The organism is Fodinicola feengrottensis (assembly GCF_010993775.1).
In the GTDB taxonomy this organism is placed as follows: Bacteria; Actinomycetota; Actinomycetes; order Mycobacteriales; family HKI-0501; genus Fodinicola; species Fodinicola feengrottensis.
In genome coordinates, this window is sequence record NZ_WOTO01000026.1 from 1 (window position 1) to 54,386 (window position 54,386).

Genomic DNA, 54,386 nt, shown 5'->3' on the forward strand with positions numbered 1-54,386 from the left:
AGCAGGCCATCGCGAACAAGGAGCGACCGCGTTCGCTACCTGACGGAGCGGATCTCCAGGACCTGCGCGCCCAGAACCGAGCAGCATCGCAACAAGAGTCGACCGCGTATCGCACCTGACGGAGCGGGCCCACGGGCTGATTAGCGAGATCAGCGCCGCAGCCCACTTCGACCTGCGATTTTCTACGCACTTCGGCAGGCCCGCGACCAAATGACCTCGCCCCGGCAGGCGGACACCCTCTTGTGGGAAGGCGAGCAGGCGATCTCCGCCGGTGACTACCGCGCCTTGCCCGGGGTCAACGAGCGGCTCCGGCGGTTGCTGCCGACCGAGGTCGCCGACCAGGTGATGAGCTCCGGCCGACTGAAGGACAAGCAGTGACCAGCGATCTCGCCACGGTTCTCGTCGTCGACCGCGCACGTACGGCCGCGTACGCCGGCGACCTCGACGAAGCCGAGCGCATCCTCGCGACGCTGGCCCCGGACGCGACCGACGAGGCGCTCGACCTGCGCGCCCGCGTGTACGCACAGCGTGGCGACTTCGCCGAAGCGGACGCGTGGTGGGCGCGCATCCCGGAGTCGCCCGGCGCGGTAGCCGGACGGCCACTGATCGCCGCCATCAAGGCCGCCGCCGCCGTACCCGCCGCCCGCTCTGGCAACCGGGCAGGATCGCCGGCGTCGCCGCGGTCACGGTCGCGGCGCTGGCCACCGGCGTCGTCGTGTGGGTGCACTCCGAGCCCCCACCGCCAGCCGATCCAGCCGTGGCGGCGGCCCAGGTCGCCGAGCAGCGAGCGCGCGCCTTGGAGCAGCAAGCGGCGGCCGCTCAGGCGCGACAAGCCGTCACCGCCAGCAGCCGGGCCAAGGCCCTCGACCAGCTCGCCACCGCCATGACCGTCCCCGGCGTGCACGTACGCCGACAGGCCGACTCGGTCGAGGTGCTCTTCGACGCTGGGGTCTTCTCGTACGACGACAACCTGACCACCGGCGGCGCGATCATGCTCGACCGATCGGCACCCGGCTGCGCGGCCAAACCGCGTCGATCACCGTCGTCGGGCACGCCCTCGCGGTCCTCGGTGGCCCGCAGTCCGGCGGCTCAGTGGTCGCGCTGGCCCGCGCCCTGGTCGCCGCTCGCCAACTCGCGCACGCGAGCGGCCGTCCGCTGACCGGTTTCGCGCTGTCCAGCGGCGACCAAACCGCCAACCCCTTCCCCCACCCAGCCGCCAACCGTACGGTCACCCTGCTCATGACGCCCTAGTGGTACGCGCGGCGCCGGGACCTAGGTATGTCTAGAGGCGAGTTAGGTGCTCTCTAGGTAGGCCTTGAACAGCGAAGATACACATCCGCTCCCGATGCCGCAGCGCCCCGCGCGGACCAGGATTGGAGTCATCAAGGAACACCAACCAAGGAGATCGAGATGTTTCTGCACCCGGAGATGCTGTCCGCCCTCGCCACCGAACGCCAGCACGAGCTGGTCGCCGAGAACGACCGCCGGCACCTGCTCACCGCGGCCCGTCGGATCCGCCGCGCGAACCGCGCCCACCGCTCGCACTGACATGTAACATTTCAGTTGTGCCAACACTCCCACGGGTCGGGCGAACCCTGCTCAGGGAGACCGCGTACGAGGCGATCCGGGACGCGATAGTACGGGCGGACGTCCCGCCGGGCAATGCCCTGCGGGACGGTGATCTCGCCGAGCAGCTGGGACTATCCAGAGCGCCGGTGCGGGCGGCGCTGGCGTTGGAAACCCTCGCCACCGGATCCGGGAGCTGACCTTGTCGATCGACCGCTTTCCGCGCTATCAGCTGCTTTTCGGCCCCTCCCCGCTGCACCCGCTGAACCGCCTCAGCAAGCATCTCGGCGGCGCGGCAGTCTGGGCCAAGCGAGAGGACTGCAACTCCGGGATCGCGTACGGCGGCAACAAAACCCGCAAGCTGGAGTATTTGGTCGCGGACGCGGTGCGACAAGGCCGCGACACGCTGGTCTCCATTGGTGGGGTGCAGTCGAACCACCCGCCAGGTCGCCGCGGTCGCCGCCCACGCCGGGCTGAAATGTGTGCTGATACAGGAAAGTTGGGTCGACTGGCCGGACCCGGCCTACGACAAGGTCGGCAACATCCTGATCAGCCGGCTCGCTGGCGCCGACATTCGGCTCGTACGCGCCGGCTTCGACATCGGGTTCAAGCAGAGCTGGGAAAACGCGCTGGCGGAGATTGTGGAGTCCGGCGGCCGGCCGTACCCGATCCCGGCCGGCGCCTCCGATCACCCGCTCGGTGGCCTCGGTTTCGCCCGTTGGGCGTACGAACTGGCCGAGCAGGAGGCGGCGCTGGGCGTTTTCTTCGACACCATCGTCGTCTGCTCCGTGACCGGCAGCACCCAGGCCGGCATGCTCGCCGGTTTCGCCGCCCTGCACGACCACCGCCGGGTGATTGGCATCGACGCCTCCGCCAAACCAATGCAGACCCGCGACCAGATCACCCGGATCGCCCACCAGACCGCGAAACTCATCGGCGCGGCCGACGTCCCGCCGGTGGAACTCGACGAGCGATACCACGCCGGCACCTACGGCATCCCGGATGAGTCCACTGTGGACGCGATGCGGGTGGCCGCCCGCACCGAGGGCATGGTCACCGATCCGGTCTATGAGGGAAAATCGATGGCCGGGCTGATCGACCTGGTGTCCCGCAACGAAATCGAGCCCACGTCCACCGTGCTCTACGTCCATCTCGGCGGGCAGCCGGCGCTCAATGCCTACAGCACCATTCTTTAGACAACAGCGATAACCCGGAAGCCCCCGAGGCATCCGGGTTACTCGCGTGGTGGCGGTCAGCTGATGTGGTATGGGTCGCCGTAAACCTTCCAGTCCAACGGCGTGTGCAGATCGAGGTTGCCCTCGTTGAGGAACTTGGTCTGCTCGGTGTCGACTCGGGAGGTGTCGGAGTGCGCTTCCTCTTCCTTCATCACGGCTTTGCGAACGGCGAGAAACGCTTTCAGGTAGGTCGTTTCGTTGCCACCCTGGGACGGCGGCTTCGCCTTCTTGATCGCGGCCGTACGGATCCCGCCGAAACTGTCGTGGTCAGTTCCGGGGCCGTGCATGACAATCGCGTCGTAATAGATGAACTGTCCCAGCGCGCCAAGCCCGTCGGACTTGGCCTGGCTCACCGCCGGGTTGAAATACACCCGGTCGCGTTCACCGTTCTGCTCGTTCTGGAACGCGGTCAGTTTGGCTGCCGCTTTCCACGCGTTGACAAACGCGGTGCCCAGGCCTGAGTGCGAGTCGGTGCCGTTGACCTTGCGTAGCGCCGGAAGATACTTCGCCAACGGGTTGTCCGGCACGTCGTTGGTGTATTTCTCCACCAGTTCCAGCATATCGCCGGTGCCAGAGCAGAAGCCGATGATGCCAGCGGTGTAACCGCGGCCGTCGCCGATGTCCTCGATGTACGAGTACTGCGACTTCCAGTCCAGCGTGGAGTTCTCCGCGCTGGAGACAAGCTCCATCGCAATCTCCTTCTTGGCCGGGGAGTCGAGGTCGCCACCCGAGGCGGCCGGCACCGCTTGTTCGGCCTGCGCGGGCAGGGCCAGGGTGGCTTGGGCCGGCGAGCCGGCCAGCATCAGGCAGCCGGCCATCAAGGCCGGAATTGCCACGGTGCCGATGATCTTGGTGCGGGGTCCAGCGGGCATGGCGGAGCTCCTTTGGCGGACCGGATGGAAAGAATGTAGCCAAAAGCCGTTTCGCTGCGAGCAAGATAAACCACAAATAACTCGCGGTCCAGACTTTTCTTCAAAAGACGTCCGGATCACGACAAGTCACTGTTATTCCGGACGCTATGTGTGCACCGGGGCATTTTCCCCAGCTGGCCGCTATGTTCGAAAGCTGGCACCAAAATTCGCATCCCTGAACCGACCAGCGCCGACTGTCGACTTAAGACAGACGCAGTGCTGGATATGGAAATAATAGCTAGGGGTTTACAAATTGCCCGCCAAACGGAAATAGCTGAGTAGGGATAATAATAGCTAGGGGTTTACAAATCGTTGAGGTCGACCGATTCAGATCAGACAGGGCCTATGCGCGCACGGCCGCCACGAGCGCGGACGCTTGGGCCGCATCAAACGCTACGATCGCACCGAAATCGACGACCGACGTGCCGCGAGATGGCAGCTGTGTCCGCGGCGCGGCATGCAGGTCACGCACACCGGTGGCTCGTACGATCGCACCGGCGTTCGCGGCACGCACTCCCCCGCAGGCCATGACGGCTACCCGGCCGGCGGCAACCCGCACCATCCCAGCGAGCACAGCGATTCCATCCTCCGCACGAACCGCCTGCCCCGAGCTCAGCACCCGGTTGATTCCCAGCTCGGCCACATTTTCCACTGCTGCCAACGGATCCCGGCACACGTCAATGGCCCTGTGCAAAGTAACACTGCTGCGGCCGCCCGCCGCCGCGACCAACTCCGCCAGCACCGGAAGATCAAGATCTCCAGTCGCCGTGAGTGCCCCGACGACCACGCCGGCCGCGCCGGCGGACACCGCGTGTGCGACATCCTTGACCAGCGTTTCGACTTCTTCGGGAGCATAACGAAAATCGCCGTCGCGCGGTCGTACGAGCATATGCACCTGCGCTGTCGTACGGTCCAACACAGCGGCCAACAGGCCAGGTCCAGGTGTCAGTCCGCCGAGGGCGGCGGCCGAGCACAGCTCAATCCGGTCCACGCCCAGGCGGTCGGCCGCGACCGCGCCCTCGAGCGTGTCCACGCTCAGCTCGAGCCTGATCATGCCAGCAGTTCCGGCGAAAGGTCCGGGTCCGCCATGTCCGGGTCGAAGGGAAACATCGGTCGATCGATCCGGTGATGACCGAGCCGGAGCAGATCCTGGTCAACGCCGCCGGGCGTCAGCGCGAGCAGCCAGTCGGCGGCCATGTCGTAGAGTTCCGGCTCCAGATAGCCGATTTTCACGATCACCAGGTCCGCCTTGCGCGGATTCAGCCCCAGGACAGTGAAATCCGCCTCCAGGTGGTACGGCTTGCGGCGGGAGGTCGCGATGATGTGCAACCCGCCCCCACCACCAGCACCACAGCCGTACCAGCCACCGGATCGCCGAGATCCACCGCATCCACCTTGGCGCGCAGTGCCACTGGCCCGCACGGTCCGGCGTCGACATGTCCACCGAGTTCCACCCAGACATCGGCGCCGACACCGGCCGCGACGGCCGCCGCCACCGCGACCGGGTCCACGATCGCGGCATAAAGTGTCGTACGTTCCGAGTCCACGATTTCCGGACTATGTAAGAGTTCGCTCAGCGTCCATGACGTGTCACCGGCCCCGCCGGCGGTCGGGTTGTCGCCGCAATCGCTGATGTAAAACGGCCGGGCCGGGCTCGCGACGGCCTGTCGTACGCATTCGGCAAGGGTGCCTGTTGGTGCCACGAAAGCGAAATCCGAGCGGGCATCCCAATACGCGCGGGCCAGCTCGGCGGCTTTCGCGGTGATCACCGCACGATTGTCGCCGTCACCACCACCGCGGCCTGGCAGCGCGGCTCGTCCGCCCACGCATAGCCGACCCAGATCGCGGCATCCAGGACACCGTCGGTCGCCTCCACCTCGTCGACTTTGGCGTAGACACTCCTGGCCGGCTCCAGCCGAGTGCTGTTTTTTTCTCGCCCGGCAACAGAACGGGGACCTGCACCCACGCTTTCCCGGGCCGGCCACCGGATCGCAGCCTGCGAACAAGGTTCCGGATCGCCCGCTCGCGGGTGTCCCACGCATCGGTGTGCGGAGCCTTGCGATAGCAGGTGATCAGGTCCAGCGCGATCGCGAGCCGGCGGGAAACGTTGCCGTGCAAGTCCATCGAGGCCGACACCAGCAGTTCCGGGCCGGTGATCGCCCGGATACCCTCGATCAGGTCGGCCTCCGCGTCGGTCCGCCCGAGCACGCTCATCGCGCCGTGAATGTCGAAAAACAGACCGTCCAACGGCCTGGCCTGCCGGAGCCGGACGAAAATCTCGTCGGACAGCTCCGCGTACGTACGCCTGCGCGGTGACCGGACCTCCAGGCAGCGACACCGCGTGCATCAACGGCACCCACTCGATGCCTTCGACCAATTCACCGGCCAGAAAATCGTACCTGGCCAACAAATCCCGACCGCGGGTGATCCGAAAGTCGGCCACAGTGGACCGGTGTGGGGAGAACGTGCTCGACTCGATCGCGATTCCGGCGATCCCGATGCGCAGGGATGTCACGGCGCTGCCCTTCCTCCGGACCGCCCGGCCTCGGCGGCTTGCTCCAACGCTGCTTCCAGGGCCAGCACCCCGGCGCCGACCAGGCCCGCGTCCGGGCCGCCGCGAACCCGGTCAATGCGCAACGCGCTAGTTGCCAGCGGAAGGCATCTTTCGTAGAGAGCGCCCCGAACAGCCGCCACGAACGCCTCCGATCCGGACAACACGCCGCCCAGCAACACCGCGTCCGGGTTGGCGAAATTGACCACCGTCGCCAGCACCTCGCCGACCAACAGGCCGGCTTGGCGTACGGCCGTGGTCACCGTCGGCTCGGCGTCCTCAGCAGCCGCCATCACCGCGGCCGTGTCCGCCAGGTCGAACCCGCGAGCACGCAGCCCGGCCACCAGCGCGGCACCGCTGGCCACCGTCTCCAGACAGCCGCGATTGCCGCAGCTGCAAGGATTGTCGGCGCCGGCTGACATCCGTACGTGACCGATGTCGCCGGCGACCCCAGCACGGCCGCGATGCAGCCGGCCCTCTATCACCAGACCCGAGCCAATGCCCGTACCAGCCTTGACCACCACCAGCGTCTGGCCCGGCGGTTGCCCGCGAGACTCACCCAAGGCCATCAGGTTCGCGTCGTTGTCGACGGTCACCGGCACCTCGAGGTGCGCGGAAAGCGCGGCCCGCGCCCGAAATCCGCGCCAACGCGGCATTCGGGACGCCCACGTCACCGCGCCAGCGCTCACATCGACCGGCCCGGGGAGCCCGACCGCGACTCCCAACCATCGGCCCGGGCACTGAGTTTCGTTGGCGAGAAAGCGGATCTGCGCGGCCAGATCGGCCATCACCGTCTCCGGATCGCCGTTGATGTCCAATGGCGACTCCCGCACCCGCAGGAGAGTGCCGGCCAGGTCAATCGCGCCGATGCGGACATGCCGCGAACCAACATCCGCCGTCCAGACATGCCCGAACTCCGCGTTGACCCGGAGCAGCCGCGGCCGCCGGCCGCCCTGCGAACGCCCTTGGCCGGACTCGGACATCATCCCGGCCGCCATCAGCGCGTGAATGCGTACCGAGACGGTCGACTGCGGCAGGTCAAGCAGCCTAGCCAGGTCCATTCGAGACCCGGCCTGGCCGCTCGCGACCAACCAAAGCAGTCGCAGCGCGGCTGCGTCTAGCATCGTGGCCGGCCCATTATATCAATCATGATGCAAGTTTGCCCTCTTGGCTTGCGACTCTTCTGGTGATTCAATCGCAGCCATCGTCGATACGTCTACAAGATGCGCAAATTACGAGCAAGATCTTCTGACGTTCGGGGGGCGAAAGACTTTAATCAACATTGTTGGAAGTGGGACAGATGAGCCGTCACAGGCGTCGCCAGGCGCTCACGGCACTGGTTCTGGCTCTCAGCCTGGCGGTAACCGGCTGCGCTGGCGGGCAGCGGCAGCACGGCGGTGAAACCCTCCCCCAGGCATCGGCCCCCACTCCGGTACGGGCCAGTGGTGCGGCCATTCTGGATACGGCGGCCGGCGTGATTGACCAGCACGGCCGGGTCATGGCGGCCAGCGACTCGTTCACCAACTGGGCGTCGGCGGCTGGCTCCTGGTCGACGGCCACGTTCTGGGGGCAGCCAGACAGTAGCGGTCGGGGCAGCGAGCCTCGCTCGAAACGCTGATCCCTACCCCAACATGACAGGAAGCGAATCCACCCCATAGACAAACGAGAACGGGTTAAAAGCAACTTCCTCGAAAGCAACTCCAAGCCGCAAGCCGGGGAAACGCCTCAAGAGAGAGCCGGATAGGCGATCCGCATCTCCAACCGAGCCAGCGGTGCGCCAAGGCAGTGATGCACTCCATGGCCAAATGCCAGATGCCCCGGACTGCGCCGGTCGATATCGAACTTATCAAGGTCAGCACCAAAATCACTGTCACGGTTGGCGGACAACAGGGACCCGATGACAACCTCGCCGGCTCGGATCGGTACACCGGCCAGGGTGGTGTCGGCAACAGCAAACCGAGGGAATACCGCGTAGACCACCGAGAGGTAACGCAACAACTGCTCGATCGCCGGTTCAACGGCCGCATCGTCATCTCGTACGCGGGCAAGCTGATCTGGGTTGCGAAGCAACAGAAGCGTGCCAAGGCCAAGCATTTTGGCGGTGGTTTCGTGGCCGGCGATCAAAAGCAGGTCGCCCACGCCGATCAGCTCCGCGTCGGTGACATCATCGCCGTGTTCACGCACCATCATGCCGAGCAAGTCATCGGTCGGTTCGCGCCGGCGGCGTGCGACGAGGTCAGCCATGAACTCCCGGGATTCGTTGCCCAGAACGGTTCTTTCTTCGAGAGTAATGGAAAGATTCGTCCGGGCCTTACTGCGGCGCTGGAAGTCGGCCCGGTCGTCGGCTGGCACACCCAACAGCTCGCCAATGACCAGTGAGGGCACCGGCAGCGCGAAATGCTCCACCAGATCAGCTGGCGATCCAGCCTGCTCCAATGCGTCCAGCTGCTCGCCGACGATCTTTTCCACCATTGGCCGGAGAAGTTCCATTCGGCGGCCGGTGAAAGCTCCGGTCAGCATGCGGCGCAGCCGAGTGTGCTCGGGCGGGTCATATCCCAGCAGCATCCCGGCCGAGTCGGGGCCGTCGGCTTGTGGTGCGTCGCCCAGGAAAGTGGGCATCACATTGCTGAATCGACTCGGATCGCTCAGCACTTCCCGCACGCCGGCATAGCTCGTAACCAGCCAAGCCTCGGCGCCCATCGGCAACTGAACCCGGGAGACTGGCTGTTCGTCGGTCCGCAAGACGGCCAGCTCAGGAACAGGGTCGAAGTGGTTTCGGTTCATATAGACCGGTGGTTGCGTCATGTCTCGATGATCCCCGCCGGCCAGCAGTTTGTACGGTAAAAGAATCCAAACCTGCCCTTAAAGACCCCAGAATGGGCCGCGAAGGCCAACCGAGGCAAAATACTCGGCCGCCAGCAAAGGCTCACGCCGAACGTAGCCGCGATCGAGCCTACCGGCGTACCAGCCGCGAGCGAGCCGCCACAGCGTCGACAGGTCCATCTCGTAGCCACTCTCATTGCCGGTGCTGCGAAGCCACTCATTCACGCAGCCAGAGTCGCAGAAAATCCGCTGGTTGTGACAACTGTGGACGACGTCCTCCCAGATCTGCTTGGTAGGAACGAGAAAGTGCGCAACCTGGGAGCCCGCCGGCGGCCCCTCCCTGCTGACCTGCCACGCGTGCGCGGTGCCACATTGCGGACATTGGGTGGCGACCAGGACCTCGGGCTCGTCCGGGACCAAATGCGCGATCGCGAAGGAATCCCAGGCACAGCCGCCCCACCAGAGAGTTTTCCTTCCCATCACGGAGAATCCCAGCGGGATGGTGGCGAACGGGTGGGCCATCACAATCTGCCCGCGGCGCAGCACGATGTCCCGGTTCGCGGCCAGGCGGGCGAGCGCCGACTCGACTTCGGTGGGATCAAGACCCGTTTCCGCCGCGAGTTTCGCGGTGCTCGGAGCCAGTCCGGATCGACTCAGCTCGCCGTAGATGACGAGCCGTACGTCCTCGACACGCTTTTCGTCCACTCCCTCAGCATACCGTTCACCTAAGTAGTCGATTTCGTAAGTTCGTCGGGAGATCAGGCCGCTCGGGGTCTGTGCCGGATATTTTTGTTCGTGTTGATCGATCCTGGTCCGCAGGTCGTTGGAATCGTCGTGGGTGAATGCTACCCCCAACAAAATTCGGTCATTCGAACAGGTGTACGATGTTCGGTATGGGTTGGGCGGTGCGGTGGTCTCATGGTCGGTCGGCGGTGCCGGCTGATCTGGGGGATGACGCGCTGGTCACCGATGTGGTGGAGTGTGAGCGGATGCGGGCGATGATTGATGCCCGTCAGGTGGCGTCTTTTGCTGAGTTGGCGCGTCGCTGTGTGGTTGCCGGGCCTTCGTTGGTGAACGAGTCCACGGTCGCGACGCGTGAGCGGGTGGTGAAGTGGTAGGTGACCGTACGCCTGGGCAGCTGCGTAAAGCGATCCAGCGGGCGATGATCGCGGTCGATCCGCAGGCCGCTCAGGATCGTCATGAGGAGGCGAAGCGACAGCGGCGGGTGCAGTCGTCGCCGGCGGATGATTCGATGGCGTGGATGCGGGCTTATTTGACCGCTGATGAGTTGGCGTCGATCATGTCGATCCTGGACGCGTACGCACATTCCTGCCCTGACGATGACCGCGATCCGCGGTCGATCGCGCGCGGCGCGTTGCTGGATTTTTGCTGGCAGCTTGGGTGATGTCCCGGTTCCGCAACGCCCGGAGAATGCCGATGCCGAGAATCAGTCCGACGACGACGCGACAGGCACAGTCCAGGAAACCAGTGTGGTCACTGATGAGCAGACCTCGATGGGACGAGCCGCTGTGGAGCGGACGGCTGGAGCCTGTCACGATTTCTGTGTAAGCCGGAGGTGATTGGCTTACTTGTCTTATTATATCAGAATGTTAGGCGGCCGGGGAATAGTTGGGTGAGGGTGTTGAGTGCTATTTTCCAGCCCCAGGTGCCTGTTCCTGAGGCTCCGCCGCGTTGGGTGGAGATGTTGCGTAGTCCGAGGTAGATGAGTTTCATGGCTGCGTCTTTGTCGGGGAAGTGTCCGCGTTTTTTGGTGATTTTGCGGAGTTGGAAGTTGATGGATTCGATTTGGTTGGTGGTGTAGACAATTTTCCGGAGTTCTGCGGGGTAGTCCAGGAAGGGGGTGAAGTCGTTCCAGGCGTTGTTCCACACGTCGACGGCTCCGGGGTATTGTTTGCCGTGGGTCTTGGCGAACGCGTCGCGGGCGAGCTCGGCGGCCTCCAGGGTGGGCGCGGTATAGATCTCGCGCATCGACGCGGCCAGTGGTTTGCGGTCCTTGTAGGACACGAACCGCATGGCGTTGCGGATGACGTGCACGACGCAGGTTTGCACTACGGTGTCAGGGAAGATTGAGCGGATCGCGTCCGGGAGCCCGGTCAGCCCGTCGCAGCACGCGATGAGGATGTCCCGCACGCCGCGGTTGCGCAAGTCCGTCAGGACCTTGGCCCAGAACTTGGCTCCCTCGGTGTCCTGGATCCAGCATCCGAGGGAGTGTTTGCGGCCGTCCACGTCCACTCCGATGGCCAGGTACGCGACCTTGGTGGTGACCACGCCGTTGTCCTTGATTCGGACCCGGATCCCGTCGATGTAGAGGATCGGGTAGACCTCGTCCAGCGGCCGTGACTGCCACAGCTTGATCTCGTCGACGACCACGTCGGTGATGTTCGAGATCAACTCCCGGGACGCGTTTTACTCCATATATTTCAAGTAAATGCGCCTCGATGTCACGAGTTGTCATTCCTCGCGAGTACAAAGACAGGATCATGTCATCGATATTCCCCAAACGACGGGCACGTTTGGGTACGATCGTGGGCTCGAACGTCCCGTTCCGGTCCCGCGGCACCTCGATCTGGACCGGGCCGCTGAGCGTGGACACGGTCTTGCGGGTTAGCCCGTTCCGGGAGTTGCCGGACCCGCGTCCCTCCGGCGCGCCGTGCTCATAGCCCAGGTGGTCGCTCATCTCGACCTGCAACGTCCGATCCAGCACCGCCTTGGTCATCTGGTTCAGCAGACCGTTCGCCCCGTCTACCGGCGTCCCAGTGGCCTTCGCGTCCGCTAGTAGAGCATCGATCGTCGCGGTCGAGAGCGCCCCCGTCAGCCGCGCAGCCGCCGTCTCATCATCACGACGAGACGAAATGTTCCGAGTCATACGGTGTCCCTTCCGACCAACCAACAGGCCAGTCGATTGGTACACCTCCGGCTTACACACTTGGCATGACACGCCCCAATTCCCCGACGATGACACCGACAACAGCGGAGTCGCTCAGCCCGCAGCAGACGACACCGGTGTGCGCGCCGACGACTGCGGGTACGAGTCGTCCACTTCCTCAACAGCGGCAGCGCGTTCTGATGGCACCGGCCACGCCCGTTCACGCAAGCCGCGCGTTGACCTGCGAGTCGTCGTCGGAGCAGGCACACTGCTCGGCCTAGACGACAAACCCGCCTTCCTCGCCGGGTACGGCGCGATCCCGGCCAGCATGGCCCGCCGCCTGGCCAAAGACTCCACCTGGCGCGACTACTCACCGACCCCAGCTCCACCAAGCTCATGGAAGCCGGTCGAGCACGTTATCGACCATCGATGGCATTGCAGGAATTCATCGAAGCCCGAGACGTGACGTGTCGTTGGCCTGGGTGTCGCTGTGCTGCCCAGCGTTGCGACAAGGACCACTCCATCCCGTTTCCGGAGGGTGCACCTGCAAGGAAAATCTCCTCTGCCTGTGCCGTTTCCACCACCGGCTCAAAACACACTCCGACTGGAAAGTCAGACTCGACCCAGACGGCACCTACACCGTCCTGAGCCCCACCGGACGCGTCTACGTCACCGAGCCACCACCACCCGGAGAAGACGTCTGCCCACCCACCAAAAACGGACGACGCGGACCGATCTACCTGAACGACAAGGACGAACCACGCATCAAGCCGCCCCCACCCGAAAAACCAACAACATGGCCAACCGAACCACCGTTTTAGCGCTCAGTTAGCTGTCCCGCTATTGGTCAAGGCGGAGATTGTTTGCGATGCCAGTGATGCACGCCTGCCACATCACGTTGACCAACTCTGTCCGGCGGCTGCGAGGAACAGCCTGAAGCGGTCATCGAAGCACTCACCACGTTCCTCGACTGAGTCGGCGAGCGGCGGTAGGTTTGGCCAAAACCAAGATCACCGCAACGGATGGGCCCGCACGTGCCCCTGTCGATAGGACTGATCGGCTCCGGTTTCATCGCCCGGTCACACGCCGCCGCCTGGCAGCAGCTCGGAACCACACTTTTCCTCTATTCCACGACCCCCGCCGGCCGCCACAGCGCTCGCCGGCCAGTACGGCGGCACAGTCGTCGACGAGCTCGACATGCTGCTCGGCCAGGTGGACGCCGTGGACATCTGTACGCCCACCGACACGCACGCGGACATCGCCGTCCGGGCGGCCGCGGCGGGTCGGCACGTGATCTGTGAGAAGCCGCTGGAGCGTACGCACGCGCAAGGACAGCGCATCATCGACGCGTGCGCGGAGGCCGGCGTCCACCTGTTCGTCGCGCACGTGGTGCGGTATTTCGGCGAGTACGCGACGGCCCAGGCGGCCGTCGCGGGCGGTGAGATCGGGTCTCCAGCGGTATTGCGCCTGACCAGGTCCGGCGCCCGCCCGGAGTGGGCCACTTGGCTGCATAACGAGCAGCGGGCGCGGGATCCTGCTGGATTTCATGATCCACGACTACGATTTCGCGCGGTGGATCGGCGGCGAGGTGACCAGCGTGTACGCGACTGTCACCGGCTCCGACGGTCCGGTCAGCGGAACTGTGGTGCTACGCCACGAAAACGGCACGATCAGCCACATCCAGGGCACGTGGAGTCGGCCGGGCGAGCCGTTCCCGGACCACCTTCGACCTGGCCGGCAGCGGCGGCGTGCTGACCGGGGACTCGCTGCGCCGGCCGCCGGTGACGATCAGCGTGCCCGAACCCGCGGCCATCGGGCACGCCCTCGCCGACGATCCGTACACGGCGGAACTGGCCGAGTTCGCGGCGGCGATCGCGATCGCTGGCGGCCCGCCGCCGCGGGTCAACGCGGCGGACGGCCTGGCGGCCTTGGACATCGCGCTCGCCGCGCTGGAATCGGCCCGGTCCGGTCGAGCCGTCAGCCCGACGCAGGTGGCCTGATGAAGATCGCGCTGGCTTCGCTCGCCCCGTCCCACGCCGGCTCGTACGCGGCGCAATTGGCCGCACATCCCGAAGTTGAGCTGCTCGTCGCCGACCCGGACGGCGTCGGCTCGACCGAAGCCGGCCGGGGTCGTGAGGCCGTGGACGCCACGTTTTTCGACTCGTACCAGGAAATGTTCGCGGCAGGCCCGGATGGTGTGGTGGTCTGCACCGAAAACCTCCACCATCGTACGATCGTGGAGGCGGCAGCCGCGACCGGAGCCTATGTACTCTGCGAAAAAACCCCTCGCGACCACAGTCCCGGACGCGGAGTCGATGATCGCTGCCTGTGCGGCCGCTGGGGTCGGTCTGATGACCGCCTACCCGGTCCGGTTCAGCCCGGCCGTACGCGCCGCACAACAGGCCGTCGCGTCCGGGCAACTCGGAAAACTGGTCGGTCTCACCGGTGTCAACAATGGCAAACTCCCCAGTGGGCGGGCCTGGTTCGCCGATCCGGACCTCGCTGGCGGCGGCGCACTGATGGACCACCGTCCATCTGGCAGATATCTTCAGCCTGTTGGTGAGCGCTCCCCCAGTTGAAGTTTACGCACTGAGCAACCACATTCTGCATCCGGAAGCGGCGGTGGAAACAGGTGGCGTCGTCGTTATCCGGTACGCCGACGGGACCGTCGCGAGCATCGACTGCAGCTGGAGCCGACCGGACGGCTTTCCGACCTGGGGCGGGCTGAGTTTCGGCCTGGTCGGCGAAAAAGGCACCGTCCAGGTAGATGCGTTCGGCCAGGCCGTCACCGGTTTCCGTGCCGGCGGCGAAAGTCGCTGGCTCGGGTACGGCCCGGACCTGGATCGGTTGCTGCTGACCGAATTCCTGTCCTCGGTACGCGAACGCCGCCGACCAGTCCCGGACGGCGAACAGGGCCTCGCGACCCTGCGGATCGTGACCGCCGCGTACGAGTCAACAAGAACCGGTCAACCAGTCAAGATCTAGGCCGTCTTCTTGCGTCGACACACCGGCGCGCGGTGAACCACGCCTCCTGGTCGAGGTCCTGGCGTCGTACACCCCTTGCACAACGTTGTAAACGGATGGCAGGGGAGTTATCACCCTCTTTCGCCGGCGAACATCCTTCCGCGCCGCCGGACCGGAATCCGGTTCCGGCCAGTTCCGGCCGATCCCAGCTCTTTTGCCCAGGAGGGACAGTGGTTGGGGTCACGCCTGTACCGCTATCGTTAACCCAACGCAGAGTGACAGGCAGGAGCAGGACGCCCGATGGCACCGACCGATCGATCGCCCACCGCGGTAGGCGATTCCTCGCGAGTGGACACCAACCGGTCCAGCCCGGCCCGACTGTGGGATGCCGCGCTCGGCGGCAAGGACCATTTCGATGCCGATCGCAAACTCCTCAACGAGCTGCTGACCAGCGTGCCGGACCTGATGACCACCGCCGAGGAACTGCGCCAATGGCTGCTTCGGGTCGGCCGCTATTTGGTGGACCGGGCCGGTACGGACCAGTTTTTGGACTGTGGCTTCGGATTGCCGCGCGACAGGAGAGGTTGCACGAGACCCTGCAGCGGATCAACCCGGACACCAACGTGATCTACGTCGACAAAGATCCGACGGTGGTCGCGTACGGGAAAGCCATGCTGGTCGACAACGACCGCACCTTCTGCATCGCCGTCGACCCGGGCAAGCCGGACGAGCTGATGGCCAACGACATCATCCGCAAGAACCTGGACCTGGATCGCCCGATCGCGTTGATGCTGACCAACATCGTGCACTTGATCGAGGACGACAACCAGGCAAGCGACCTGATGGCGGCCTATGTGCAGGCCCTGCCGTCCGGGTCTTTCGTGGCGCTGAGCCATCTTTACGACCCGGCCGACGGCAGCAGGCATGCAGCGATCGCGCGGACGCTGGAGGAGAAGATCCGCCAAGGCCTCGGCTCCTGCAAGTTCCGGCCGCTCGAGCAGATCTCCAGCTATTTCGACGGTCTGGACCTCGTCCAGCCCGGGCTGGTCAAGCTTTTCGAATGGTGGGCATACGGGCCGCGGCTGATCGAGGCGGTCGACATGGACAAGCTCATGCTCTGCGGACTCGGCCGCAAGCGGTAGTTCCCGCTATCCGGCGGCGGAGTGGGGCGCTGTCGTTGTCGGCCAGCCCGAAACCGGCCACCATCGTGAGTGCGTCGGTCCGCCAGCGCCGAGTTTCCTGGGCGTCGCCGTCTGCCTGGGCACAGCTGGCCAGCCCGCCCAGCGCGAGCGCCTGTTCGTACGGCTCGGCTGTGACCGTCGCCAGCGCCAGCGCGGCCTCGTGCTGCCGGCGGGCCTGCTCGACCTCACCGACCAGGCACAACGTCTGACCGAAGGCATTGCGGATGGTCGTCTCGATGGCCCGCAGCAGATGCGCCTCCACCAGGTCGAGCGCCCTGCGATGGCCGGCCACCGCGGCCGCGGTCTCGCCCAGCATCCGATGTGCCACCGCGATGTACGTCAGCGCCATCGCACCCATCGTCGGATTTCCCAGCGAGGTGGCGATCTGCTCGGCCCGCGAAGTGCGCAGCGCATCCTCCGCGCGGCCCTGCTCGGCCTGCAGCATTGCGTGCACCACCAAGGAAAACCCGAGCCGGTTGAGATCGTCACGGGCCCGTGCGTTGGCCGTCGCCTCGACCAGCGCGGCCTCTGCGGCGGCGAACTCCCCCACCACGGTGCCGATGATGCCGAGCGTCTGCAGCACCGTGCAGACGGCCCGCTCGTCATACGCGCGCCGGGCGATGTCGACGGCTCGCTGGGCCCGTTCGAAGGCCCGTCGCAGCTGTCCCTGGATCTGCAGACACTCAGCCAGCCGACGCAGCGCGCGAGCCTGTCCCGCGAGGTCGCCGAGCTGTTCGTACAGGTCCAGTGACCGGGTCCACAGCCGCTCGGCCTCGGCGTAGTCGGCCACGTCGAATCGCACGGTGGCCTGCCAGAACAGCATCACCGCGAGGCCCTGCCGATGGTGCCCAGCGATCGCGGCGGCCAGCCCGGCGGCGCCGGCCCGGGCCGCGTCGGACGGACTGCCCGGCCGTGCCGAGTCAGGTAGCAGACCAGCGGATTGGCCAGCTGCCATCCATAGGCGTGCCACTGCGGTCGTACGGCGGCCAGGTCGACCAACCAGCCAAGGGTGCCGGCCTCGCGCTCGAACCACGCCTGGGCACCGGCGAAGTCGTCGACCGCGGCCGGCAGCGGCATCCCGGCGGACGTGCCACCGGTCACCGCGGTGGCCGGTTGGATGCTCACGTACGCCCGTGCGCTGGCCGCCAGGTAGTAGTCGAAAAGCCTGGTCAACGCGTCTCGCCGGAGCCGGTCCGGGTCGAGCTGGCGGGTCGTCTGGGCGGCGTACGAACGGACCAGGTCATGTAGCACGAACCGGCCGGGCGCCGGCTCGTCGACCAGATTCGCCGCCAGCAGCCGCTCCAACACCAGGTCGGCGCGGTGCCCGTCGACGCCAGCCAGCGCGGCCAGCACGTACCGGTCCACCGACGCGGTGCCGAGCAACCCCAGCAGCCGAAAGGCCTGCTGGTCGCCCGGGTCCAGCTGGGCGTACGACATCTCGAAGACCACGTCGATCCGGCGGTCATCGATCTCCAGCTGGCCGAGCCGCTGGTCGTGGTCGCGGAGGTGGTCGACCAGGTCCGCCAGCCCGAGGGCCGGTCGGTGCCGCAGCTTCGCGCCAACGATCCGCAGCGCCAGCGGCAGCCGCCCGCAGGTCTGGACCACCCTGATCGCCTCCGCCCGGTCGGTGCCGGAGCACTCCCTTGCGGCCGCGTTTTCCAGCAGCCGTACGGCATCGCCGAGCGGCGGGACGCCCAGGTGCAGGTGCCGGTCCACCTCCAGGCCGCCCAACCTGCGCCGCCGACTCGACACCAGCACCACGCTGCCGCCATCGCCGGGCAGCAGCGGCCGGACCTGCTCGGCGTTGACCGCGTTGTCCAGCACCAACAACAGCCGCCGGCCGGCCACCCGCGCTCGCCAGGTCGCCGCCAGCTCATCGGGGTCGTCAGTCACCGGAAGCTCGGTGGCACCAACCGCGCGCAACAGCCGATCCAGCGCCTCAGTCGGTCGCAGCGGCCGCCGTTCCAGGGTGTAGCCGCAGAGGTCCAGATACAGCTGGCCGTCGGCGCAGTCGTGCTGTGCGGCGGCGCGCAGCAGGAACGCCGTCTTGCCGACGCCGGCCATCCCGTCGACCGCGCAGACGCCGGAGGTCAGTTGGCTGATCAGGGCCAGTTCGCTCGTACGACCGACAAAACCGGGAGGCGGCGCGGGGATGTCCTTTCGTACCGGAAAAGTCTCGGCCGTACGCGACGTTTCGGTAGCGGGACGCGGCAGTTCGGCGCGCAGGATGGCCCGGTGAGTGGCCCGCAGGTGATCGCCGGGCTCGACCCCCAACTCGTCGACCAGAATCCGCCGAGCGCGAGCGTAGACGGCCAGCGCCTCGGCCTGCCGGCCCTGCCAGTAAAGCGCGGTCATCAACAGCTCGACCCCGCGTTCTCGGAGTGGGTGTCGGCCACCAACGCGGTCAGCTCGCCCACTGCGTCCCCGCAGTTCCCACCGCGTAACCGCAGGTCAAGCAGGTCCTCACGGGCCGCCACCCGCTGTTCGCTCAGCCGCGAGCGCTGCTGTTCGGCGAACGGACCGGGCAGTCCGGCGAGCGCCTCACCACGCCACAGCGTCAACGCGCTGGTCAACAGCCGCTCGGCCCGCTCCGGATCGCCGTCCCGGCGGCACCGGGACGCCTGCGCGACCTGGTCGGTGAACTGCCCGGAGTCGACCGCGGCCGGCGACACCCGCAACACGTACCCGCCGGCCGTCCGCCCCAGCAGCTCCCCCCCGCACCGGCCGCCGCCAGCGCTTTGCGGAGCCGGTAGACGTACGCCGGCACGACCTTGTCGCCGATCGCCGGCGGCCGGTCTCCCCACCCGGCCCGCAGCAGTTCGGCGGCGGACACCGGCGAGCCGGCCCGCATCGCGAGCACCGCCAGCACGGCCTGCTGACGGGCCGGTCCGACATCCACCGCCGTCCCGTCACATCGCGCGCGGACCGGACCGAGCACTTCAAAACGCGTATCACCTGCCATATCGGGCATCGTGCTGACTTCGGCCGGGACGGGTCCCCAACGACATGGCCGAATGTGACGGAACGGCAAAGAACGCGTTCTTTGTTACGGCTGGCGCTGCTTTTCCGATAAGTCATCGAGATTCCCAGCCCAGCGGACCACCGACCCGCGGAGGTACGGATGAAGACCCTTTCGCTGCTGATCGCCCTCACCACGGCATTGGGCCCCTCGCCCGCTCACGTGCCGGCTAATGACTACGTCCAGCAGGTCGTGGATCTGACCAACCAGAACAGGCAACAGCACGGCTGCGGCAACCTGGCGCTGAACGCCCAGCTGACCACGGCCGCCCAGGGCCACAGCGATGACATGGCCACCAACAACTACTTCGACCACGACAGCCCGGACGGCCGCGATCCCGGCCAACGGATCTCCGACGCCGGCTACGACTGGGACGCATGGGCCGAAAACATCGCCGCTGGTTACGACACACCCACGGCAGTGGTCGACAGCTGGATGCAGAGCGCCGGTCACCGGGCGAACATCCTGAACTGCTCCCTGCACGACATCGGCGTCGGCTACACGGTCGCCAACAACGCGGACTACCCGAACTACTGGACGCAGGATTTCGGCAGTCAGTAGCCGCTTGTGACATTTGGTCGGGTACGGCGTTTATCAGCGCGTCAGATGTATGCCGTGCAGAAGGAGCAGAATGTGACTGTCACTGATCGTCGATATCGGCTGCCGGCGGCTCTTGGCGCGGCTGTCGCCATGGTCGCCACCGCCGCGGCCATCCCCATCGCCACCAGCGCGTACGCCGACTCGACGAACCTCGCGACCAACCCGGTGCTGGCGAGCAGCGCAGACGGCTGGGGTGCGCTGGGCGACGGCAGCGGCAAACGGGTGGCCATCACCGGGCACCCCACTGCTTCGTACGCGTACCAAGTGAAATCAGCTCCGGCGACGCCGGCATCTACATGCCGCAACTGTCGGTCACCGGCGGCTCGACGTACACGATCTCGGTGGACGCCAACCTCGCCGGCAAGGCGAACATCCAGATGGACTGGTACGGCGAAGATGGCTACATCAGCTCCACCTACGGCCCGGCGATCACCGCAAAAGCGGGTTCCTGGACCAAAATCCGGGCCACCCTGAAAGCGCCGGCCGGCGCCACCAACTCGCACCCGTTGGAGACGGTCTCGAACGGCAGCGGCACCTGGCAGTCGACCGCCGCCGACTATGAGGCCGGCGGCGGATCGAATCTCCTCCTCACCGCCACCGTCGTCGCCGCCGCCCTCCTCACCCCCGCCTTCGTCACCGCCGCCCTCCTCACCACCGCCTGGGGACGGCAGCACCGCGGCTGGCAATTTCCACTGGGGCACACCGCTGCCGGCCTCCGACGAGTTCAACTACACCGGCACGCCCGACTCCGCCAAGTGGGGCGTCTACGGTGGCGACGGCTGCGTGCCAGGTCATGACGGCAACGGCCGCAGGTGCGGGAACGCCAACTACGTCAACGGCAGCTACCTGCGACAGACCGGCAGTTCCAACGGCGACACCGCCGGAATGGCCTCCAACCTCGGCCAGAAGTACGGCCGCTGGGAGGTCAGGTCCCGCATCCAGGCCGCGCCCGGCGCGAACGGCAACGCCTACCACCCCGTCCTGATTACGTGGCCGGACTCGGACGCCTGGCCGTCGGGCGGCGAATACGACTACTTCGAGGTCAACGTCGGCGATGACGCCGGCACCGCGTTCATGCACCACCCGACCCAATCCGGTGTCGTACAGGACGAATACCACTCCGGTTCGCTGGACCTTTCGCAGTGGCACAACTACGGCTTCGAATGGTCGCCCAACGGCCTGACCGGCTACATCGACGGCCAGCAGTGGTTCCACGACACCGACCCGGACGTGCAGGCACCCGGCCCGATGCACCAGACGATCCAGCTGGACAACTTCTTCGGTGACGGTATGCAGCAGGCCTATTTCGACGTGGACTGGGCCCGGGTCTACTCGATCAGCTAGGCATTTCTCGGCTCGTACTCGCTCGCCGAGTGGCGCTGTTGTGTGGTGTCCCTCGACGAGCGGGGCGGGGCTCGGCAGGTCGAACGTCGCGTTGGGTCGTCAAGTTGGGACGGGGGAGAACGGGTCAGGCGGGTGCTGCGGAGGCACCGAACTTGCGTACGGCGTTGAGCGTCTCAGCAAACTGCTGTGGCTGCTTCTTGCTGTCGAACTGAGTGTCGTCGTCGAAGTTCCAGGCGAACAAACCCTGCGCCGTAACGGTTTTCAGGAACGACGGGGTCATCATGGTGTTCAGGTCGCTGTCAAAGTTGGGGATTGAGCCGTCCGGCGCGAACCTGCACACCATGACCGGACCGAACCGACCCAGATACCTGGTCATCGTGGTGACACTGTCGATGTTGCCGTCATGCTCGAAAGCGCTGAAGGTTGAAAGTCCGACTGCTTCAGCACGTCGGAGAAATAGTTCACGAGCACGAGGTTTTTACCTTGGTTGGTGTCACCGCCCTCGAGCAGCCAGCCGTCAAGATCCAGACCGACCCGTGAGTTCGGTGCGTAGGCATGAAAAATCCGGATGGCCTGCAGGTAGCGCACCTTGAGCGCCTGGGCATAGGCCGTCGTGGCGGGACTGTCATAGACACCTTCGCCACAGAGGTGTTTGTCAACGCCGTTGAACATGGAGACAAAGAGCGGCGGACCGTCCTTCTTTCCGGCGAAACCCATCGCGAGCGTACGCATGTCCGGAAGGAAATCGTCGGACAGCGGATATCTGAACCCGCAGAAGCTGCCCTGCTTGTCGCTGAACGGCAAGGGCTCGTCCTGATTGGGATGTGGGCTGTCGACCATGAGATGAATCGCCTTGCCGGCGGCATAGGTCTTCGGAATCTCGTTCTTCGACCAGCCTGGGAGGACCTGGGCCAGCATCGACCGCTCGTAGTAATACTGCGTGACCATGCCAAGTGGCGCCTGCTGGTAAAGCGGGCTTTTTTGATGTGTCGTCGACACCGTTGGACATGCCGAAGATCAGATGGCCCGGCGGTGGCATGGTGATCGGTCGCTTCTGGATCGGGTCGGTGGAATTCACCAACTGCATCAGTTTCTGGTCCGGCGTGGGCTGCGGCCAGAACGCGTACGCACCGCCAGCGACCAAAAGGACGAAGACAATGCAGGCCGCGATGACCAGATTCCGGCGACCCGGCCACTGCCGTTTGACCGGCGGCGAAACGACGGCGGGAGGTGACATGCGTACGTCGTCGCCGGCCTCGCGGTCGGCGTCCAGCAGCTGGTTGTAAAGCCTGCGCGGGCCCGGGCCTGGCTCCGTGCCGAGCTCGCTGGCAAGGCCGGTGCGCAGTTCGTGGTACGTCCTCAGTGCCTCAGCGGGCCGGCCGGCCTGGATCAGCGCCCGCATCAGCCGCTCCCAGCTCGCCTCCCCCAGCAGCGAGTCGGCCGAGGCCAGCGGGCGCAGCAACGCGATCGCCTCATCGGCCCGCCCGTCGGCCAGCAACGCGTCGGCCCGGCAGTCCGCGGCCGAGTGCCGCAGCTCGGCGAGCCGGACCCGCTCGATCTCGGCGGCATGGCCGGACAGCGACTCGAAGGGCTCGCCACGCCAGAGCCGCAGGGCCGCCGCCGCCCGGTCGGCGGCGAGCCCCGCCTCGCCGTCCGCGAGCGTCGTTCGAGCCGCCGCGATCAGGTCTTCAAAAGTGGTGACGTCCAGTTCGTCCCGACTGACCACCAATCGGTAGCTGCCCTTACGGCTGTCGATCCGCTGCTGCTCCCCCACCGCGGGCAGCAACTGCCGAAGCAGATGCACATAAGTCTTCAGATTTCCGCGCGCCGAAGCCGGCGCCCCCTCCGGCCACAGCGCCTCGGTCAACTCGGCGGTGGAGACCCACCGGTTCGGTTGCAAGGCGAGCGCGGCCAGCAGCCGCTGCGGCTTCTCGGCGGTCATCTCGACCGCGCATTCGCCGCCCAGTTGTAGTGGTCCAAGGGCCAGCACCAGAAAATCCGCGCCCACTTCGATCTCCGCCGTCATGCTGCCCCGTCGTCCACCGATCGAAAAGTCCTGCATGCATCGTACGCAAGTTCACTACATATACCGGATTATCGCTGGATTCCAACGGTGGCTATTGCGGTACTTGCGCGGTTCATTCGCAGGTCTGGGCGATGGTGAACCCCGCACGTACCAACTCAAAGCACCGTGATCGGACATCGATTTCCCACCGACCGGTCAGGAGATGCCTCGGTGACCACACTCGACACGACCGATTGGCCGCCGTTTGAGATCACGTACCGGCGGCACGCCCCGCGCGTCTACCGGTTCTGCCTGTCCCGAGTGACCGATCCAGACGCGGCCGAGGAGCTGACGGCGGACACTTTCGCCCATGCGTACGCGGCCTACTCCCGCTTCAGCGGCGACGAGGAAGGCATCTGGCCGCCGTGGTTGTTGCGGATAGCCCGGAACGCGGTGATCGACCACCATCGGCGGCGCGGCCGACGGCGTGCGATCGCTGATCGCTACCTGGCGCCGACCGGAACCGATCTGGTGGACCCCGTCTCGGTGGAGCGACGGGTGATCGCCCGCGACGACCTTCGTACGCTCGGGCGCTGCCTCGCCCGGCTGGCCGACCGCGACCGGCAGCTCATCGGGCTGCGGGTCGGCGGCGCCGGCGCCGCCGAGATCGGCCGCGTGCTGGGAATGTCACCGCACGCGGCCACCGTCGCCACTGGGCGAGCGCTCGCCCGGCTGCGACATGACTTCGACGGACTCAGCTAGAGCGCCTCGGCCCGCTGGTAGAGATCACGGGTCTCGTGGTCGAAGTAGACGCTGTAGTTGTGTACGGCACCGCCGCCCTCTTCGTACCCGCCAGTCAGGCCGATAACGTTTTTTGCTCCCCTGTACGGTCCACGGGCTGCCGCTGGTGCCGCCCGGCGGTTCGTGCAGTCGAACTGCACAAACCACTGCTGCACCTTGCCGCCGGTCGTGCTGCCCGAGCAGATCCGCGGCTTCGCGCCGTTGGCCGGGTAGCCGACCAGGTCGATCTTCTTGGGCAGTCCCGTGTCGAAAGAGAGGTTCAGTGCGCCCGTACGATCCTGCACGCTCTTCCCACCTGACGGCGTCAAGACGATGAAGGCGTAGTCGTACGCGGGGTCGCGGTTGGTGATCCACCCCTGGTTGACCAGCATCTTCACGCCCCGCCCGTAGGCGTACCAGCTGCCGTACGTGCTGCTCGGGCCGCCGTTGTAACCGGGAAAGAAGGCCAGGTACTTCCGCCAGCCGCTGCCGCTGTCGTAGACGCAGTGCGCGGCGGTCATGATCAGGTTGTGGTGGGGGCTGTTGACCACGCTCGCGGTGCAGTTGTGGGTCTGCGGGCTGTGGTCGGTGCCGTTCGTGGTGAGCAGTGCGCCGACCGTCGGCCAGCCGCCGAAGTCGTGAGCCGAGGGCACGCTCTGCGGCGCGCTGGCCGCTGGCGCGGCCACCCCGACCAAAGCTGCCCCGACCAGAGCCGCCGCGGTTACCGCGACGAGAGCCAAGCGAATCCGTGTCATCCGGTCAGCCGACCACGGCCACATACAAAAACCCGCATAGTCCGCTGTCGCGGCTACCGAGAGCGACCTTGACGGCCGGGGCGCTCGGGCCGCACATTGGACCAATGACGAGCCGCGTAGAGATCAGCCACGACAGGTCCAAAACCGGCTCCGACTTCCTCCAGCTCACCCTCGGGGACGCGCCGCCGGGCGGCCTGTCCGACTGGCTGGCCGAGCAGTTGCGGCACGCCATCTCGGACGGCCGGATCCCGGTCGGCGGCCGCCTCCCGGCCACCCGGGTCCTGGCCGCCGAACTCAGTGTCTCCAGAGGAGTGGTCACCGAGGCGTACCAGCGGCTCACCGAGGACGGTCACATCGCTGGCCGAGGACGTGCCGGCACCGTTGTGGTGGGCCGCTCCGATCGCCACCGAGATCTCCCAGCCAGCACCAAAAACCGGCCAGACCACGCTCTTCGACGGCCATCCACGCAACGACGTCTGGGATGTCGTACGAGCAGCCCCGGCCGCTATCGACCTGCTGCCGGGAAGACCCGATCTGGCGGCCTTCCCCCGCGCGCCGCCTGGCTGCGGGCCGAGCGGGCGGTGCTGGACGGGCTGTCGGCGGCGGATCTCGGCTACGGGGATCCGCGCGGGACGCCGGCGCTGCGGACCGAGGTGACGCACTGGCTGGCGCGTACGCGCGGAATTCGTACCGATCCGGACGAGGTGATCGTGGTCGCCGGAGTCGCGCAGTCGTTGTCGCTGCTCGGGCAGGTGCTCGGACGGCACGGAATTTCCGCGGTGGCAATGGAAGATCCGGGGTCACTCGGCACCCGGCAGCACCTGCGGTACGCCGGCCTGGCTACCCCGCCGGTACGGGTGGACGCCGGCGGGCTGCGCGTCGATGACCTGCGGGCGAACGGCGCTCAGGTCGTGTTGGTGACGCCCGCCCACCAGTTTTCCGGCCGGAGTGGTGCTCGACGGGCAACGCCGGCGGGAGCTGATGGGGTGGGCCAGCGACGGCGGAATGATCATCGAGGACGACTACGACGCCGAGCACCGCTACGACCGTCCGCCGGTGCCAGCATTGCGGTCGATGCTCGCTGAGCAGGTCTGTTACACCGCCAGCGTCTCCAAACTGCTGGCTCCCGCGCTGCGCATGGGCTGGCTGCTCGTACCGTCGCGTTATCAGGACGAGTTCGTCGAGGCGAAGCGGTGCGCGGACCTCGGCAACCCGGTGCTGTCGCAACTGGTGTTGGCGCAGTTGATGAAGTCTGGCGAGGTCGAGCGGCAGCTGCGCTTTCTGCGTAAGCGTCACCGGCGCCGCCGGGACGCGATGATGGATGCCATTCGTACGCACCTGCCCACCGCGGTCGTGCACGGCGCCGCGGCCGGCCTGCACCTGATGATCACGTTCGAACACGACCTCCCCGACGACGCGCTCGCCGCCGCGACACTGGCGAAAGGCAAGGTGCAGCCGCTGTGCTGGCACGCAACTTCCCGGCCCGCCCGCGGTGCTGGGCTACACGCTGCGCATGCCTGACCGACGACGTTCGCCGCGCCGCCCGCGACGACGCGCTCGCCGCCGCGAAAGGCGTGAAGCGTGCACGCCGCTGTGCTGCGCACTGGCGGCAACGTTCAGCCGGTGCCGCACCGGCAACTTCCCGGCCCGCCCGGTTTGGTGCTGGGCTACGCGGCGAACGCGCCGAGTGTCATCGCCCAAGGCATCGCGCATCGCGATCTCGGCAGGGCACTCAACGATCTGGCGTGACGATCCCGTAATCGTGGATTTTGCGGTAAAGCGTGGCCCTGGACATGCCCAGCAACTGGGCCGCGCGCACCTTGTTGCCGCCGGCGTCGTCGAGACTGTCGACAATCGCGTCTCGCTCGATCGACTCCAGCCTGTTCAGCTGCCGCCCAGTGACCGTGCGGTATTCGGTCGGCAGGTCGCTGGGCCGGATCAGCCCGGTCCGGCGATGCTGCGCGACCTGCTTGAGCACGTGATAAAGCTCGGTGACGTTGCCGCTCCAAGTGGCCCGCATCAACAGGTGCACCGCCGGCGAAGAACACCGCAGCTGACCGCCCTGCGACAGCTTGCTGAGGAACAACGGGATCAGCTCGCCCATGTCCTCGGGGTGCCGGCGCAGCGGCGGAACTTCGATCGTACGAGGGAAAAACGCGATCAGGTCGGTCAGGTCCGGCGCGGCTCCCGCGCCCTCGGTCAGGGTGACCGCGACCCACGGCGGCTGCCGGCCGGCCGCTCGTACTTCCCGTAGGACCTCAACCAACGCGGTCAAGGCGCCCTTGCGCAGCCGGTCGACGTGCCGGATGACCAGCGCGTCCACCGGATCTTCCAGCAAATCCCGACGAAGATCGGCCGGCCAGCCCGACTCCGGCACGGCCGCCGCGTCCAGCGTGTGCAGCCGCCCGGTCGGATTACGCCGCTGGTGTACGCACTTGGCGAGGGTGTTCTTACCGACCCCCGACTCCCCCGACAACACCACCCATTCACCGCGGCCGTAAGTCGCGTCGACGTCGTGACAGCACCGCAGCCACACCGGCGCCGAGCCCACCACTCCGGGCAGGAACATCGGCAGCGCCACGGTGGTGGCCGGTCGGTCCGCTCCTCGTCGCTTTCCACCAGCGTCACGGATACGACCGCGCCGGCGGACTCGCCGTACCGCGGCCCCGGCACCTGCCGGCACTGCAGCCGGACCTTGCCGCCGGCCGGCAGCGTGACCAGCGCGCGGACGCCGGCCGGCGGTCCACCATCACCTGCGAGGCCTGGCCGACCAGCAGCGCCTGATCGGCCGGCGCGAGCAGCCGGCGGGCGGCGTCGTTGGCCATCACGACGTCTTCGTTGAAGGCCATCACAATTCCGGTCGTACGGCGGCAGGTGCGCAGGTATGCCTCGAAAAGCGCGAGTTCGCGGGTGTTACTGCGGACCGCCTGGCGGATCTGCTCGGCGGTCGTCTTGGCCAACGCCACCATCAACGGCCCGGCGTCCTTGCTCCAGCAGGTCAGATCGACCGCGCCCATCACCTTGCCGGAGATCGGGTGATGGATCGGCGCGCCCGCGCAGGCCAGGTTTTCCAGGTTTTCGGCATAATGCTCATGCCCGAAGACGTGCGTCGGCCGACCGTCCTCCAGGGCCGTGCCAATGCCGTTGGTGCCGACAAACCGTTCCCCGTAACTGAAACCGGGCACCAGCTCGACCCTTTCCAGGTGCCGGTGCAAGTCGATGTCGCCGGTTCGCTGGGTCAGCACGATGCCGGTCTGGTCGGTCAGGATGATGCTGATCGGCTGGTCGCTGAGCTGCTCGGCGAGCCGTTCCAACACCGGCTCGGCGGCCCGGACGAGCGGGGTGTCCATGTCCTTGTCCCGTACGTACGGGATAGCGATCCGGTCCGCCGGCACCCGCAGGTTCAGGGATCGCGACCACGAAGCCAAAATGGGCCGGCGGACCTTGTCCGACTCGACGTGCTCGGAGGTCAGGAAGTCGATCCGGGCGCGGGCCAACTGCGGATCGTCGGGCGAGACCCGCGTAGCCGGTGCCATCACCAGCGGTCGCACGTTGCGTGCGTCATCCACGTAGACCTCCTACCGCTGCCCGCGAGCGGCCGACCGCGGGCACCGCAGGGTGTGTCCTGGGCCACAGCTTAGGGGCGCCGGCCCCCCGGTGGTGTCTCAAATTGAGACATCTGCCGGACTGGCCCGGTTGTGTCATGGGGCTGGGAGGTGCCCATGTCTTCGACCCAACCGTCCGAACAAATCACCGAACTGGCCCCGGAAGAGACGTACAACCCCTGGACCGTCGTGAACGTCGTGTTCCACCACCTTGTCGACAAGGGCCTGCATCCGGTGCTCGGCGGCACCGGCAATCCGGGCGAGCCGGCCACCGCCTTACTGCGGGCGATGGGCATCACGCCGACCGTCGAAGGAGATGCGCGCACCTCCCAGAACATCCGCAACCAACTGGCTGATCTTCGTACCAGGATGCTTCCGCAACAGCTGGACGAACCGTAATCACACGCATGCACACTGTCTCATATTGAGACCCGACAAGGGTCACACCCGCGATGTAATTCGCTGCGTAGGGGCATTGCCTTCGGCCCCACCGTGCGGGCGGGCCGGCCAACCGACGGTGTCGAGGGCAGTGCCGACGGGAGATCAAGCTGGGTCGCCGATGCGGTGGCGTACACCGACTTGACTGCCAAGCCGATGCAAGGCGCCGCCGGGATCGGCGGGTAAGGAGTGATCATGAGCCGCCAGAGTGTGGCGAGAGCCCACCAGAAAATCCAGGAGCTGTCCTGGGAGCCGGCCTACCACGAGCCGGTGTCGCACTACGGCACGGACTACACCTTCCAGAAGGCGAAGAAAAAGGACCCACTGAAGCAGGTGTTGCGGTCCTACTTCCCCATGCAGGAAGAAAAAGACCATCGCGTCTACGGCGCCGAGGACGGCGCGATCCGCGGCAACATGTTCCGGCAGGTGCAGGAACGCTGGCTGGAATGGCAGAAGCTGTTCCTTTCCATCATCCCGTTGCCGGAAATCTCGGCGGCACGGGCGATGCCGCTGCTGTTCCGTACGGTTCCCAACCCGGAACTGCACAACGGCCAGGCCATCCAGATGATCGACGAAGTCCGGCACTCGACGATCCAACAGAACCTCAAGCGCCTGTACATGAACAACTACATCGACCCGGCGGGCTTCAACAGCAGCCTCCGCAATTTCCAGTCCGACTACTGCTGCGGCACCATTGGCCGTCAGTTCGCCGAAGGTTTCATCACCGGTGACGCGATCACCGCGGCGAGCATCTACCTGACGATCGTGGCCGAGACCGCGTTCACCAACACGCTTTTCGTCGCTATGCCGGCAGAAGCCGCCGCCAACGGCGACTACCTGCTGCCGACCGTCTTCCACTCGGTGCAGTCGGACGAGTCCCGGCACATCAGCAACGGGTACGCGACCCTGCTGATGGCTTTGTCGGACGAGACCAACCACCAACTGCTGGCCCGCGACCTTCGGTACGCGTGGTGGAACAACCACCGCGTGGTGGACGCCGCCATCGGTACGTTCATCGAGTACGGCACCAAGGACCGCCGCAAGGATCGGGAAAGCTACGCGGAAATGTGGCGTCGGTGGATTTACGACGACTACTACCGCAGCTATCTCGTACCACTGGAGAAGTACGGCCTGGAAATTCCGCACGACCTCATTGAGGAAGCCTGGAACCAGATCTGGAACAAGGGCTATGTGCACGAGGTCGCGCAGTTCTTCGCCACCGGGTGGCTCGCCAACTACTGGCGGATCGACGCGATGACGGACAAGGACTTCGAGTGGTTCGAGTACAAATACCCGGGCTGGTACGACCGTTATGGCAAGTGGTGGGAAAACTACAACCGGCTCGCCACCCCGAACGGTCACAACCCGATCGTGTTCGAGGACGTTGACTACGTCTACCCGCACCGCTGCTGGACCTGCATGGTCCCGTGCCTGGTGCGCGCGAGGACATGGTGGTCGACAAGGTCGACGGCCAGTGGCGGACCTACTGCCACCAGGAATGCCGGTGGACCGACGCGGTCGCGTTCCGGCCGACGTACCAGGGCCGACAGACCCCGAACATGGGCAAGCTGATCGGCGCCCGTGAATGGGAAACCCTTTACCACGGCTGGAACTGGGCCGATGTGGTGAAGGACATGGGCTTCGTACGGGACGACGGCAACACGATGGTCGCGCAACCGCATCTGAACCTTGACCCGAAGAAGATGTGGACGCTGGACCACCTGCGCCGCTGCCCGCCGCTGGCTTTCCCCGAACGTCATTCTCAACGAGATGAACGACGACGAGCGCGCCGCTTTCGTCGCCGACTACAACAAGCAGGGCCCCGCCGGCCGACCGGCGCCGGCCGCCTCCTGAGCCAGCTTCGGTGGGTACGGCCCGCCCCCTTCCCGGGCCGTACCCACGCTGGTGCCGACCGACACCGAAGAAAGGCAGGCGATGGGCGAAAAAAACACCACGTGCGTTTCGAGCCGGTCGGGATCGAGATCGAGGTTGACGAGGACAAGACGATCCTGCGGGCCGCCGCCGAACAGGGAATCATGCTGATGCATGGCTGCAAAGAGGGCCAGTGCGCGGCATGCAAGTCCTTCCTGCTGGACGGCGACGACGTCGAACACGACCGTTATTCCACGTTCGCGCTGCCTGACTACGAAAAGGAAGAGGGCTTCACACTTCTGTGCCGGGCGCACGCGTACGAGGACCTGACCATCGAACTTCTCAACTACGACGAGGAAATGATCAAGTCCGGGCTGCCGATCCAGGAAGCCGCGGTCGAGGTGATCTCCAAGGAGTACGTGACTCACGACCTCGTTCACCTGGTGGTGAAGCTGCTCGACCCCACGTCGTCGTTGAAGTTCTTTCCAGGCCAGTACGTGGATTTCGCCGTCCCCGACCGGCAGGCCACCCGATCTTTCTCGATGGCGAACACCCCCGGGCGGAACGAGGGCCTGCTGGAGTTCGTGATCAAGATCTATCCAGACGGACTTTTTTCGACGTTTCTGCATGAAGAGGTCGCGATCGGTGACCGGCTCGACATCACCGGCCCGTTCGGGGTTTTCACGCTCCGGGACGCTCCACAGTCGGATCTGCTGTTCCTGGGCGGCGGAGCCGGAATGGCACCCATTCTTTCGTTGCTGCGGTCAATGGCTGAGCGCGGCATCGAACGGAAGGCGACTTTCTATTACGGCGCCCGCCGGCGCAAGGACCTCTGTTTCGAGAAGGAGCTTTCCGCGCTGGCGGACATCCTGCCGTCGTTCCGGTACGTACCAGCCTTGTCCGAACCGGACGAGAACGACGGCTGGGACGGCGAGACCGGCCTGATCACCGATGTGGTGCGACGGCTGGAAAACGATCTGGGCAGAGCCGACGCGTACGTGTGCGGCCCGCCCCCGATGGTTGAGGCGGCACTAGAACTGCTGCCGACTCTCGGGGTGGCCGACAAGCGGATCTTCTATGACAAGTTCACCACGACCGGCGACGCGGACGAACAGTAAGGAAAACAAATGACTACCACTCCAGAACAAACGACAGAACGCAGCGTCCCCAAGCCAGTGTTCACCGACGCGGAGGCGGGTGCCAAGGTTTTCCCGGACTCCGATGCGCGCCGCTACAACTACTTCACCCCGCAGAAGCGCAAGCAGAGCCACTACGAGGACGTGACTGTCGAGGTGCAGCCCGACCCTCGGCACTACCTGTCGCAGGGCTGGCTGTACGGCTTCGCCGACGGCAAGGGCGGATATCCACTGGAGTGGACGGCTTTGAAGGCGTGGGGCTCGGACCGCCCGGTGCCCGAACGCGGACCTGGCACCGGCGGCACCGGTTACCCGTGGCCGGCGCTGGGCTGGCACGAGTTCCGGGATCCCAACGAGGAATGGGAACTGACCCTCTATCGCTACAACTCCAATGTCGTACGGCAGTTGAACCAGAACATCGAGGCTGCCAAGCAGTCCAAGGCTTTCGAGCAGTGGAACCCGAACTGGGTCAGCTTCGTTTCCCAGCACGTCGGCGCGTGGATGCACATCGACCACGGCCTCGGCCTTTACCTGTACGCGAACGCCAACCGGCGGGCCCCGACGAACATGCACAACAACGCGATTTCGGTGAACAGCATGCACCGGATCCGGGCGGCCCAGGACCTGGCCCTTTACAACCTCACGCTCAGCGAGGAAATCGAAGGCTCGACGGCACCGCGCACGTCGAGACCTGGAATTCGGATCCGGCATGGCAGGGCGTACGCGACACCGCAGAGCAGCTGACCGGCATCTGGGACTGGTGTGAGGCGATTTTTTCGCGTCGAACATCATTTTCGAGCCGTTGGTGGGCGAACTGTTCCGCAGCAACCTGGTCCAGCAGGCCGCTCCGTCCAACGGCGACTTCATCACGCCGACGCTGATCGGCGCGGAGGAATACGACTTCGCCGAACGGGACCTGCGCTACACCAAGGCGATGTTCCGGCTGCTGGTGGACGACAAGGAGTTCGCCAAGGAAAACAAGGCCATCATGGGCCAGTGGCTGGCGACCTGGGTGCCCCGCTGCATTTCCGCGGCCCGCACGCTGCAACCGCTGTGGTCGCAGCCCGACGCCAAGCCCCCGCGCTTCGAGGACGGCCTGGACCGTGCGAAGAGCCGTTTCAGCGGCATTTTGTCCGACCTCGATCTGCAGGCACCGAAGGAGCTGGGCCAGTGACCACGTTCAAGTTTTCCGAGAGTGCGTACAAGGTCGACAACACCGCGTCCAACATGTGCGGCTTCACACTGATGAACAACCAGGTCGGCGCGCTGATCGCCCAGGTGATGTCCACAAAGGACAACGTCACGGTGACGCCACTACCGTCGATGATCCGGGTCGACGCCAAGGGCCGGGTGGACCTGGTTTACGCCGAGGTCGACGAAGCCGCCGGCGAGGAGCACGGCTGGTTCGACGCCGCCGAGTTCGAGGAGAGCATGTCGACGCACTACGGCCGGATGATCCACGAGGACGACCGGACCATCATGTTCGCGAACCCGGAGGACGCCGCGGAGTTCATCGACTTCGACCTGGTTGCACGGTCATAGCAGACCGCATTCGATCCAGCCCTGGGAGGAAATCCAAGTGTATGAGAAAGATGGAGAGAAATACTTCGTCGTTGACGGCCACACCCATTTCTGGGACGCGAGTCCGGCGAACTGGGTCAAGGGCCAAGAGCAGTACGCCAAGGGCTGGATCGAGTGTTTCCATGCGTACCAAGGCTTAGGGCCGGCCGAGACGCACTGGTCGATCGAGGATTTCCAGAAGTACACCGAAGAACGCATGATGAAGGACCTGTTCGAGGATGGACACGTCGACGTCGCGATCTTCCAGCCGACCAACCTGCGGCAGTGGTATTCGGAAGGTTTCAACACCACCGAGACCAACGGCGCACTGGCCGAGAAACATCCCGGCAAGTTCCTGGTGAACTCCAACTTCGACCCGCGTGACGGCGACGACGGACTCAAGGGCCTGCAGGAGCGAGTCGAGCGCTGGGGCAGCAAGGGCGTCAAGCTCTACACCGCGGAGTGGAAAGGTGACTCCCGCGGTTGGAGCCTGAAAAGTCCGGAGGCGGCGAAATACCTGGAAAAATGCCAGGAACTGGGCATCAAGAACGTGCATGTCCACAAAGGGCCGACGATCTGGCCACTGGACAAGGACGCCTTCGACGTGTCCGACGTCGACCACGCCGCGACAAACTTCCCAGAGCTGAACTTCATCGTCGAGCATGTCGGCCTGCCGCGCATCGAGGACTTCTGTTTCATGGCAACGCAGGAGCCGAACGTCTACGCCGGCCTGTCGGTCGTGGTCGGTGGCCTGATGCACGCCCGGCCGAACTTCTTCGCCAAGGTGATGGGCGAGCTGATGTTCTGGCTCGGCGAGGACAAAATGCTCTTCGGTGCGGACTATGCCATCTGGGAGCCCAAATGGCAGGTCGAGGGCTTCGTGGACTGGCAGATGCCGGACAGTGCCGAGTTCAGCGACTACTCGAAGTTCAGCACCACGGCCAAAAAGAAAATCCTCGGGCTGAACGCGGCTCGACTGTACGACATCGAGGTGCCAGCTGACTGTCAGGTCGACTCCAGCCCTGAACCGGCCGTAGGCGAGCCGGAGAGCGTACCGGCATCGTGATGGCAGCCCCCACAATGGGCGCCGGCGCCGACCAGACCACCGTCACCGCGGCGGTCTGGTCGGCGCTTGCGACGGTCCAGGATCCCGAGCTCGACGAGCCACTCACCGACCTCGGTTTCGTGTCCAGGCACGAAGTCACGGCGGACGGCACCGCGGTCGTACGACTGCGGCTGCCGACTTATTTCTGCGCGCCCAACTTCGCTTTCCTGATGGTGGCGGACGCGTACGACGCGGTCAACGCGGTTCCGGGGGTAGCTCTCGCAGACATCCAACTGGAGGACCATTTCGCTGCCGACACCATCAATTCCGGGGTCGCCGCGCGCGCCGGTTTCGTCGCATCCTTCGAGGGTGAGGCCGCCGACGAACTGGACAGCCTGCGCGCGGATTTCCTGCGCAAGGCCGTGCTCGCCGGCACCGACCGGGTCTGCCGCGCGATGGTGTCCGCTGGAGCCGACCCCAGCGAGCCTGGGCACCGCGACGCTGGGAGACGCACCGCAGGACGCGGAAACTTCGCGACTGCGGTCCCGCCGCCGTGAACTCGGTCTCCGTGCGAGAACTCCGACGCGCTGCTCGTCGATCCGGCGACCGGGACATCCGTACCCGCCGACCAACTGCGCCGGCACCTGGGCATCGCCCGGGTCACCCGGGTCAGCCAGGACGCCAACTCCGGGGTGTGCCGGGGCATGCTGCTTGCTCGCTATCCAAGTGCGACAGGAAAGGAGAACGCGGGATGAAGGCCGTACGGCTGCACACGTACCACCAGCAACCCGTCATCGAGGACGTTCCGGAGCCGACCGCAAAAGAGCCCTTCGACGTGGTGGTGAAGGTCGGCGGCGCCGGAGTGTGCCGTACTGACCTGCACATTATCGAGCAGCAGTGGGAAGAGAAGTCCGGAGTCACGCTGCCTTACACGATTGGCCACGAAAACGCCGGATGGGTGCACGAAGTTGGCTCTGCCGTGACGAATGTCGCCGTCGGCGACACCGTCATCCTGCATCCGACGCCGACTTGCGGGCTCTGCCACGCCTGCCGCGCCGGCCAGGACATGCACTGCATCAACAGCACTTTTCCTGGTATCAACGCCGATGGCGGTATGGCCGAATACCTGCTGACCTCAGCGCGCGCCTGTATCAAGCTGGATCCCAACACCCAACCCGAGGACGTGGCCGCACTCGCGGATGCCGGCATCACCGCGTACCACGCCGTACGCAAAGCCGTGCCGTTGCTCTATCCCGGCACGACCTGCGTCGTCAATGGCGCCGGTGGGCTCGGGCACATCGGCATCCAGTCCTTGACCGCCCTCACGGCCGCCAGAGTCATTGTGGTGGACCGAAACCCGGACGCCCTCACGTTGGCCGCCGAGCTCGGCGCGGACGAAACCGTGGTCGCGGACGGCAAACACGTGGCCGCCGTGCTCGACCTGACCGGCGGCGGCAACGGCGCGGAGGTTGTCCTGGACTTCGTCGCCGAACAGGGCGCCCAACAGGATGCGTTTGCGATGACCCAGCGCAACGGGTCGCATTTTGTGATTGGCTACGGGAGCAATATCGACATCCCGACGATCGACATCATTTCCACCGAGCGCAACGTGATCGGCAATCTGGTCGGTACGTACAACGACCTGGTTGAGCTGATGGTTTTGGCGCAGGCCGGAAAAGTCACCCTGCACACCAAGAAATACCCGCTCGACGCGGCACTGGACGCGCTCGCCGACCTGGCCGCGGGCAAGGTCCGCGGCCGGGCGATTCTCACCCCGTAACCCATCCGCATCGCATCCGCGAGTACGTACGAGGAGGACCAACGATGGCCAAGGAACTGCGCTTCGGCTCAGAAGCCCGAGACCTGCTTCTCGCCGGTGTCGACAAACTCGCGGACGCGGTCAAATCCACCCTGGGACCCAAGGGCCGGAACGTGATCATCGAGAAGATCACCGGCTCCCCCGTCGTCACCAACGACGGCGTCACGATCGCCCGGGAAATCCACCTCAAGAACCAGTTCGAGAACATGGGCGCGCAACTGGTGAAAGAAGCGGCGATCAAAAACAACGACGTCGTCGGTGACGGCACCACGACGGCCACCGTCATCGCGCAGGCGATCATTCGCGAAGGCATGAAGGCCATCACCATCGGCGCCAACCCGGTGCTGGTCAAGCGCGGCGTGGACATCGCCGTCGGGCAACTGGTGGCACATCTGGAAAAAGTCGCGCACTCGATCACCGAGGAGCACGAGTACGCCCGGGTGGCCGCGATTTCGGCGAATGACGACGACGCCGTCGGCGCGATTATCGCGCAGGCACTGCACACCGTTGGCGAGGACGGCATCGTCACCATTGAGGAATCACCGCGGATCGGCATGAGTGTCGACTACGTCGAGGGGTTCGAGTTCGACAACGGCTACCTGTCGCCCTATTTGGTGACCGACCCGGGCCGGCTCGAGGCGATCGTGGACGACCCGTACATCCTGATGTGCAGTGAAAAAGTCACCAAGGTCCAGGAACTGATGCCGGTCCTGGACAAGATCATGCGAGCGCCGCGGCCGCTCGTACTGATGATCGCCGAGACAGTCGAGGGCACCGCGCTGTCCATGCTCGTGCACAACCACGTCAACGGGAACTTCCAGGCAGTCGCCATCCGCGCACCCGGCTTCGGTGACCGTCGGCTACACAAACTCGAGGACCTGGCCGCGATCGTCGGCGGCAAGGTGCTGTCCCGGCAGTCCGGTTTCTCGATGGAAACCATGACACTGGAGCACCTCGGCAGGGCCCGGCAGGTACGCGTCGACTCCAACTCGACGACCATCATCGGCGGCGCCGGGTCCGCCGAGGATGTCGAATTCCGCGTCAACCAACTCCGCGCCGAGCTCGAGCGCGCGCAGTTCGGCATCGACGAAGACGTGCTCACCGAAAGGATCGGCGCCCTGACAGGGAAAGTCGGCGTCATCCGGGTGGGCGCGGCGACTCCGGCCGAGCTCAAGGAACTGCAGCACCGGGTCGAGGACGCACTGTCCGCGACCCGCGCGGCGATGGCCGAGGGCATTGTCGCCGGCGGTGGCGCCACCCTGCTGCACGCCGAAAAGGTGTTGGCGGAGCACGGTTTGAAGGGTGACCACGCGATTGGCGCGGATATCGTTCGGCGGGCGCTGAGCGAGCCGGCCTTCCTGATTGCCAGCAACGCGGGCCTGCCGGCGGCCGATATTGTCGCCCACACCCGCGGACTCGGCGACGACGAAGGTTTTGACGCCCTACACGAAACCTACGGAAACCTGATCGAGATGGGTGTCATCGACCCGCTGCGGGTGTGCCGTTCAGCGCTGCAAAATGGTGCGTCGGTGGCCGGGTTGCTGCTCACCACCAACACGCTGATCGCCGAAGAACAGACTCCGTGGGGCGGCAGCGCGGCCCTGATGACCGAGTTCGGGCCGCTGGATGAGGGCCTGCACCAGCCGTCGCCGGACGCCAGTACGCCGCAGTCGCTCGGCCTGGGGCCGTCCGTCGGCTAACGCACAACTCCACAGTGGATTGGGAGGTGGTCGTCAGTGGGCGAGCAGAACCCTGCCGTTGCCGCGGTACGGCCACGTCCCCGCGTGTCCAGGCTGCGCCCGGCCACCACCATGGTCGGGCCGGCGTTCGTCGCCGCTGTCGCGTACGTCGACCCCGGCAACTTCGCGACCAATATCAGCGCCGGCGCCCAATACGGCTACACGCTGATCTGGGTGATCATGGTCGCCAACGTGATGGCCATGCTTATCCAGTACCTGTCGGCAAAACTCGGCCTCGCCACCGGACACGACCTGGCCGAGCTGTGCCGCGAACGGCTCCCCCGTCGGGTGTCTTTCGGACTTTGGGTCCAGGCCGAACTCGTCGCCATGGCCACCGACCTGGCCGAATTCGTCGGCGCCGCGATCGGCCTGAACCTGCTCTTTGGCGTACCTATGCCGGTGGCCGGTCTTATTACCGCAGTGGTGGCTTTCGCCATCCTGGCTCTGGAACAGCGCGGCTATCGCCGATTCGAACTGGCGATCGCCGCGCTGTTCGGGGGTCTTCCTTGGTTTCGCGTACGACCTCTTCTGGGTTGGCGCCGATCCGGTCGGTGTCGTCGCCGGCCTGATCCCCAGTTTTGCCGGCCCTGACGGCGTTCTGCTGGCCGTCGGCATCATCGGCGCCACCGTCATGCCACACGCGATCTACCTGCACTCGGCCCTGACGAAAGCTCGCGGCCGCGCGCGAAGGTGAGGAAGTTCGCCGTAAACTCCTCAAATCCCTGCGCGCCGACGTCATCGTGGCCCTGGGCACCGCGAGCCTCATCAATGTCTCGATGCTCGTCCTCGCCGCCTCACTTCTGCACGCCACCGGCCTCGGCGGCGGCGCCGACCCCATCCTGCTCGCCCACGCCGACCTCGACCGCTACGGCGGCGGCGCGCGCCCTCGTCTTCGCCGTCGCGCTGCTGGCTTCCGGCGTCTCGTCCTCCAGCGTCGGCACGTACGCCGGCCAGGTCGTCATGAGAGGCTTCCTCAACCGCAGCCTGCCACTTTTCCTCCGCCAGGCGGCGTCACCATGCTGCCCGCGCTTGTCGTCCCTGCGCCTGCGACTGCCGGCGACCGACAGCCTGGTCCTTTCGCAGGTCGTCCTGTCGTTCGGGATCCCCTTCGCCCTGGTCCCGCTCGTCCTTTTGACCCGACGGCGTGACGTCATGGGCCCATTCGTCAATCGGCGCATCACGACGATCGCTGCCAGCTCCTGCGCAGCGGTCATTATCGCCCCTGAAACTACCTACCTCATTGTCGGCGTGTTCGCGTTCTAGCCGTCACTTCAGTGCGCCGCTCACCAGGTCGATCCGCCAGTAACGTTGGAGGGAAAGGAAGAGAGCGATCACCGGAACCACCGCGAGCAGAGTTCCGGTGATCACCAAGGAATAGAGCGACGCCTCGTCCGCACCATGGCGCAACATGCTGTAGAGACCAACGGTCAGCGGAAACTTGTCATCACTGGTGAGCATGACAAATGGCAGCAGGAAGTTGTTCCACACCACCACGAACTGCAGCAGAAACGTGGTCACCAGCCCAGATCGCATCAATCGCAGGCCCACGGACCAAAACAGCCGGAATTCGCTGGCCCCGTCAATCCGCCCCGCTTCCAGAAGAGAGTCAGGAATCGAGCCCATCGCGTAAATCCGGCACAGATAGATCCCGTACGGGTTGAAAAGCTGCGGCAGGATCACCCCAAGGTAGTTGTCGACCAGACCGATCTTCGACAACAGCAGATACTGCGGAATGGCCAGTACGATCTGCTGCGGCAGCAGCACACCGGCGAGAATGGCGTTGAAAATCATCTTTCGGCCGCGGAACTCATATTTCGCGATCGCGTAACCGGCGGCGGCCGAGACCGCGGTGGCCAGAATCCCGCCGACCGAGGCATAGAGCAGGCTGTTGAGCATCCAGTGCCAGAACACCCCGCCGTCGTACGACGAGAGATCACGCACGTTGGTGACGATACCTGGACCCAAAGACGGCGAGTACGTGGCACTGCTGAACAGCTGCGCCGGAGTTTTGCTGGCCGCGATGACAATCCAGAGCGCCGGTACGATGCAGTAGGCAGCGCCGATGACAAGCACCGCGGTCGGCACCAGGGCGGGTCCACGACGCCCGTTGCCAGCATTTTGCCCCGGCAGGGCGTTGGTACGCGCGGCGACCGTGACCGCCATCAGTCGTCGCCCTTTCCAGCCCGGCCGACCTGGCCTTGCACCATTCGGGCCGCTACCAAGGAAACCACCAGCGCGGCCACCGTAATCAGCGTCGAAGTGGCCGCGGCGGACGAGATGTCGGCGTTGACAAACGCGTCGGTGTAGATCTTCATCAAGGGCACCCAGTCGGACGAGATCGCATTCGACAGTGGCCGCAAGGTGTTGGGCTCATTGAAAAGTTGAAGCGCGGCCAACACCGTGAACAGGCAGCACATCGCGATGGCCGGCCGCAGCAGCGGCACCTTGACCCGCACGGCGATCTGCAGATCGGATGCGCCATCCAGCCGCGCGGCCTCGTAGATTTCCGGTGGCAGTGACCGCAGGGCGGTGTACATCACGATCATGTTGAAGCCGACCGAGCCCCAGATCGCCACGTTGGCGACGGTGAAATACACCTCGGTGACGCCGAAGTAGTTGATGACGCGGCCACCGATCGGGCTGGTGGCCGGCAGGTAGAGGAAGCCCCACAGCAGCGTCGCGATCACGCCGGGCACCGCGTACGGGAGAAAGATGGACAGTCGGGCGAACCGGGTCAGCCGGGCGCGAGGCGTGTCCAGCAGCAGAGCGAAAAGCAGGGCCAGGCCGACTGTGCAGCCGACCGTGACGATCCCGACGACGAGCATCCGGCCCAAGCTGGCCCAGAATCCGCCGTCGCTCAACGCGCCGACGTAGTTGTCCAGTCCAGCAAACATCACCGTGGTGGTCGAGCCGAGCAGACCGCCGGTCACCTTGCGGCTTTCGAAGCTGAGGATCAACGCGTAGATACCTGGTGCCACCACGAAAAGCAGGAAGAGCACGACCGCCGGCAGCACCAGCCCGTACGGCAGCAGGTGCCGGGAGTGCCGCCGGCGGGCGACTGGCGAGAGGGTGGTCACGCGACGGTGAATCCTTTCTTTTTCAGGTCCGAGACGGTCGCGCTCTGCACGGTGTCCAAAGCGGCACTGAACGGCGTACCAAACTGCAGTGCCTTGCCGAAGGCATCCGTGTAGCTGCTGAAGGTGACCGTCACATTGGGCCCCCACATCGTGAAGGCGTGCGCGCCGGGTGCGGCCTGCTTGACCAGGTCGTAGTAGTTGGCCTGGTTGGGGAAGAACGCCGGCGGGCTCTTGAGAACGTCCAGCGATCGGCCCGAAGTCGCGGCTGGGTAGATGTTGATCTGCTTGATCTGCGCGGTGACAGCGGTCGGGTCGGTGTTCAACCACGAGATGAATTGCGCGGCCTGCGCCGGGTGCTGCGAGTCGGTGGTCACGGTCATCGCCGAGCCACCCCAGATGCCGGTGCTGGTGTCGCCGGCGGTCCAGGAAGGCAACGGCGCGACGGTCCACTTTCCCTTGGTGCTCGGCGCGATTCCGCCCAGCTGGGCGGGCGCCCAGGCGCCGGAAACCCAGGTCGCGAGGCTGCCATCATTCATTTGTTTGTTCCACTGCGGGGAAAAGGACGGGTTCTTCGCGACCAGCCCGTCCTGCACCAGGCCCTGCCAGTAGGCCGCGACCTTGTTCGACAGCGCGTCGTTGATGTCGACGTGCCAGGTGGTGCCGCTCAGCCTCCACCAGTTCGCGCCAGCCTGCTGGACCAGGCCGGTGAACCAGCCGGGATCCTGCGCGTCGAAGTTGGTCATCTGCACCGAAGGTGCCTTTTGGTGCAAGGTCCGCGCTTCCTGCGCGTACTGGTCCCAGGTCGTCGGTACGGCCAAGCCGTACTTCTGGAAGACATCGGTACGGTAGAACAACATCAGCGGTGCACTGTCCTGCGGGATGCCGTAGACCTTCCCGTCGAACCGGGTCGCTTTCAGGGTGGCGTCATCGAAATCCTTGACCGTCGTCTTGGTGTCGTCGGTGATGTCCCGTACGACCCCGCCGGCCACCAGCGCGGGCAGCGACTGGTATTCGACTTTCCCAATGTCCGGGCCGTTCTTGGCCTGGTGCGCGGTGATCATCTTGCTGACCAACTGGTCACCGCCGGCTGGGTTGGACACCTTCACCTGGATGGTCGGATGCGCGGCGTTCCAGAGCGCGACGACCTTGTCGATGTTCGGATCCCACGCCCACATCGTGAGCGTGACCTTCGCATCCGACGAGGCGGCACCACAGCCGCTGAGCAGCAGGGCGAGCGCGACAACGGCCCCGACCGCTGCGCCGAGTCTGGTCTTCATATCGCGGTTCCTCACAGACGGGGCCGACTTTGTACGCGGCTTAACGTAAGTGCCTAGAGACCCGCGGTCAACGGGTCACGGGTCCAGCTCGGCAGGTCCAGCGGGGTCCGCTGCAACCCGATCCACTGGCGTTGGGTGAATCCGGACATCTGGTTGTGGGCGCCGTGCCGCGCGTACGCGTCGTTGACGTGCACCTCGCCGGCCCGCAGCCGCTCGGCGACGCCGAGGCCGCGGACCAGGTCGGCGGTGAACACCGAGTTCATCAGCATCGGATAGCCGTTGGTCAGCGCGATCGCCTCCTCCTCGGAGTCGACCACGGTGATCGGGATGACCGGCCCGAAGATCTCCTCGGTGAACGCCGGCATATCCGGCGTGACGTCCATAAGGACAGTCGGCCGGTAGAACAGCCGATCGTACGTACGTACCGCCGGCGACCACCCTGGCACCCTTCGCGACCGACCGCTCGACGATGTCCTTATGGACGCGATCACGCTGCTTCGCGCTGATCAGCGGCCCAAGCTCGACCTGGCCGGACAGCGGGTCACCGACTCGCAGTGCCTCGACCCGCCGAGTCACCGCCTCGACGTAGCGATCGACCACCGCGCGATGCACGATGTGCCGGCTGGAGCTGATGCACGCCTGGCCCTGGAACTCCAGCGAAGCGACCATCGCGCAGGACGCGGTGAGGTCGATGTCGGCGTCCTCCAAGACCAGGAATGCGTTGTCTCCGCCCAATTCCACTCGTACGGGCCGAAGGTCGGCGGCGGCCGAAGCGGTGATCGCGAGGCCGACCGCACGCGAGCCGGTGAAGTCGAGCAGGTCCAGGCCGCGGTGCTCGGCGAGCGCCCAGCCGGCCTCCGGGCCGTCGCCGGTGACGACGTTGAGGACTCCACGCGGCAGGCCGACGTGGGCGGCGGCCTCGGCGAGCACCTGGCCGCCAATGATCGGTGTCAGTTCGGCCGGCTTGAGCACCACCGTGTTGCCGAAAGCCAGCGCCGGCGCCACCGCCCGCATCGCGAGGTTCATCGGGTAGTTCCACGGCGTGATCAGCCCAATCACACCCAGCGGCACCGCCCGGGACAGCGACAGCTTCCCGGCCTTGTACGGCGGCAGCACATCACCGGCGTTCTCCACCGCTTGTACGGCCGAAATCCGCAGCTGCCGGATGCTGGTCGTCACCTCGTCCTCGGCCTTCAGCCGTACGCCCCCCGGTCTCCCGCATGCTGAGGACGATGAGCTCCTCCTGGCGCGCATCCAGATAGCCGGCGAGCGCGCGGTGAGGTAGGCTGAGCGCTGCGGCGCCGACAACGCGGCCCAGCCCGGTTGGGCCGTACGAGCGGCGGCCACCGCCCGATCCACGTCCTGGGCGTCCGCCTGCGCATAGCTGCCTATTGGCTGGTCAGTGGCCTTCTCCATGACCGCGTCGACGCGCCCGGTCCGGGACGGTTGGAACGTACCGTCGATGAAAAGGGCGGCGTCAGACAGCATGGGCACTCCGCGGGCTCGGCCTTTGCTTTTGACTTAAGCTAAGTCCAAAGCAGGCAAAGGTCAACGCCCGTTCGCGACCTCTTTTACCCCGCCAGCCATCAAAAGCCGCACAACCGGCATGGTCGCGGCGCCCATCGCCACCGCCTCCGGACCCAGCTCGCCCACCACGATCCGGGGCGTTGCCCGCGAGGTAGGGCAACGCATGCCGTCGTACGGTCGCCTCGACGGCCGACAGGACCTTCGGGCCGAGCGCGAGACCCACCCATCCGGACAGCACCACGTGGTCCGGATTGAGCAGATTGACCAGGCCCGCGATGCCGATGCCCAGCACCTCGGCGGCCGTGTCCAGCGTCTGGGCGGCCGGGCCTGGCTCGACCGAGTCGGCGATCAGTTCGGCCAGCCGGGCCTCGGTGCCGGTCGCCCGGAACGCGGTGGCGCCCGGCAGCCGCAAGTAGTCGTCCAGGATCGCCTCGGCGCCGACGTACGCCTCCAGACAGCCGCGCGACCCCCGCAGCGGCACGGCCGGCCGCCGATGTTGACGACCATGTGACCCCACTCGCTGGTGGTGCTGGTGACGCCGCCGAGCGAGTCGGACTCGGTGACCAGCGCGGCTCCAACACCGACGCCAAGCAACGCGACAATGGCCCGCCGGGCGCCCTGGCCGGCGCCACGCCAGACCTCGGCCTGGCCTGGCCGAGCGTACGAGCGCAGTTGTCGAACTGCAGCGGCGCGTCCAGGTGCGGGCGCACCAGGGCGGCGAGCGGTACGCCCGACCAGCCCAGCGTCGGCGCGTACACCAACTCTGGCTGTCCAGGCACCACCGCGCCGGGCACGCCGACCCCCACTCCGAGCAGGTCGGCCGGGTCGACGCCAACCTGCCCAGTCACCTCTTTCACGCCCCTGACCAGCAGGTCTGCGATCAGTTCCGGGGCCGGTTGGGCCGTCTCCAACGGGAAGACCGCGGTGCCCACCTCGGTGAGCATGAAGTCGAAAAGCCCGATCTGGACGTGCGTCTCACCAATGTCGACGCCGGCCACGAAGCCGACATCGCCGCGTACCCGTACCAACGTCCGGGGCCGGCCACCGTCGGAGTCCACCAGCCCGGCCTCCATCACCAGCCCGTCCGCGATCAGGTCCGCGACCACGTTGCTCACCGTCGCCGAACTGAGGCCGGACGCGCCGATCAGATCCTGCCGACTCGTCGGCCCCTGCAAGTAGAGCCGGGACAGCAGCGCGGAGCGGTTGTGGCGACGCAGGTCGCGAGTCGTCTGCCGAACAGGGCGGTTCACAGCTGGAATTCTCGCAGAAGGCGCAACTGACAGTCATACGCAAGGAAGGTGACAGGACCGCGAGTTAACGTTTTCTGCAGCGCGGTCCGATCCGGCGAGCAAGATCACAATGGCATGAAACTTCGGCATATGATTTGGTACTGTTGCTTTCTGGCGGGCGGGGCAAGTCTAGCGAGAGGGTTATCGCGACTGATGCCGCGCAAAGCCTGTTCAGCCGTCGCGGACGGCACGCTCCACGGCGTGATCTCGGCCGACCCGATGCTGTCCCTGCACTGTGCGCCCGCCCCGGTGAGCAGATCGGTTTCGCTGGCCGCACTGGCGTGTTCGCCACGCGCCGTCAATCGGCTGGTCGCCGACTGCTGCGCCGACGAAGACCCACTGGACGTTCTGTTGGAATTGGTCGTACGACCAACGGCACGGGTTTCGCGCATCCTGCTCGATCGCTACGACCGGCACCTTCCCGAGGACGTCTCGGTGGAGCTCTCCGGTCACGGCCACCCCACCGGCCGGGTCTTCTTCGACCATGGGGGGACCTCACAGAGCTGGCCAAACCTGCGATCAACGTTGCTGCGGTTGGGTCAGCGAATCCCGGCGCGAACAATGTTCGCGCCGGATCAGATCCGCTGCGCCATCATTCGTACGATCGACGAGGAACTGCGTTTTCTTGGTCCGACCGCGCACACGGCCTGGGGTGGACACGCGGTCAGCCCAGAACAGGACAAGATCCTCCGGGACGTGCTGGATCACGTCGCGACCGCCGCCCGGCAAGCCCGCCGGCAGCCTGGTACGGCTCGGCCGGCCGTTGTCATCGACGGCGAGTTGGTGGCGTTGGCCGGACTGCGACGGTTCTGCTGGGAGGTGTACGACGCTGGCGGCCGGACGGTTTTCGCGTACCGAAGCGGAACGAGCGCCGTGACATTTTCCGGGCACTGACCGGTGCCGGCATTCTCGGGCCAACCGTGCTCACCCCACCGGCGTTGCGCCGGTCCGGTATCACGCCCGTGTTCACCTTCCGCCCCGCGGATGTGGCGACCTTCGAGACATCCCCCCGAAACGGGCTGACCGATCCGGCCGGACCGGCGCCGGCTCGCTCGCTGGCCGAGTTGTCCTTGGGTGAACTGCGCGATCATCGCGCGTCGGCGTCTCACGCCGTCACCCTCGATGACGAGGCTTCGCTGTTCCTTGTCTCGGTGCTGCTTGCGGCAACGGCGGCGGCCGCCCACCGGACCGCCGGCCTGGCCCGCGACCGAGCCGAAACCATCGGCGGCCAAGTGCACGAAATCCTGCTGAGCAAGCAGTTCCGCAAGGGATCGCGGGACAACTATCCGTGGTCGCTGGCTGAGCAGACGATCAAGCCGTTCGTCGACCGTGGCGAACCGATCCGGGTGATGACCTTCGGTTTTCCGGCGAAACTTGACTACAACGGGCTCAAGACCGCCGGCCCACTGCCGGATTTCGGGGAACTGGCGGCACTCGCCCGGTTCGGCGAGCTGCAGCGAGCGGTCCGACGGGTTTACCCGCCGGGCCTGCACATCATGGTGCTGTCCGACGGGAACCATTTCCGCCCCCGCCCCACCGAGCTGCTTCGCCCGTACCAGGCCAAACTCGCCGAGTTCCAGGAGCTGGTGGGCACCGATGTGCTAACCGTCCATGACCTCGACGCACTGGCGATGGACCGGCTCGGCGCCGACCCGGTCGCCGAACGACTGCGCGCGGTGGGCAGGCACGTACAAACGATCACCGCGACTCTCGACGGCATCGACGTCACGCGATCACCGTTGCGGGCACTGGAAAAGGCCGACCGAAGGCTTGCCGACGGGACCGGCTCGCCCTCACTGGCCGCGCTTTTCCGTTCCCTGGTTTACGCGGTCACCCTGCCTCCCGCACCGCGGCCGATGCGACCGCAGGACTGGGCACGCCAGCTGTACGTGGACGTGTTCGATGTGACGGATCCGGTACTGGGCAAGGAAAGAGGCCAGGTGCTGAGCAGGGCCTGGACGGACGCCATCCGGTATTTGGCGGCCATCCGAGCGGACCGCGAGGTGGCCTACGAGGAGGCGCTGGTGCCCAGGCCGTACGTCCGACTGTCCCCCCATCCGCGGCCCGGCACGGTCGGTTTCGGTTATCTGGGCGGATCCTGCATGCTGCCGTGGCACGGCGTGGGCCTGGTCGGCACCGACGGCATCGTCTCGTCCGGCCTCGCGATCTCGGCCGCCGACGCCGGATATGTGCCCGTACGATCGGCTCTGATGGGCACCGATCAGCCCTGGTTCCTCGCGCCGGTCACCGCGACCCACAAGGGAAAACTCAACCCCGCGTTGGTCGCCTCGCTCCGGTTGCGGCGGCGCTGATGGCAAACGTCGTCGTCCGGCACCTCCGTACGACCCTGGTCGCCGAGACCAGCGCCGGCCGGTTGCTCGTACTCACCTCGTTGCTCGGCAGCATCGGTCTCGGCCTCTACCAGGCCGGCAGCGCGGTCTATTTCGTACACGTCATAGGATTTTCCGGCGTCCAAGTGGGATCCGGGCTGTCCGCGGCGGGCCTGGCCGGGCTCGCGTTGGGCATCCCGATCGGCCGGCTGGCCGACCGGCTCGGGCCGCGCGAGGTCACTGTCGCGGTGTGTGTCCTCAAAGCTATCCCGCTCGCGGTTTTCCCATTGGCCGGTCACTACTGGGTTTTCCTACTGACCGCGGTGGTTTTCGGGGTCGCCGACGCCGGCTGGAATGTTGCGAACGAGGCCGTCATCGCCGGCACCATGAGTGGCTCGCACCGGGTCCGGCTGTCCGCTCAACTGCGCAGCATCTACAACATCGGGATGACAGCGGGCGCGTTGCTGGCCGGGCTGGCGGTCGCCGCCAACGTTCCGGCGGCCTATTTCGGGCTGTTCTGGGGATACGCGGTGACCACCCTCATCACCGCGGCTCTTTACCTGCGATTGCCGCATGTTCCGGGCACCGGCGCCGTCCACGCCTCCGTCCACCGGCTGGCCGCGCTGTCCGATCTCCCCTATCTGGCGGTGGCTCAGGTCAGCGGATTGGCGCTGCTGAGCGAAACCGTGCTGGAGATCGGGCTGCCGCTCTGGGTGGTCACCCAGACCACCGCACCACGGTGGCTGGTGCCTGGCCTGCTGGCCGTCAACACGGTCCTCGTGGTCATTTTCCAAGCCCGGGCGGCCCGCGGCGCCGAGACGATTCCCGGTGCGGTGCGTACGCTCCAGATCTCTTTTGTCGCCCTGATCGCCATGTGCGTGCTCGCGGCCGTCTCGGCCGCGGTGCCGGTGTGGGCCGCCGTGCTGGTCCTGGTGGCGTCCGTCGTCGCCCTCACCGGCGGCGAGATGGGCAGTTCCGCGGCCCGTTGGTGCATGCGATTTTCCTTTGCGCCAGAAGGCGACAGGGTCAGTACGGCGCGGTTTTCCGGCTCGGCCAGATTGGCCCGCGGGTCATCGGCCCGGTAGTGGTGACCGCCCTGCTGGGGCAATGCCACGCGATGGGCTGGCTGGCCCTCGCGGTGGTTTTCGGGCTGGGCCTGGTTGCTGGCCCGGCTGCTGCCCGCTGGGCACAACGCACCCGAATAGAGAAAGCAGCAATCTCATGACTATCACCGAACGGACCCTCACCGAGGTGTTTCGCCGCACCGTCATGGCCGGTGCCGACTATCCGGCGATTATCGAGGAGTCCGGCACCGCGACCTACCGCGAGCTCGACCGCGAGTCCGACGGAATCGCCGCTGCCCTGCACCACAAAGGCGTCCGGCCTGGCGAGCTGGTGTGCCTGGAAGCCTCCCGTACGAGGGCCGGTTTGGCCGCCCTGTTGGGAATTCTGAAGGCCGGCGCGGCCTATCTTCCGCTGGAGCCATCAAATCCACCGACCCGTCTGCGGGACATGGTGCGGACAGCAGCGGCGCCCGGCTCTTCGTCGGATCGGCCGTACAAGCCCAAAACTGCGGATTCGACGAGACGGACGCGATCTTCTTCGGCGCCAACCCCACGCCCATCGCCGGGCATGGTGTCGCCGGCCAGGGGTCCGACCCGGCCTACGTGATTTACACGTCCGGCTCGACCGGACGCCCGAAGGGCTGCGTTCTCACCCACGACAACGTGCTGTCCCTGGTGAAAGCGACCCTGCCGCTCGTACGCACCGACCATCAGGACCGGTGGACACTCTTTCACTCGGTGTCTTTCGACTTCTCCGTCTGGGAAATGTGGGGCGCCTGGGCGACCGGCGCCGCCCTGGTGATCGTGCCTGACACCATCGCCCGCTCCGCCGAGGACTTCCTGGCCTTCGTGGACCGGCACGGCGTCACGGTGCTCAACCAGGTGCCGTCGGTTTTCCGTGCCCTGCAAGGCGCCCATGCCGCCGCCGGACACCCGCCGCTGCCCGTACACTATCTCATCTTCGGCGGTGAGTCGGTCGATCTGCCGGTGGTACGCGACTTCCTTGAGTCCCTGCCAGCAGCGCGGCGGCCGGTCGTCATCAACATGTACGGCATCACCGAGACCACGATTTTCGCCACCTGGAAGGAAATCACCGGAGAGGTGCTGGCCGGGCCGGTTCGCTCGCCGATTGGCCGGGCGTTGGCGCATCTGCGAGTCGACGTACGCGATGACGATGGCTTGCCGGTGCCAGCCGGCGAGACCGGCGAGCTGTGGCTCAGCGGCGAGGGAGTGGCTCGCGAATACCTGAACCGGCCAGACCTCACCGCCGAGCGTTTTCCGCTTGTGGACGGTCACCGCTGCTACCGGTCCGGCGACCTGGCCCGCGAACTTCCCAGCGGTGAGCTGGAATATCTCGGCCGCGCCGACCAGCAGGTGAAGCTGCGCGGCTTCCGGGTCGAGCTCGGTGAAATAGAGGTGGTGCTACGCGACTGTGCTGACGTCGACGATGCCGGGGTCGCTGTGGTGACCAACCAGCTGGGCGTCCAACTGCTGGTCGCCTGTGTCGTTGGCGGGGGTCTGGACTTCCCAGGCCAAATAAGGAAACACGCACAGTCCCGACTCCCCCGCTACATGGTGCCCGGGCGGTATGTGGCGGTTCCCCGGCTGCCGCTGACCAGCTCGGGAAAACTTGACCGGCAGGAACTGACCCGGCTCGCGGCCGGCGACCTGCATCTCTCCGGAAGGACCGATCGATGACCTTGGACCGCTCTCAGGTAGAAAAACTGCTGGTCGCCCAGTGGTCGGAACTGCTGGACCTGGACGTGCGGGCCGACGAGAACGTGTTCGACCTCGGCGCGTACTCACTTCTCGTGGTGGACGTGGTGAAAAGGCTGCGAGATGCCGGTGTCGAGGTCAAGGCGATGGATGTTTTCGACCATCCGGCGCCGGCCGAGCTGGCCCAGCACCTGTGCGCCGACGAGCCGCAGCCGACCTCGCCCACCGATGATCTGGTTGGCCGGGTCTGGCGGGAGAGCATCGATCCGACCGATCCGGCCGGCCGCGCCGGCCGCGTTGGTGCCGATCATCGCCGACGGCACTCGTGAGCCGCTTTACTGCGTCCCGATGGGCACCGGCCACGCCCAGTTTTTCGGGACTATCGCAGAGAACTTCCGGCAGGGCCGGCCGGTCTACGGATTCCAGGACCGCGGCCGTACGGCCAAGGTCCGGCCATTCCTGTCCATCCGTGACATGGCCGCGAACTACGTTCAGGAGCTGCGCGCCTTCCAGCCGCAGGGCCCGTACCACCTTGCCGGATTCTGTTCCGGCGCGGTCGTCGCCCAGGAAATGGCCAGGATCCTCACCGAAAGCGGCGAAGACGTGCCGACGCTGGTGATGGCCGGGCCGTCCGGCGACTATCCGGAAATGGACCCCGGGCTCGGGCTCACCGAGCTGGTGGAATTTCAACTGGGCACCGTACGCAACAAACTCGGTCGGGACCTGACCGATCTGGACAGCGTCGTACGGGACTTGGCCGAGCTCCGCTGGTTCGAGGACGGCTTGCCGGCCGCCGATTTCTACCGCCGGATGGTGCTGTTCGCCGGCGCGCTTTTCGCCCAGGAGCACCACACTCCGCAGCACTACGCCGGTCCCGCGGTCGTCTGCATGTACGCCCACGAGGACGTTCGGAGCTACTGGGCGCCTCTGTTGCCGGCGGCGACCATCATGCAGGTGGCGGCGATCACCACGCTGGACCTGCTCCGCGAACCGGCGCTGGCGGCGGAGTTCAGCCGCCTGCTGGCGTGAGGCGGGCCGCGAAAATGCCGCGAATCGTTGTTGTTGTCTATGACGAAGGTGCTGTCTCGCCGGCGGAGATCGTCACCGGCTTGAAGGAGGTCGGCGAGGTCGTTTTCGCGCTGCCGCCATCGGATCACAACGACGGTATGGCACCGCTCATCGACGATCTGGCCACCTGCGTACACATCCCCGAAGAAGCCATCGACGAGGTGCGTGCCCTTAGGCCGGACGCCGTACTCACCTTCAGCGCGAGCGGCGCGTACGACTGACCGCCAACCTCACCGAAGAGCTCGATCTTCCCGGCCATTCTCCGGAAGTAGCCGCGCTGGTCACCGACAAGAGCCTGCAGCGGGCCCGGCTGGCGGCCGTCGATCCGGTGCCGTCCGCGCTGGTCGCCGGCCCGGACGACTGGGACCGGTGCGTACAGTTGGTGGGTACGCCGGCCGTCCTGAAACCCGTACGCGGACAGGGAAGCCGGGACGCGTACCCGATCGAGGACCCGCACGCGGGCGCCGATTTGGTACGCCGGCTCGCCGAACGCGGAACGCCGTTCCCGATGCAGCTCGAACATTTCCTGCGCGGCCGCGCGTCCGGACCGTTCGCGGACTACGTCTCGGTGGAGAGCACCGTCTGCGACGGCCGGATCGCACACCTCGCGATCACCGGGAAACTGCCGATGTTGCCGCCTTTCCGGGAGGTCGGTGAATTCTGGCCAGCCGTCCTGCCCGAAGCCGAGAAACCAGCGGTGCTGGACCTCACAACGGCCGCGATCCAAGCGCTGGGCGTCCGGTTCGGCATGGTGCACACCGAAATCAAGCTTACCAACGACGGGCCGCGGATCATCGAGGTGAACGGCCGGCTGGCCGGCTACCTGAACGGCATCTCGGTGCGCGCGGCCGGCCTGGATTTCGTTCGTACGGCAGCACTGGTGGCCCTCGGCGAGGACGTACGCCTGCCGCCGCCGCGGTACGACGGCGTCTTCTTCTCCTTCGCGACCCCGGCCCCGCGGCTGCGCGGCACACTGGTATCGGTGAAAGGAATCGGGGAGGTCAGCCGGCTGCCCGGGATCGTCAGCTATCGGCGGTATGTGTCGCCAGGTGGTGCCATCCATGACGGTGTGGGCACTCAGCGGCTGGACATTGTTTCCGGGCAGGCGCCCGATCATCAGGCGATGCTGGACCTGATCGACCAGGCCCGCAAAGCCCTGACCTTCACCTTCGCCACCGAGGAAGGCACGACCGTCCGCAGTGGACAGGATTTGCTGAACCACGCCGCGAAATCGACGTTTTGGTAGTGGTTATCGGCGTGTCGTCAGCGAAAACGCCGAGTTCGCGAAGGACGTCAAAGGTTCGCCAACGGGGAGCGGGGACCGTCCTGGCGGAGCTGGAGGTCTCGTCGCGACCGCCGCGGCTGCCCCGATGACAAGGCCAGACCAGAAGCCGGCCTCCGCTGTAGTTGATCGCATTACCAGTTGCACTGCATCGGTCGCCGATGCCCAACTTCGGCCGCCGGAAAACTAGGTCAGCTGCCACTCCAGCCGATATTCGCGACCTCACAGTCAAGTTCGCGGAGGCGGGAGTCGCTAAGATCCGGAACCGGTACTGACCGCGAGGGGTGGGAGACGGCGTGAGTGACGGTTCGGGGCGATTTTCCCGGTGGGCCGGAGGCGCTGAGCGCGGTGACGCGGCCCGGCTCGAGGCTTTCAGCGACGGCGTGCTGGCGATCGCCATCACGCTGCTGATCCTGGACGTGCACGTCGAACCGGAACACGGTCAGTCGTTGGCGGCCGCGTTGTTGGCGTCCTGGCCACAAATCGGTGCGTACGCGGCGAGTTTCCTGCAGATCGGGATCATGTGGGCCAACCACCACACGCTTTTCCGTACGATCGCGAGAGTCGACCAACTGCTGCTGTTGAGCAACCCTGTTCCTGCTGATTTTCGTTTCGTTCCTGCCACTGCCGACCCGACTGGTCGCCGAGCATCACCTCAACGACGCGGACGGACGTACGGCGATGCTGCTGTACGGCGGGACGCTGACCGCGTGCGCGCTGGCCTTCAACCTGATCTGGCGGCACGCCGCCCGCCGGGACCTGCTGGTTCCGGGTATCAGCGCGGCGTTCCGGCGCGATGTCGGCCGCCGCTATCTGCTGGGCCTCGCCGTATATCTCGTTTCCACCCTGTTGAGCCAGATCCACCCGTGGATCACGCTGGCCCTGACCGCGGTTATCGCGGTGTTCTTCCTGCTCGGCCCGTCTCCCCGGCAGGCGGTGGAAATACCGGCGGACTGAAGCACAGGCTAGAGGACGTACGAAATGGCGGCTTTGTCGGCGGTTTTAGAAAACTCCAACATGCCTATGGGCGGCGCCCGTGAACCGGGTGCCGCCCATACCGTCTTCTTGCGGGCTAGATAAGGCCGTGTTTGAGGGCGTACGCGACGGCGTGGGAGCGGTTGCGCAGGTGCAGTCGGCTGGTCACGTCGTGCAGCACGTTTTTGACCGTACGCTGCGAATACGACAGCTTCTGCGCGATTTCCTCGGTGTCGAACCCGTCCGCCACCAACCGCAGCACCTGCACCTCCCGCTCCGCCAGACCGGAGAAGGTCAAACCCCCCGCGGGCCGAGCACCTGCCGCTGCAGCTGACCGACCTGGTTAAGCAACCTCCCCAGCAAATCCGGCGGCACCGCCCCATCGCCGGCCGCGGCCGACTTCAACACCGTCACCAAATGCTCAGCGGTAGCCTCCGCGCGGCGTACCAGACCGGCGACACCGATCTCCACGACCGCCACCAGCTCCGACTCCTCGATCTGAGTCGCGATGATCACCAACCGGTTGATCCCACGAGCCCGCAGGCCACGAAGAGCGCGAATCGCGGTCTCATCGATCCGGTCCGTCACCACCAACGCGACCTGCGCGGACTGCCACTCGTCGTTGCTGACGATCCGAACCTCAGGACGCGGAGCCAACTGCCCCTTGATCCCCGCGTAGGAAATCGGGTCACGAGCGTGAAGAAGAACTGGTAGACGTTCCATCATCTGAACCACCTGCCGGAAGACGTGTCAATCTGATGGGACAAGCATCCTCAGTACGGTTAACGTGCCCTTAAAGTGCAGCGCTGCCTGCCCAAACATCGCCCCGGACCGTCCGCCCGAGAGGGCCTTGGGATGTGGCAGGGTACGACCTCATGACCAACGCAGAAGGCGTCGCCGACCCGCGGCTGGAGGCCGAGGGCGAGCTCTGCATGGCCCGGATCGC

At 66.0% G+C, this 54,386-nt stretch carries 63 protein-coding genes and 16 pseudogenes (1 of these 79 running past the window's edge); 47 read left to right on the plus strand and 32 right to left on the minus strand.

Translation table 11 applies throughout. From position 1 onward, the window contains the following. Positions 1-210 precede the first annotated feature (210 nt). The 6 genes and pseudogenes from GNX96_RS23180 to GNX96_RS23200 all read left to right on the plus strand — a co-directional run bounded on the left by GNX96_RS23180 (position 211) and on the right by GNX96_RS23200 (position 2,762). Complete coding sequence (locus GNX96_RS23180; protein WP_163569685.1) at positions 211-378, plus strand: hypothetical protein; 168 nt, start codon at positions 211-213, stop codon at positions 376-378. Further along, positions 375-887, plus strand: a complete 513-nt coding sequence (locus GNX96_RS54445; RefSeq protein WP_279581233.1) for a tetratricopeptide repeat protein — start codon at positions 375-377, stop codon at positions 885-887. The genes GNX96_RS23180 and GNX96_RS54445 overlap by 4 nt, the downstream gene beginning before the upstream one ends. After that, a complete protein-coding gene (locus GNX96_RS54450; RefSeq protein ID WP_279581234.1) occupies positions 884-1,159 on the plus strand; it encodes a hypothetical protein in 276 nt (91 codons plus the stop codon). The genes GNX96_RS54445 and GNX96_RS54450 overlap by 4 nt, the downstream gene beginning before the upstream one ends. A gap of 251 nt (positions 1,160-1,410) precedes the next feature. Next, a complete protein-coding gene (locus GNX96_RS23190; RefSeq protein WP_163569337.1) occupies positions 1,411-1,548 on the plus strand; it encodes a hypothetical protein in 138 nt (45 codons plus the stop codon). Between the two features lie 17 nt (positions 1,549-1,565). Next, positions 1,566-1,766 carry a GntR family transcriptional regulator gene (locus tag GNX96_RS23195; RefSeq protein WP_163569687.1) on the plus strand — a complete coding sequence of 67 codons (201 nt, stop codon included), beginning with the start codon at positions 1,566-1,568 and terminating at the stop codon, positions 1,764-1,766. Between the two features lie 2 nt (positions 1,767-1,768). Then, positions 1,769-2,762, plus strand: a pseudogene (locus tag GNX96_RS23200) (1-aminocyclopropane-1-carboxylate deaminase). Positions 2,763-2,818: 56 nt separating this feature from the next. Here the strand turns inward: GNX96_RS23200 and GNX96_RS23205 are convergent. From GNX96_RS23205 to GNX96_RS23220, 8 genes and pseudogenes are all read right to left on the minus strand, one after another. Further along, positions 2,819-3,673: a chitosanase gene (locus tag GNX96_RS23205; RefSeq protein WP_163569688.1), complete on the minus strand. Its 855-nt coding sequence runs from the start codon at positions 3,671-3,673 to the stop codon at positions 2,819-2,821. Positions 3,674-4,055: 382 nt separating this feature from the next. Beyond that, complete coding sequence (locus GNX96_RS23210) at positions 4,056-4,766, minus strand: copper homeostasis protein CutC (RefSeq protein ID WP_163569689.1); 711 nt, start codon at positions 4,764-4,766, stop codon at positions 4,056-4,058. After that, complete coding sequence (locus GNX96_RS54455) at positions 4,763-5,041, minus strand: MlrC C-terminal domain-containing protein (RefSeq protein ID WP_279581235.1); 279 nt, start codon at positions 5,039-5,041, stop codon at positions 4,763-4,765. Before GNX96_RS54455 ends, GNX96_RS23210 begins: the two co-directional genes overlap by 4 nt. Next, a complete protein-coding gene (locus GNX96_RS54460; RefSeq protein WP_279581236.1) occupies positions 4,972-5,481 on the minus strand; it encodes an MlrC C-terminal domain-containing protein in 510 nt (169 codons plus the stop codon). The genes GNX96_RS54455 and GNX96_RS54460 overlap by 70 nt, the downstream gene beginning before the upstream one ends. Then, positions 5,478-5,750 (minus strand): M81 family metallopeptidase, encoded by a 273-nt coding sequence (locus GNX96_RS61380; RefSeq protein WP_313885765.1) that lies wholly within the window; start codon positions 5,748-5,750, stop codon positions 5,478-5,480. Before GNX96_RS61380 ends, GNX96_RS54460 begins: the two co-directional genes overlap by 4 nt. Next, a pseudogene (locus tag GNX96_RS61385) lies at positions 5,651-6,040 on the minus strand (M81 family metallopeptidase); the annotation flags it as partial. The pseudogene GNX96_RS61385 and the gene GNX96_RS61380, both read right to left, overlap by 100 nt. Then, a pseudogene (locus GNX96_RS61390) lies at positions 6,018-6,227 on the minus strand (M81 family metallopeptidase); the annotation flags it as partial. The pseudogenes GNX96_RS61390 and GNX96_RS61385, both read right to left, overlap by 23 nt. Beyond that, complete coding sequence (locus GNX96_RS23220; protein ID WP_279581237.1) at positions 6,224-7,324, minus strand: ROK family protein; 1,101 nt, start codon at positions 7,322-7,324, stop codon at positions 6,224-6,226. The gene GNX96_RS23220 and the pseudogene GNX96_RS61390, both read right to left, overlap by 4 nt. A gap of 239 nt (positions 7,325-7,563) precedes the next feature. Between GNX96_RS23220 and GNX96_RS23225 the strand changes: the two genes are divergently transcribed. Beyond that, positions 7,564-7,881 (plus strand): hypothetical protein, encoded by a 318-nt coding sequence (locus GNX96_RS23225; protein WP_163569691.1) that lies wholly within the window; start codon positions 7,564-7,566, stop codon positions 7,879-7,881. Between the two features lie 107 nt (positions 7,882-7,988). Here GNX96_RS23225 and GNX96_RS23230 read toward each other — a convergent pair whose 3' ends face one another. Together GNX96_RS23230 and merB are read right to left on the minus strand one after the other, a co-directional pair. Further along, the gene (locus tag GNX96_RS23230) at positions 7,989-9,068 is read right to left on the minus strand and encodes a cytochrome P450 (RefSeq protein WP_390624118.1); all 1,080 of its coding nucleotides are present in this window, start codon (positions 9,066-9,068) and stop codon (positions 7,989-7,991) included. Positions 9,069-9,125: 57 nt separating this feature from the next. Then, the gene (merB, locus tag GNX96_RS23235) at positions 9,126-9,791 is read right to left on the minus strand and encodes an organomercurial lyase (protein ID WP_163569692.1); all 666 of its coding nucleotides are present in this window, start codon (positions 9,789-9,791) and stop codon (positions 9,126-9,128) included. 227 nt (positions 9,792-10,018) lie between these two features. Here merB and GNX96_RS23240 point away from each other — a divergent pair, with 227 nt between their 5' ends. Together GNX96_RS23240 and GNX96_RS23245 are read left to right on the plus strand one after the other, a co-directional pair. Continuing rightward, complete coding sequence (locus tag GNX96_RS23240; RefSeq protein WP_163569693.1) at positions 10,019-10,204, plus strand: hypothetical protein; 186 nt, start codon at positions 10,019-10,021, stop codon at positions 10,202-10,204. Further along, entirely contained in the window at positions 10,198-10,491 is a 294-nt protein-coding gene (locus tag GNX96_RS23245; RefSeq protein WP_163569694.1) for a DUF222 domain-containing protein, read from the plus strand. The genes GNX96_RS23240 and GNX96_RS23245 overlap by 7 nt, the downstream gene beginning before the upstream one ends. Positions 10,492-10,688: 197 nt before the next feature. On the opposite strand, the pseudogene GNX96_RS23250 reads toward GNX96_RS23245, so the two are convergent. Beyond that, a pseudogene (locus GNX96_RS23250) lies at positions 10,689-11,922 on the minus strand (IS256 family transposase). 190 nt (positions 11,923-12,112) lie between these two features. Here GNX96_RS23250 and GNX96_RS23255 point away from each other — a divergent pair. The 8 genes and pseudogenes from GNX96_RS23255 (at position 12,113) to GNX96_RS23275 (ending at position 16,079) form a co-directional block, all read left to right on the plus strand. Next, on the plus strand, positions 12,113-12,439 hold the full coding sequence (locus GNX96_RS23255; protein WP_163569695.1) for a hypothetical protein: 327 nt from the start codon (positions 12,113-12,115) through the stop codon (positions 12,437-12,439). A gap of 659 nt (positions 12,440-13,098) precedes the next feature. Further along, positions 13,099-13,347, plus strand: a pseudogene (locus GNX96_RS64605) (Gfo/Idh/MocA family oxidoreductase); the annotation flags it as partial. Between the two features lie 172 nt (positions 13,348-13,519). Beyond that, positions 13,520-13,621: pseudogene (locus tag GNX96_RS64610) on the plus strand (hypothetical protein); the annotation flags it as partial. A 100-nt stretch (positions 13,622-13,721) separates the two neighbouring features. After that, a complete protein-coding gene (locus tag GNX96_RS54475; RefSeq protein WP_279581238.1) occupies positions 13,722-13,973 on the plus strand; it encodes a hypothetical protein in 252 nt (83 codons plus the stop codon). Between the two features lie 131 nt (positions 13,974-14,104). Further along, positions 14,105-14,242, plus strand: a pseudogene (locus tag GNX96_RS64615) (hypothetical protein); the annotation flags it as partial. An 82-nt stretch (positions 14,243-14,324) separates the two neighbouring features. Continuing rightward, positions 14,325-14,958: pseudogene (locus GNX96_RS54485) on the plus strand (Gfo/Idh/MocA family protein). 279 nt (positions 14,959-15,237) lie between these two features. After that, positions 15,238-15,564 carry an SAM-dependent methyltransferase gene (locus GNX96_RS23270; RefSeq protein ID WP_163569696.1) on the plus strand — a complete coding sequence of 109 codons (327 nt, stop codon included), beginning with the start codon at positions 15,238-15,240 and terminating at the stop codon, positions 15,562-15,564. Continuing rightward, on the plus strand, positions 15,522-16,079 hold the full coding sequence (locus tag GNX96_RS23275; protein ID WP_163569697.1) for an SAM-dependent methyltransferase: 558 nt from the start codon (positions 15,522-15,524) through the stop codon (positions 16,077-16,079). Before GNX96_RS23270 ends, GNX96_RS23275 begins: the two co-directional genes overlap by 43 nt. Here the strand turns inward: GNX96_RS23275 and GNX96_RS23280 are convergent. The 4 genes and pseudogenes from GNX96_RS23280 to GNX96_RS64620 form a co-directional block, all read right to left on the minus strand. Then, complete coding sequence (locus GNX96_RS23280; protein ID WP_279581241.1) at positions 16,048-16,941, minus strand: tetratricopeptide repeat protein; 894 nt, start codon at positions 16,939-16,941, stop codon at positions 16,048-16,050. The two genes, GNX96_RS23275 and GNX96_RS23280, sit on opposite strands and share 32 nt — an antisense overlap. After that, positions 16,941-18,392 carry an NB-ARC domain-containing protein gene (locus GNX96_RS23285; RefSeq protein WP_390624124.1) on the minus strand — a complete coding sequence of 484 codons (1,452 nt, stop codon included), beginning with the start codon at positions 18,390-18,392 and terminating at the stop codon, positions 16,941-16,943. Before GNX96_RS23285 ends, GNX96_RS23280 begins: the two co-directional genes overlap by 1 nt. 9 nt (positions 18,393-18,401) lie before the next feature. After that, positions 18,402-18,799: pseudogene (locus tag GNX96_RS23290) on the minus strand (AfsR/SARP family transcriptional regulator); the annotation flags it as partial. Beyond that, a complete protein-coding gene (locus tag GNX96_RS64620) occupies positions 18,688-19,089 on the minus strand; it encodes an AfsR/SARP family transcriptional regulator (protein ID WP_390624119.1) in 402 nt (133 codons plus the stop codon). The gene GNX96_RS64620 and the pseudogene GNX96_RS23290, both read right to left, overlap by 112 nt. A 150-nt stretch (positions 19,090-19,239) precedes the next feature. On the opposite strand from GNX96_RS64620, the gene GNX96_RS23300 reads away from it, so the two are divergent. Beyond that, a complete protein-coding gene (locus tag GNX96_RS23300) occupies positions 19,240-19,698 on the plus strand; it encodes a CAP domain-containing protein (RefSeq protein ID WP_163569702.1) in 459 nt (152 codons plus the stop codon). Positions 19,699-19,739: 41 nt separating this feature from the next. Here GNX96_RS23300 and GNX96_RS23305 read toward each other — a convergent pair whose 3' ends face one another. Next, positions 19,740-20,042 carry a hypothetical protein gene (locus GNX96_RS23305; protein ID WP_163569703.1) on the minus strand — a complete coding sequence of 101 codons (303 nt, stop codon included), beginning with the start codon at positions 20,040-20,042 and terminating at the stop codon, positions 19,740-19,742. On the opposite strand from GNX96_RS23305, the gene GNX96_RS23310 reads away from it, so the two are divergent. Continuing rightward, complete coding sequence (locus GNX96_RS23310; protein WP_163569704.1) at positions 20,034-20,534, plus strand: hypothetical protein; 501 nt, start codon at positions 20,034-20,036, stop codon at positions 20,532-20,534. The two genes, GNX96_RS23305 and GNX96_RS23310, sit on opposite strands and share 9 nt — an antisense overlap. Continuing rightward, entirely contained in the window at positions 20,521-21,081 is a 561-nt protein-coding gene (locus GNX96_RS23315) for a glycoside hydrolase family 16 protein (RefSeq protein WP_163569705.1), read from the plus strand. The genes GNX96_RS23310 and GNX96_RS23315 overlap by 14 nt, the downstream gene beginning before the upstream one ends. A gap of 124 nt (positions 21,082-21,205) precedes the next feature. Here GNX96_RS23315 and GNX96_RS23320 read toward each other — a convergent pair whose 3' ends face one another. From GNX96_RS23320 to GNX96_RS23330, 3 genes are read right to left on the minus strand one after another with little or no spacing between them, the layout of a single operon-like run. Continuing rightward, positions 21,206-21,457 (minus strand): hypothetical protein, encoded by a 252-nt coding sequence (locus tag GNX96_RS23320; RefSeq protein ID WP_163569706.1) that lies wholly within the window; start codon positions 21,455-21,457, stop codon positions 21,206-21,208. After that, positions 21,454-21,753 (minus strand): hypothetical protein, encoded by a 300-nt coding sequence (locus GNX96_RS23325; protein ID WP_163569707.1) that lies wholly within the window; start codon positions 21,751-21,753, stop codon positions 21,454-21,456. Before GNX96_RS23325 ends, GNX96_RS23320 begins: the two co-directional genes overlap by 4 nt. Continuing rightward, positions 21,737-23,107, minus strand: coding sequence for an AfsR/SARP family transcriptional regulator (locus GNX96_RS23330; protein ID WP_163569708.1), 1,371 nt, complete (start codon positions 23,105-23,107; stop codon positions 21,737-21,739). Before GNX96_RS23330 ends, GNX96_RS23325 begins: the two co-directional genes overlap by 17 nt. 210 nt (positions 23,108-23,317) lie before the next feature. Between GNX96_RS23330 and GNX96_RS23335 the strand changes: the two genes are divergently transcribed. Further along, positions 23,318-23,848, plus strand: a complete 531-nt coding sequence (locus GNX96_RS23335; RefSeq protein ID WP_163569709.1) for an RNA polymerase sigma factor — start codon at positions 23,318-23,320, stop codon at positions 23,846-23,848. On the opposite strand, the gene GNX96_RS23340 is transcribed toward GNX96_RS23335, so the two are convergent. Continuing rightward, positions 23,845-24,621: a trypsin-like serine peptidase gene (locus tag GNX96_RS23340; protein WP_163569710.1), complete on the minus strand. Its 777-nt coding sequence runs from the start codon at positions 24,619-24,621 to the stop codon at positions 23,845-23,847. The two genes, GNX96_RS23335 and GNX96_RS23340, sit on opposite strands and share 4 nt — an antisense overlap. Positions 24,622-24,725: 104 nt before the next feature. Here GNX96_RS23340 and GNX96_RS23345 point away from each other — a divergent pair, with 104 nt between their 5' ends. From GNX96_RS23345 to GNX96_RS23350, 3 genes are read left to right on the plus strand one after another with little or no spacing between them, the layout of a single operon-like run. Continuing rightward, on the plus strand, positions 24,726-25,706 hold the full coding sequence (locus tag GNX96_RS23345) for an aminotransferase class I/II-fold pyridoxal phosphate-dependent enzyme (RefSeq protein ID WP_279581243.1): 981 nt from the start codon (positions 24,726-24,728) through the stop codon (positions 25,704-25,706). Next, on the plus strand, positions 25,627-26,142 hold the full coding sequence (locus GNX96_RS54490) for an aminotransferase-like domain-containing protein (RefSeq protein ID WP_279581244.1): 516 nt from the start codon (positions 25,627-25,629) through the stop codon (positions 26,140-26,142). Before GNX96_RS23345 ends, GNX96_RS54490 begins: the two co-directional genes overlap by 80 nt. Positions 26,143-26,202: 60 nt before the next feature. Then, positions 26,203-26,370 (plus strand): hypothetical protein, encoded by a 168-nt coding sequence (locus tag GNX96_RS23350; protein ID WP_163569711.1) that lies wholly within the window; start codon positions 26,203-26,205, stop codon positions 26,368-26,370. Here the strand turns inward: GNX96_RS23350 and GNX96_RS54495 are convergent. After that, positions 26,354-27,202: a helix-turn-helix domain-containing protein gene (locus tag GNX96_RS54495; protein ID WP_279581245.1), complete on the minus strand. Its 849-nt coding sequence runs from the start codon at positions 27,200-27,202 to the stop codon at positions 26,354-26,356. The two genes, GNX96_RS23350 and GNX96_RS54495, sit on opposite strands and share 17 nt — an antisense overlap. Positions 27,203-27,245: 43 nt before the next feature. Then, positions 27,246-28,190 (minus strand): GAF domain-containing protein, encoded by a 945-nt coding sequence (locus GNX96_RS54500; RefSeq protein ID WP_279581246.1) that lies wholly within the window; start codon positions 28,188-28,190, stop codon positions 27,246-27,248. Between the two features lie 153 nt (positions 28,191-28,343). On the opposite strand from GNX96_RS54500, the gene GNX96_RS23360 reads away from it, so the two are divergent. The 10 genes and pseudogenes from GNX96_RS23360 (at position 28,344) to GNX96_RS64625 (ending at position 39,098) form a co-directional block, all read left to right on the plus strand. Beyond that, a complete protein-coding gene (locus GNX96_RS23360) occupies positions 28,344-28,625 on the plus strand; it encodes a hypothetical protein (protein ID WP_163569712.1) in 282 nt (93 codons plus the stop codon). Between the two features lie 234 nt (positions 28,626-28,859). Continuing rightward, positions 28,860-30,518: pseudogene (locus tag GNX96_RS23365) on the plus strand (methane monooxygenase). 101 nt (positions 30,519-30,619) lie between these two features. After that, complete coding sequence (locus GNX96_RS23370; protein WP_163569713.1) at positions 30,620-31,654, plus strand: NADH:ubiquinone reductase (Na(+)-transporting) subunit F; 1,035 nt, start codon at positions 30,620-30,622, stop codon at positions 31,652-31,654. A 9-nt stretch (positions 31,655-31,663) separates the two neighbouring features. Next, positions 31,664-32,846: pseudogene (locus GNX96_RS23375) on the plus strand (toluene hydroxylase). A gap of 53 nt (positions 32,847-32,899) precedes the next feature. Further along, positions 32,900-33,214, plus strand: coding sequence for a propane 2-monooxygenase effector subunit MimD (gene mimD, locus GNX96_RS23380; RefSeq protein ID WP_279581284.1), 315 nt, complete (start codon positions 32,900-32,902; stop codon positions 33,212-33,214). Positions 33,215-33,251: 37 nt separating this feature from the next. Beyond that, complete coding sequence (locus tag GNX96_RS23385; RefSeq protein ID WP_163569715.1) at positions 33,252-34,298, plus strand: amidohydrolase family protein; 1,047 nt, start codon at positions 33,252-33,254, stop codon at positions 34,296-34,298. Further along, positions 34,298-34,834 (plus strand): iron-sulfur cluster assembly protein, encoded by a 537-nt coding sequence (locus GNX96_RS23390; protein WP_279581247.1) that lies wholly within the window; start codon positions 34,298-34,300, stop codon positions 34,832-34,834. The genes GNX96_RS23385 and GNX96_RS23390 overlap by 1 nt, the downstream gene beginning before the upstream one ends. Positions 34,835-35,028: 194 nt before the next feature. Then, positions 35,029-36,057 carry an NAD(P)-dependent alcohol dehydrogenase gene (locus GNX96_RS23395; protein WP_163569716.1) on the plus strand — a complete coding sequence of 343 codons (1,029 nt, stop codon included), beginning with the start codon at positions 35,029-35,031 and terminating at the stop codon, positions 36,055-36,057. Positions 36,058-36,101: 44 nt separating this feature from the next. Further along, positions 36,102-37,796 (plus strand): chaperonin GroEL, encoded by a 1,695-nt coding sequence (gene groL / locus GNX96_RS23400; protein ID WP_163569717.1) that lies wholly within the window; start codon positions 36,102-36,104, stop codon positions 37,794-37,796. Between the two features lie 111 nt (positions 37,797-37,907). Next, a pseudogene (locus tag GNX96_RS64625) lies at positions 37,908-39,098 on the plus strand (Nramp family divalent metal transporter). Positions 39,099-39,101: 3 nt separating this feature from the next. Here GNX96_RS64625 and GNX96_RS23410 read toward each other — a convergent pair. The 8 genes and pseudogenes from GNX96_RS23410 to GNX96_RS64640 all read right to left on the minus strand — a co-directional run. Beyond that, complete coding sequence (locus tag GNX96_RS23410) at positions 39,102-39,998, minus strand: carbohydrate ABC transporter permease (protein WP_163569718.1); 897 nt, start codon at positions 39,996-39,998, stop codon at positions 39,102-39,104. Further along, entirely contained in the window at positions 39,998-40,912 is a 915-nt protein-coding gene (locus tag GNX96_RS23415) for a carbohydrate ABC transporter permease (protein ID WP_163569719.1), read from the minus strand. The genes GNX96_RS23410 and GNX96_RS23415 overlap by 1 nt, the downstream gene beginning before the upstream one ends. Then, positions 40,909-42,189, minus strand: coding sequence for an ABC transporter substrate-binding protein (locus GNX96_RS23420; protein WP_163569720.1), 1,281 nt, complete (start codon positions 42,187-42,189; stop codon positions 40,909-40,911). The genes GNX96_RS23415 and GNX96_RS23420 overlap by 4 nt, the downstream gene beginning before the upstream one ends. 53 nt (positions 42,190-42,242) lie before the next feature. Then, positions 42,243-42,572 (minus strand): aldehyde dehydrogenase family protein, encoded by a 330-nt coding sequence (locus GNX96_RS64630; RefSeq protein WP_390624120.1) that lies wholly within the window; start codon positions 42,570-42,572, stop codon positions 42,243-42,245. 49 nt (positions 42,573-42,621) lie between these two features. Next, positions 42,622-43,677, minus strand: a pseudogene (locus GNX96_RS23425) (aldehyde dehydrogenase family protein); the annotation flags it as partial. Continuing rightward, the gene (locus tag GNX96_RS54515; protein WP_279581251.1) at positions 43,667-44,197 is read right to left on the minus strand and encodes an ROK family protein; all 531 of its coding nucleotides are present in this window, start codon (positions 44,195-44,197) and stop codon (positions 43,667-43,669) included. The gene GNX96_RS54515 and the pseudogene GNX96_RS23425, both read right to left, overlap by 11 nt. Before the next feature lie 38 nt (positions 44,198-44,235). After that, positions 44,236-44,310 (minus strand): annotated as a pseudogene (locus GNX96_RS64635) (hypothetical protein); the annotation flags it as partial. 125 nt (positions 44,311-44,435) lie between these two features. After that, positions 44,436-44,789: pseudogene (locus tag GNX96_RS64640) on the minus strand (ROK family protein); the annotation flags it as partial. Positions 44,790-45,158: 369 nt separating this feature from the next. Between GNX96_RS64640 and GNX96_RS23435 the strand changes: the two are divergent. The 12 genes and pseudogenes from GNX96_RS23435 (at position 45,159) to GNX96_RS54530 (ending at position 53,422) form a co-directional block, all read left to right on the plus strand. Continuing rightward, a complete protein-coding gene (locus GNX96_RS23435) occupies positions 45,159-45,899 on the plus strand; it encodes a hypothetical protein (protein WP_163569721.1) in 741 nt (246 codons plus the stop codon). A gap of 26 nt (positions 45,900-45,925) precedes the next feature. After that, positions 45,926-47,317 (plus strand): L-tyrosine/L-tryptophan isonitrile synthase family protein, encoded by a 1,392-nt coding sequence (locus GNX96_RS23440; RefSeq protein WP_163569722.1) that lies wholly within the window; start codon positions 45,926-45,928, stop codon positions 47,315-47,317. Continuing rightward, on the plus strand, positions 47,317-48,420 hold the full coding sequence (locus GNX96_RS23445) for an MFS transporter (protein ID WP_163569723.1): 1,104 nt from the start codon (positions 47,317-47,319) through the stop codon (positions 48,418-48,420). Before GNX96_RS23440 ends, GNX96_RS23445 begins: the two co-directional genes overlap by 1 nt. A 2-nt stretch (positions 48,421-48,422) precedes the next feature. Continuing rightward, positions 48,423-48,560 (plus strand): hypothetical protein, encoded by a 138-nt coding sequence (locus GNX96_RS23450; protein WP_163569724.1) that lies wholly within the window; start codon positions 48,423-48,425, stop codon positions 48,558-48,560. Next, positions 48,557-49,006: an AMP-binding protein gene (locus GNX96_RS23455; RefSeq protein WP_163569725.1), complete on the plus strand. Its 450-nt coding sequence runs from the start codon at positions 48,557-48,559 to the stop codon at positions 49,004-49,006. The genes GNX96_RS23450 and GNX96_RS23455 overlap by 4 nt, the downstream gene beginning before the upstream one ends. Continuing rightward, complete coding sequence (locus GNX96_RS23460; RefSeq protein ID WP_163569726.1) at positions 49,003-50,097, plus strand: AMP-binding protein; 1,095 nt, start codon at positions 49,003-49,005, stop codon at positions 50,095-50,097. The genes GNX96_RS23455 and GNX96_RS23460 overlap by 4 nt, the downstream gene beginning before the upstream one ends. After that, on the plus strand, positions 50,094-50,444 hold the full coding sequence (locus tag GNX96_RS23465; RefSeq protein ID WP_163569727.1) for an acyl carrier protein: 351 nt from the start codon (positions 50,094-50,096) through the stop codon (positions 50,442-50,444). The genes GNX96_RS23460 and GNX96_RS23465 overlap by 4 nt, the downstream gene beginning before the upstream one ends. Next, complete coding sequence (locus GNX96_RS23470) at positions 50,416-51,144, plus strand: thioesterase domain-containing protein (protein ID WP_163569728.1); 729 nt, start codon at positions 50,416-50,418, stop codon at positions 51,142-51,144. The genes GNX96_RS23465 and GNX96_RS23470 overlap by 29 nt, the downstream gene beginning before the upstream one ends. Continuing rightward, the gene (locus tag GNX96_RS23475) at positions 51,141-51,404 is read left to right on the plus strand and encodes a hypothetical protein (RefSeq protein ID WP_279581253.1); all 264 of its coding nucleotides are present in this window, start codon (positions 51,141-51,143) and stop codon (positions 51,402-51,404) included. The genes GNX96_RS23470 and GNX96_RS23475 overlap by 4 nt, the downstream gene beginning before the upstream one ends. 107 nt (positions 51,405-51,511) lie before the next feature. Next, complete coding sequence (locus GNX96_RS23480) at positions 51,512-52,429, plus strand: hypothetical protein (RefSeq protein WP_163569730.1); 918 nt, start codon at positions 51,512-51,514, stop codon at positions 52,427-52,429. A gap of 455 nt (positions 52,430-52,884) precedes the next feature. Continuing rightward, a pseudogene (locus GNX96_RS64645) lies at positions 52,885-52,995 on the plus strand (TMEM175 family protein); the annotation flags it as partial. A 151-nt stretch (positions 52,996-53,146) separates the two neighbouring features. Then, complete coding sequence (locus GNX96_RS54530; RefSeq protein WP_279581255.1) at positions 53,147-53,422, plus strand: hypothetical protein; 276 nt, start codon at positions 53,147-53,149, stop codon at positions 53,420-53,422. A 115-nt stretch (positions 53,423-53,537) separates the two neighbouring features. On the opposite strand, the gene GNX96_RS54535 is transcribed toward GNX96_RS54530, so the two are convergent. Together GNX96_RS54535 and GNX96_RS23490 are read right to left on the minus strand one after the other, a co-directional pair. Next, a complete protein-coding gene (locus tag GNX96_RS54535; protein ID WP_390624121.1) occupies positions 53,538-53,738 on the minus strand; it encodes a response regulator transcription factor in 201 nt (66 codons plus the stop codon). After that, complete coding sequence (locus GNX96_RS23490; protein WP_279581256.1) at positions 53,735-54,166, minus strand: hypothetical protein; 432 nt, start codon at positions 54,164-54,166, stop codon at positions 53,735-53,737. Before GNX96_RS23490 ends, GNX96_RS54535 begins: the two co-directional genes overlap by 4 nt. A 149-nt stretch (positions 54,167-54,315) precedes the next feature. On the opposite strand from GNX96_RS23490, the gene GNX96_RS23495 reads away from it, so the two are divergent. Continuing rightward, positions 54,316-54,386, plus strand: the 5' end (the start) of a protein-coding gene (locus GNX96_RS23495; protein WP_163569732.1) for a hypothetical protein. 1,687 nt of this gene lie beyond the right edge of the window; only the first 71 of its 1,758 coding nucleotides appear in the window; it begins with the start codon at positions 54,316-54,318; its stop codon lies beyond the right edge, outside the window.

Excerpts from the sequence above, each read along its gene's own strand:
- groL (WP_163569717.1), top strand. The coding sequence starts at position 36,102 with ATGGCCAAGGAACTGCGCTTCGGCTCAGAAGCCCGAGACCTGCTTCTC.
- GNX96_RS23410 (WP_163569718.1), bottom strand. The coding sequence starts at position 39,998 with ATGGCGGTCACGGTCGCCGCGCGTACCAACGCCCTGCCGGGGCAAAAT.
- GNX96_RS23340 (WP_163569710.1), bottom strand. The coding sequence starts at position 24,621 with ATGACACGGATTCGCTTGGCTCTCGTCGCGGTAACCGCGGCGGCTCTG.
- GNX96_RS23435 (WP_163569721.1), top strand. The coding sequence starts at position 45,159 with ATGCCGCGCAAAGCCTGTTCAGCCGTCGCGGACGGCACGCTCCACGGC.
- GNX96_RS64630 (WP_390624120.1), bottom strand. The coding sequence starts at position 42,572 with ATGGACGTCACGCCGGATATGCCGGCGTTCACCGAGGAGATCTTCGGG.
- GNX96_RS23455 (WP_163569725.1), top strand. The coding sequence starts at position 48,557 with ATGACTATCACCGAACGGACCCTCACCGAGGTGTTTCGCCGCACCGTC.
- GNX96_RS23320 (WP_163569706.1), bottom strand. The coding sequence starts at position 21,457 with ATGACCAGGTATCTGGGTCGGTTCGGTCCGGTCATGGTGTGCAGGTTC.
- GNX96_RS23465 (WP_163569727.1), top strand. The coding sequence starts at position 50,094 with ATGACCTTGGACCGCTCTCAGGTAGAAAAACTGCTGGTCGCCCAGTGG.
- GNX96_RS23330 (WP_163569708.1), bottom strand. The coding sequence starts at position 23,107 with ATGACGGCGGAGATCGAAGTGGGCGCGGATTTTCTGGTGCTGGCCCTT.
- GNX96_RS23220 (WP_279581237.1), bottom strand. The coding sequence starts at position 7,324 with ATGGACCTGGCTAGGCTGCTTGACCTGCCGCAGTCGACCGTCTCGGTA.
- GNX96_RS23395 (WP_163569716.1), top strand. The coding sequence starts at position 35,029 with ATGAAGGCCGTACGGCTGCACACGTACCACCAGCAACCCGTCATCGAG.
- mimD (WP_279581284.1), top strand. The coding sequence starts at position 32,900 with ATGTGCGGCTTCACACTGATGAACAACCAGGTCGGCGCGCTGATCGCC.
- GNX96_RS54490 (WP_279581244.1), top strand. The coding sequence starts at position 25,627 with ATGATCATCGAGGACGACTACGACGCCGAGCACCGCTACGACCGTCCG.
- GNX96_RS23310 (WP_163569704.1), top strand. The coding sequence starts at position 20,034 with ATGCCGCAACTGTCGGTCACCGGCGGCTCGACGTACACGATCTCGGTG.
- GNX96_RS23390 (WP_279581247.1), top strand. The coding sequence starts at position 34,298 with ATGGCAGCCCCCACAATGGGCGCCGGCGCCGACCAGACCACCGTCACC.
- GNX96_RS23205 (WP_163569688.1), bottom strand. The coding sequence starts at position 3,673 with ATGCCCGCTGGACCCCGCACCAAGATCATCGGCACCGTGGCAATTCCG.
- GNX96_RS23280 (WP_279581241.1), bottom strand. The coding sequence starts at position 16,941 with ATGCTGTTCTGGCAGGCCACCGTGCGATTCGACGTGGCCGACTACGCC.
- GNX96_RS54530 (WP_279581255.1), top strand. The coding sequence starts at position 53,147 with ATGCTGCTGTACGGCGGGACGCTGACCGCGTGCGCGCTGGCCTTCAAC.
- GNX96_RS23445 (WP_163569723.1), top strand. The coding sequence starts at position 47,317 with ATGGCAAACGTCGTCGTCCGGCACCTCCGTACGACCCTGGTCGCCGAG.
- GNX96_RS64620 (WP_390624119.1), bottom strand. The coding sequence starts at position 19,089 with ATGCCCGATATGGCAGGTGATACGCGTTTTGAAGTGCTCGGTCCGGTC.
- GNX96_RS23270 (WP_163569696.1), top strand. The coding sequence starts at position 15,238 with ATGGCACCGACCGATCGATCGCCCACCGCGGTAGGCGATTCCTCGCGA.
- GNX96_RS54450 (WP_279581234.1), top strand. The coding sequence starts at position 884 with ATGACCGTCCCCGGCGTGCACGTACGCCGACAGGCCGACTCGGTCGAG.
- GNX96_RS23230 (WP_390624118.1), bottom strand. The coding sequence starts at position 9,068 with ATGACGCAACCACCGGTCTATATGAACCGAAACCACTTCGACCCTGTT.
- GNX96_RS23490 (WP_279581256.1), bottom strand. The coding sequence starts at position 54,166 with ATGATGGAACGTCTACCAGTTCTTCTTCACGCTCGTGACCCGATTTCC.
- GNX96_RS23190 (WP_163569337.1), top strand. The coding sequence starts at position 1,411 with ATGTTTCTGCACCCGGAGATGCTGTCCGCCCTCGCCACCGAACGCCAG.
- GNX96_RS23345 (WP_279581243.1), top strand. The coding sequence starts at position 24,726 with ATGACGAGCCGCGTAGAGATCAGCCACGACAGGTCCAAAACCGGCTCC.
- GNX96_RS23180 (WP_163569685.1), top strand. The coding sequence starts at position 211 with ATGACCTCGCCCCGGCAGGCGGACACCCTCTTGTGGGAAGGCGAGCAG.
- GNX96_RS23210 (WP_163569689.1), bottom strand. The coding sequence starts at position 4,766 with ATGATCAGGCTCGAGCTGAGCGTGGACACGCTCGAGGGCGCGGTCGCG.
- GNX96_RS23325 (WP_163569707.1), bottom strand. The coding sequence starts at position 21,753 with ATGTTCAACGGCGTTGACAAACACCTCTGTGGCGAAGGTGTCTATGAC.
- GNX96_RS23225 (WP_163569691.1), top strand. The coding sequence starts at position 7,564 with ATGAGCCGTCACAGGCGTCGCCAGGCGCTCACGGCACTGGTTCTGGCT.
- GNX96_RS23300 (WP_163569702.1), top strand. The coding sequence starts at position 19,240 with ATGAAGACCCTTTCGCTGCTGATCGCCCTCACCACGGCATTGGGCCCC.
- GNX96_RS23420 (WP_163569720.1), bottom strand. The coding sequence starts at position 42,189 with ATGAAGACCAGACTCGGCGCAGCGGTCGGGGCCGTTGTCGCGCTCGCC.
- GNX96_RS23360 (WP_163569712.1), top strand. The coding sequence starts at position 28,344 with ATGTCTTCGACCCAACCGTCCGAACAAATCACCGAACTGGCCCCGGAA.